Source organism: Amycolatopsis camponoti (assembly GCF_902497555.1).
GTDB classification, from domain to species: Bacteria; Actinomycetota; Actinomycetes; order Mycobacteriales; family Pseudonocardiaceae; genus Amycolatopsis; species Amycolatopsis camponoti.
On record NZ_CABVGP010000002.1, the window covers coordinates 1,766,879 to 1,822,063 of the forward strand.

Consider the following 55,185-nt stretch of genomic DNA (forward strand, 5'->3'; position numbering starts at 1 on the left):
TCGAGCACATCAGGAGCGCCGGGATCTCCCACTTGCGGGCCAGCAGACGCCCGGTGGGGTAACCGAAAGCGTCGTACAGGAACACGTCCGGCCGGTCGCCTTCGAAGGCGCCGAGCGCGGTCCGCAGCGGCGCGAAGCCTTCCAGTGCCTGGGCGAGGCCCGCCTCCGCGACGACGTCACCGGTGATCTTCTCCGGGATCGCCACGGTGTCCCACGACTTCGGCACGTGGGACTCGTACGGCAGCACGGTGGCGCCGGTGGCGCGCACGGCATCGGCGTACTGCTCGGCCACCACGTAGCTCACCCGGTGGCCGCGCCGCACGAGCTCGGCCGCCACGGGCAGCGTCGGGTTGACGTGCCCGTGGGCCGGATAGTTGAGGAAGGCGATGTGGCTTCCCGACGGGGGAGTCATGTCTCGAAAGCTAGTCCGGCCCGGCGGCCAGTCAACCATGTCTAGGCGAACCCCTCGGGTCCCGCGGTGAGCAGGGAAAAGGGGATTCCCGGTGTGTTAGCTGTAGTCATGCCCGATTCGGCCAGCGGAAGGAAGCGGTCGTGACCCTGTTCGTCGAGGCCGAGGGGATCACCAAGACCTTCGGCAAGGTCCGCGCGTTGGACGACGTCAGCCTGCAGGTGCCGCGCGGCACCGTGTGCGGGCTGCTGGGCCACAACGGCGCCGGCAAGACCACTTTGGTCAACGTGCTGACCACGTTGGTGACGCCGACTTCCGGCCGGGCCAGTGTCGCCGGGCTGGACGTGCAGCGCGACGCCGTGGCGCTGCGCAGCCGCATCGGGCTCACCGGCCAGTTCGCTTCGGTGGACGAGCAGCTTTCCGGCTTCCGCAACCTGATCCTGATCGCCCGCCTGCTCGGCGCCTCCATGAAGGAGGCCAAGGAACGGGCGGACGAGCTGCTGACGGCGTTCGGCCTGCTCGAAGCGGCCGGGCGCCCGGCGAAGACCTACTCCGGCGGTATGCGGCGGCGCCTCGACCTGGCCGCGAGCCTGGTCGGCCACCCCGACGTGATCTTCCTCGACGAGCCGACGACGGGCCTCGACCCGGCCGCCCGGATCGCCATGTGGGAGATCGTGGAACAGCTCGTGCGCGACGGCTCGACCGTGCTGCTCACCACCCAGATGCTCGACGAAGCCGACCGGCTGGCCGACAAGATCGTCGTGCTGGCGCACGGGAAGGTGATCGCCGCCGGCACTTCGGCGTCGCTCAAGGCGCAGGTCGGCAAGCGCACGGTGACCCTGACGCTGGCCGACTCGGCCGAGGCCGAACGCGCCGCGGACGCGGTGCGCCTGGCCGGGCTGGAGGCCCGGGTGTCCGGAGTGGACGAACTGGCCGGGCTCGCGCTGACGGTGCCGGTGGAGAAGTCCACCGACCTCGCGCGCGTGGTCCGGGCGCTCGACGACGTCAAGGTCGAGCCGGTCGAGCTGGCGCTGGTCGACCCCCGCCTCGACGACGTGTACCTCGCGCTCTCCGGCGGGCCGGCCGATTCCCCCACCGACACCGAGAGGCACTGACCCATGAGCGCACCGACGACGCTGTCCACTTCGGACCGGCCCACCGCGGCCGGACCGGGCGGCGGTCCGTGGCGGGGCACCTCGGTGCCGATGCAGATCATCATCCTCACCGGCCGCTCGCTGCGGGCGGTCGTGGCGTCCCGGGCGCTGGTGCTGCTGGGCCTGCTGCAGCCGCTGATCATGCTGATCCTGTTCAGCCAGGTGTTCGCGAGCCTGGCCGGCACCAGCTCGTTCCCGGCCGGGGTGTCCTACATCGACTACCTGATGCCCGCGGTGCTGGTGATGGGCTCGCTCTCGGTGGCGCTGCAGTCGGGCGTCGGCCTGCTCGACGACATGCGCAACGGCGTCGTGGCCCGGTTCCGCACGCTGCCGATCGCGTCGGCGTCGGTGCTGGTGGCGCGCAGCCTCGCCGACGTCGTGCGGCACGCGCTGCAGCTGGCGATCATGCTGGTGCTGGCCGCGACGTTGTTCGGGTTCTCGCCCGGCGGCGGCTTCACGGGCGTGCTGCTGGCGTGGCTGATGTGCATCGCGGTGGGCTGGTCGCTCAGCTGGATGTTCATGGCGATCGGCGTCTGGATCTCGAACGTCGAGGTGATGCAGGGCGTCACGTCCATGGTGATGTTCCCGCTGATGTTCGCGTCCTCGGCCTACGTCCCGCTGTCTTCGCTGCCGGCGTGGCTGCGCGCGGTGGCCACGGTGAACCCGCTGACGTACTCCGTAGACGCGTCGCGCAACCTGGCGCTGGGCAACCCGGTGGGCATCGGGGGACTGGCGGCTCTCGGTGCGGCCGGCCTGATCGGGATCACCGGCGCCATCGTCGCCACGCGGGGCTTCCGCCGCTCCGCCTGACCCCCCTCTCGAGTCTGCCGCGGCGGGGTCGTGAGTGAGAAACTGTGTTCTAACCCAGTTTCTCACTCACGACCGGCCGCGGCAGACTGCTTTAGGGGAGCAGGGCTTCCAGGGCGTCGGCCGCCGCGGGGGCGCCGCCCGCCTGCTCGATCTCCTTGGCCATCAGCGCGAGCCGGGTGGTCAGCGAGTCGTCCGCGGCCATCGCCTCGACCGCGGCGAAGATCGCCGCCCCGCTCGCCTCGGTGACCGGGATGTGCCGGCCGAGGCCCAGCTCCGCGACGCGGTGGGCGTTGGCCAGGGTCTCGCCGCTGTGGGAGACCGCGACGATCGGGACCTCGTAGCGCAGCGCCTCCAGGACGCTGCCCATCCCGGCCTGGCAGACCAGCGCCGTCGCGTACTTCAGCACCGACGGGTGCGGCATCCAGTTGTGCGCCTCGACGTTCGGCGGCAGCTCGCCGAGCGCGGCCAGGTCGGCGCCGCGGCCCAGCGTCAGCACCACGTGCCACGGCTTGCCGCGGAAGGCCTCGATGCAGCCGGTGAAGAACCCGAGGTCCTTGCTCATCGACGTGCCCAGCGAGATCAGCACCACCGGCAGGCCGTCGCCGGGGCGGACCCAGTGGCCTTCGAGGGGACGGCAGTCCGCGGTCGGGCCGACGAACCGGTACCGCTCGCCGAACGTCTCGCTCCCGTAGTGGAACGCCCTGGGGATGTAGACCAGGCGCGGCTCGTCGCCGGACGGCGTCAGGCTGGCCATCGCCAGGTCCGGGTCCAGCCCGTGCCGCGTGAGCAGCGCCGAGACGCCCGCGCCGAACTCTTCGCCGAACCGCTCCAGGCGCGGGTCCCGGTGGTCGAAGCCGGTGGCGGCCGGGTGGTCGTCGGGCGGCTGGGGCGAGCCGGGGATCTCGTCGTCGTCGTTTTCGATGAAGACGGGACAGCTCTCGACGAGCGGGACGTCCCAGGCGCGCGCGAGCACGCGGGCGGCGTTGCCGCTGATGGTGTCGTGCACGATCAGGTCGGGCCGGTCGCCGGAAAGCCGCTCCAGCGCCGGTTCGAGCGCCGCGAAGCCTTCGCGCATGAGATCGATGATCATCGTGACCGCGTCGTCGGCGCTGTCGACCTTGGTGACCGACGCGGGGAAGTCCGAGTGGTACGGCAGGACCTCGGCGGGGCTGTCGCGCAGCAGTCCCGTGAACTGTTCGGCGACGACGAACGTGACCCGGTGGCCGCGCGCGGCGAGCGCCTCGACCGGGCCCAGCATCGGGTTGATGTGCCCGACGCCCGGAAAGCTGAAGAAGACGATGTGCCGACCCTGGGTCATGGCTGGAGTATCGCGAAAAACCCCAGCTCAGAGCGGGTTTACGGGCAAAGTCTAGGGAATTCGCTACCCTCACTTTGCGTGGTTAAACATCACTTCTGAGTGACTACGAAGGTTGCGGGTTCGCGCGCGGAGATCGACTTTCGTTGCCCGGGATGAAGACTCCCGGCCGCAGAGAACGCCAGGTCCACCCGGGTCTACTTGGACCATGACCCTTACCGGTGAGACCACCGACAGCCGGCCGGGCCGCACGCGCCCGGCGTTCGCGCGGACCCCGGTTCTCCTGATCGCGGGAGTCGCCGGAGCCCTGCTCCTCGTCGCCAGCCGGAACTACGGGTTCTCGTTCGACGAGGCCTACTTCGTGGTGGCCGGCCGCGACCACCCCGCGTGGGGCTACTTCGACCAGCCGCCGCTGGTGCCGTTCGTGGCCGCGGGGCTGGACCACCTGTTCCCCGGCTCGCTCATGGCGTTGCGGCTGCCCGCGACGCTCGCCGCCGTCGGCGGGATCGTGCTGAGCGCGCTGATCGCCCGCGAGCTGGGCGGGCGCCGGGTCGCGCAGACCGTCGCCGCGGCGGCGTACGCGATGTCCGGCGCCACGCTGATCTGCCACTACCTCGCGACCTACTCGATCGACCCGTTCTTCTGGTCGCTCATCCTGTGGCTGGTCGTGCGCTGGACCCGGGTGCGCGACGACCGGCTGCTGTTCGCCGCCGGGCTCGTCACGGCCGTGTCGCTGCAGACGAAGTTCCTGGTCCCGGCGCTGTGGGTGGCGCTCGCCGTCGCTTCGCTGGTCTTCGGGCCGCGTGACCTCGTGCGCCGTCCGCTGCTGTGGGCGGGCGCGCTGGTCGCGACGCTGACGACCGTGCCGACGCTGGTCTGGCAGGCCGCGAACGGCTGGCCGTACACCCGGATGTCCGAGGTCGTCGCGGCCGAGTTCCCCGGCACCGGCCCGTTCCTGCTGGAGCTGCTGTCCGGGCCGGGCCTGGTGATCGGCGTCCCGCTCGCGTTGTTCGGGTTCGGGCGCCTGCTCGCCGCGCGCGACCTGCGGCCGTACCGCTTCCTCGGTGTCGCGTTCCTGCTGCTGATCGTGGCCTACCTGCTGACGTCGGGCCGGTCCTACTACGTCTACAGCCTGTACGCGCCGCTGTTCGCGGCCGGCGCGGTGGGCCTGCAGGACGTCAAGTGGCCCGCCGCCGCGAAGGCGCTCGGCTGGGTGCTCGTCGCGGCGTCGATCCTGCAGGCGCTCGTCGCGCTGCCGATCTACCCGAAGTCCTGGGCCGAGCGCATTCCGGACGTGCCGCTGGTGCCGCTGACGGCGAAGGTCTTCGTGCAGTCCGACGGTCAGCTCGGCCAGCTTTCCGACGCCGTCGTGAAGGTCTACGCCGCGCTGCCGCCCGAGCAGCGCGCCCGGACGGCGATCATGACCGACAGCTACGCCTTCGCCGCCGACCTCCAGCTCTTCGGCGCGGAACGCGGGCTGCCGAACGTCTACAGCGCGCACCGCGGGTACTTCTACTTCGGGCACCCGGACGAGAGCGTCGACAGCGTCCTGTTCGTCGGCGACGCGAGCCCGCCGGTGGCCGGTGCGTTCGCCCGGCACCAGGAAATCGTGCCGCAGTTGATGACCGTCTTCAGTGGACGGACCGTCGCGTGGGACGCGCTGTGGCCGCGGTTGCGCACTCAGTAGGTCAGCCCTTGAGCGGTTCCCACCACCCGCGGTTGTTCTTGTACCAGTCGACGGTGTCGCGCAGGCCGGTGTCGATGCCGACCCGCGGGCTGTAGCCGAGCTCGGTGGAGATCTTCGTGATGTCCACCGAGTAGCGGCGGTCGTGGCCCTTGCGGTCCTCGACCGGCCGGATCGCGGTGTGGTCCCGGCCGGTGACTTCGAGCAGCCGCTCGGTGAGCTCGCGGTTGGTCAGCTCGGTGCCGCCACCGATGTTGTAGACCTCGCCGGCGCGGCCCTTTTCCGCCACCAGCTGGATGCCGCGGCAGTGGTCGTCGACGTGCAGCCAGTCGCGGACGTTGAGGCCGTCGCCGTAGAGCGGGACCTGGAGGCCGTCGACCAGGTTGGTGACGAACAGCGGGATGACCTTCTCGGGGAACTGGTAAGGCCCGTAGTTGTTGGAGCAGCGGGTGATCGACGCGTCGAGGCCGTGGGTGATGAAGAACGAGCGGACCAGCAGGTCGGAGGCCGCCTTGGAGGCGGAGTACGGCGAGTTGGGGGCGACCGGGTGCGTTTCGGGCCAGGAGCCCTCGTCGATGGAGCCGTAGACCTCGTCGGTGGAGACGTGGACGAACTTGCCGATCTCACGCTCCAGCGCGGCCTGCAGCAGCGTCTGCGTGCCGAGCACGTTGGTACGGACGAACTCCGCGGACCCGGCGATCGACCGGTCCACATGGGACTCGGCCGCGAAGTGCACGACCAGGTCGGTGCCGGTCAGTTCCCGCTCGACGACCTCGGGGTCGCAGATGTCGCCCTCGACGACCCGCAGGCGCTCGTCCCCGGCGACCGGCGCCAGGTTCGCGCGGTTGCCCGCGTAGGTGAACTTGTCGAGCACGACCAGCTCGTCGGGCTCGAATCCGGCGTAGTGGCCGGAAAGCACGTTGCGGACGTAGGCCGAGCCGATGAAACCGGCGCCGCCGGTGACCACCATGCGCATGGGAAGGATCCTCCGGGGGTTCAGACCGCGGTGAGCGGCCGCGCGCGGCGCGCGAAGTCCATGACGTACTCGCCGTAGCCCGAGCTGCCGATCCGCTCGCCCAGCGCGTGGCACTGGTCGGCGTCGATGAAGCCCATGCGCAGCGCGATCTCTTCGAGGCAGGCGATCTGCACGCCCTGGCGGGCTTCCATCGTCTGCACGTACTGGCCGGCGTCCAGCAGCGACTTGTGCGTGCCGGTGTCCAGCCAGGCGAAGCCGCGGCCGAGGTCGACGCAGCTCGCGCGGCCCCGGTCGAGGTAGACGTTGTTGACGTCGGTGATCTCCAGCTCGCCGCGCGCGGACGGCTTGAGCCCCTTGGCGATTTCGACGACGTCGTTGTCGTAGAAGTACAGGCCGGTGAGCGCCCGGTTCGACTTGGGGTTGGCCGGCTTCTCCTCGATGGAGATCAGGTTCCCGTCGGCGTCGCACTCGCCGATGCCGTGGCGGTGCGGGTCGGAGACCTCGTAGCCGAACAGGACGCAGCCCTTGAGGTCGTGCGTCGCGGCGCGCAGCACGTCCGAGAAACCCTGGCCGTGGAAGATGTTGTCGCCGAGGATGAGGGCGGAGGTGTCGTCGCCGACGTGCTCCTCGCCGATGATGAAGGCCTCCGCGAGGCCGTTCGGGTGGGCCTGCTCGGCGTAGCTCAGGCTCAGCCCGAGCTCGGCACCGTCGCCCAGCAGCCGCTTGAACGCGGGCAGGTCGTGCGGGGTCGAGATGAGCAGGATCTCGGTGATGCCGGCGAGCATCAGGACCGAGAGCGGGTAGTAGATCATCGGCTTGTTGTAGACCGGAACGAGCTGCTTGGAGACGCCCAGCGTGACCGGATGCAGCCGGGAGCCGCTGCCGCCGGCCAGGATGATGCCTTTCATGTGGGCCCCAGGTTCTTGGTCGGGAAGGATCGCGTCCGGCCCCGACCCTAAGTCCGGGACTAGTAGGAGAATCTCCAGTCCTGGCCCGGTCGTGAGTGAGAAACAGTGTTCTAACACTGTTTCTCACTCACGACCCCGGCCGCGGCGGACCGTCAGCGTTGGGTGGCCTTCTGCCGGGTCTCCGTCGTGGGCACGTACGCCGGCAGGTCGGCCGCGATCCGGAACCCGCCGTCCGGCGTCGGGCCGGCCTGCAACGTTCCGCCGACCAGCTCGACGCGGTGGCGCAAGCTCGACAACCCCAGCCCGGAACCGCTGCCCGCCAGCACCTCGTCCGGCTGCCGCCGGGGCGGGGTGTTGACGACGCGGATGCCGACCCCGTCCGGGCGGTAGCGCAGCTCGACGCGGATCTCGGCGCCCGCCGCGTGCTTGCGGGCGTTGGTCAGCGCCTCCTGCACGATCCGGTGGACCGTGCGCGCGATCGTCGGGGACATCTGGGAGCGCTCGCCTTCGACGTCCAGCTCCACCGGGATCCCGGCCGCGACCGACTCGGCGACCAGCGTCGAGGGGTCGGGCGGCTGCTCCGGCGTCCCCGCCGAGCCGGTCCGCGGGCTCGGGCCCGCCAGCCGCTCGGAGATGTCGGCCGCGGTCGTGTTCAGGACCCCGACCAGGTCGCGCAGCTCGTCGAGCGCCATCGCGCCGCGGGCGCGGATCTCCTCGGCCGCCTTGCGGACGTCGGGTTCCTTCGAGCTGATGCCCAGCGCCCCGGCGTGCAGCACCATCAGGCTGAGCCCGTGGGTGAGGACGTCGTGCATCTCCGCGGCGAGACGGCGGCGTTCCTCGAACCGGGCCTGCTCGGCCAGCAGGTGCGTCTCGCGTTCGGCCCGCTCGGCGCGGTCGCGCAGCTCCTGCAGCAGCTGCTTGCGCGCGTCGAGGTACAGCACGACCGCCGCCGGGCCGATCGTGCTGAGCAGGCCGACCGGGGTGATCGTCCAGCTGGGCGCCCACGGCTCGCTGCCGATGATCGCCAGCGCGCCGACGAAGGCGTACGAGACGCGCTGGCTCTGCGTCCGGACCAGGAAGATCACGATGACCGGCGTGATGCGGGGCAGGATCAGCGGGCTGGCCGGGTCTTCCGGGGAGAGCAGGCCGGGCGCGAGCGCGTCGGCCAGCACGGTCGCGAAGGTGACCGCCAGCGCGATGCTCGCGACCGTCTTGGGGAAGCGCCGCAGCCCGAGCACCGAGACGTCGACCGTCAGCTGGAGGATGAGGTCGGCGCGGGGGCCGGCCCAGCCGGTGGTGGGGTTGCTGCTGAGGCAGATCGCCACATCGAGCGCGCCGAAGATCACCGCCAGGCTGAGCAGCGTCGCCAGTTCGTGCTTGGGCCCCATGCGGGTGCCAAGCTGCTCACGCAGCGTGGTTCGAGTACCTGGAGTGACGTCCGACACGGGCTCCACGTTAGCTCCCGGAGCACCTTCCAGGAGGTGGACCGCCGGTTCCCGCGGCGGACTAGCGACGAAAGTTGCCCTCCGGCGGACCGACCGACAACTTTCGTTGGTTCCCCTTCACCCCGTCGGCCCACGGGCAACAAGGGGGACCTCAAGTCTTGGTTAAATGTCCAGTTTCGGGCGCTCGGTAATGCTACAAGTATGTCACCCGTCCGGGTGGTGGTCTTCGCTGACAGCCTGCGTCGCGCCTGGTACGGTCACTCGTTAGTGGAGGAAGTGGCACGGATCGGGCACCGACGGTGGTTTTCATCCCGGCGGCGGTGTCAATAGCGTTCGAACGGTCAGGTCCTTCGGCGGCTCTGGGGGCTGCGGGAAAGGATCCGGTTTCGCCGGGTCCGCAGGAAAGGTCGATGGCGGCATGGCGGATCCCACTCCGAATCTGGTCTTCGCCGGGTATTCGGGCGCATTGTCCCGGTGTGCGGTGCTCGCGTGGACGGAGTCCGCGCAGGCAGCGCTGGTGGACGGGGCGCCCGACGGCGGCGTCCGCGCCCTGCTGGCGGGCTTCGAAGCGACGGAAACCGGCCGGTCCGCGAATATTATTCGTCTTTCCGGCGAAGCCGATGCCGAGCCCGCCGAGTTCCACGCGCTCTCCGAACTGTTCGCGGGTCACGCCGATCCGGGTGGTGCCATTGCGCGCACTCTGGAACTGCCCGCGGAAGACGGTTCCGCACTGCACCGGAAATTCCGCACACTGCGGTCTTTGTTGCTTTCCGGGCCATTGCGGAAAAAGAATGTCGTGATCGTCGTCGAAGACGCTCAATGGTGCGATGAATCGTCCGTGCGGTTCTTCGACTTCCTGCTGCGGTGCGGCCGCGGAGAGCGGTTTCTGCTCGTCCTCGGCCGCCGTCCCGGCGAGGCCGGTCCCGGCACCTGGGCACTGGGGCAGATCGGTGCGCAGGACCGGTGCCACCGCTGGGAAGTCGCCGCGCCGCGCCCGGTCGACGCGCTGGCCGGGCTGTCCGCGCAGGCACGGACGGTGGCCACCGCCGTGGCCGTCCTCGACGAACAGAACGTGACCAGGGTGGCCGCTTTGTGCGGGCTGCCCGCGCGTCCGGTGCGGATCGCCCTCGACGGAATTCGCCGCGCGAATCTGTTCGCCGGAAGCGTGCTCGACCGGTCGGTCCGATCCCGCCTGCTCGCGGAAACGCCCGCCGAGGAACTCGCTCACCTGCATTTGCGCGCGGCGCGCGTGCTCAACGACGACGCCCGGCCCGCCGCCGAGGTCGCCCCGCACCTCGGCGCGCTGCCGCGGCTCGACGAGCGCTGGATGATCGACCTCGCGCTCGAAGCCGCGGCCACCGCGGAACACCGGGGCGACCCGGCGACCGCGGTCACCCACCTGTCCCGCGCGGTCGCCGCCGAGCCGGGCCGGCTCGACGTCCGGCTGGCGCTGGCCGCCGCCCGGCTCGAGCTCGACCCGGAAGCGGCGATGACGGAGCTGCGCACGGCCGCCGGCCACGCCGGCGACCCACGTGACCACTGCGCGGTGGCCGTGCTGTTCGCGCTCGCGGCCACCGCCGCCGACGCCGCGGGCCGGCGGCAGGCCCCGCTCGGCGGCCTGGTCGACCGGCTGGCCGTCCGGCTCGGCACGAACTCGCCCGCGGTGCCCGTGGCGGCGCTCGCCGCCGCGGCCACGACCCGGGAGGCCGCGCGCGGCCTGCTGCGGGAACGGGCCGCGACCGCCCCCCGCGCGGCCGCGGCCCGCCACCCCGGCGCCCGGGACCTGGCGGACCGCTCCGCCGCCCTCGCGCTGGCCGGCCGCGGCAGCGAGGTCGCCGCGGCCTGCGCCCGCGCCGTCGTCCGGCTGCCGGTGGCGGCCGCGTCGAGCGACGACCTGCTCGCCGCCGCGCGGACCCTGCGGCTGGTCGACGACGCGCCGAACGCCTTGCGAGCGCTCGACCGCGCGGTGGCCGAGGCCGCGGTGCGCGGCGACCGGGCCGGGCTCGGCCGGGCGCTGGCCGCCCGCTACCGCGCGCTGCGGGAGAGCGGCGACCGCGACGGCGCGCTCGCCGACATCCGCGTCGCGGCGCTGGCGAGCGCGGGACAGCGCCTGGGGCTCGAGGTCCGCACCGCGCTGGCGACCGCCCTGTGCGACGACGGCGAACCGGCCGCCGCGGAAGCGCTGCTGCGCGCGGCCCGCCCGCACGAGCTGGCCGCCGCGCCGGCGGAGCACCACCTCTGGCTGCTCGGCCTGGCCGGGGCCCGTGCGCTGCGCTCCGATGTGGACGGTGCACTGGAGCTGCTGCTCGAATCCGGCCGCCGGCAGGACGAAGCCGGCGTCGGCAACCCGGTGTTCGCGCCCTGGTGGTACGCCGCCACGCTGCTGCTCGCCCGGCAGGGCCGACACCGCGAAGCGGCCGCGTACGCCGACCGCGGGCAGGATCTCGCCGAGGGCTGGCCGACGGCGACCGCCCGCGGCCTGGTGCTGGCCGCCCGCGGCGTGGTCGCGTCCGGGACGCGGGCGGTGGAGCTGCTGGCGGAGGCGGGCCGGGTACTGGCGGCCTCGCCGTGCCGGGTCGAATACGCGCGGACGGAGTACTTGCTGGGCAAGGCTTTGACGTGCACCGGCGACCGCAAGGCCGCGCGCCAGCACCTGCGCCAGGCCGCCATGCTGTCCGCCTGCTCGGGGTGGTGCTCGATCGGCGAGCTCGCCCGGGAGCTGCTCGAGGAGTCGGGCGGACGGCTGCGGAAGCCCCGCGCCGACGTCCTGACCCAGCGCGAACGCGAAGTGGCCGAGCTGGTCGCCGGCGGGGCGAGCAACCGCGATGTCGCCGGCACCCTGTTCGTCTCGCCGCGGACCGTCGAGCTGCACCTGACCAACGTCTACCGGAAGCTGGCCGTCGACAGCCGGGCCGAACTGGCCGACGCGCTGCGGGCGAGCGCGGGCTCGGCCGCCGCCGGGGCACCGAAGAGGACCCATGGGCTCGCCGGGTAGCGAAGACGCTCCGGCGCGCACCGGGCGGACGCCCCCCGAGGCGGCCGGTGTGCCACCGCAGCGCGGCGTGCCCGGGCCACGGCTGGTCGAGCGGGACGAGGAGTCCGCGCTGCTGGCCGCGCTCGTCCACGACGTGCGCGAAGGGCGTCCGGCGGTCGTGACGGTCACCGGCGCGCCCGGGGCCGGCCGCAGCGCGCTGCTGGCGTCCGTCGCGGCGACCGCCCGTCAGGCGCGGCTGCGCGTCGCCCACGTGCCGTGCTGCCCGTCCGACGGCACCCGGCCCTTCACCGTGCTGCACCAGGTCTTCACCGCGCTCGGCAGCCCGCTCCCGGCGGCCGCGGCGGGGGACGGCGGCGGTGCGCGCGTCCTCGCCGGGCTGTGCCGCGAGCTGGCCGCCGCGGTCGACGGACGACCGCTCGTGCTCGCCGTCGACGACCTGCACTGGGCCGACGCCGCGTCCCGGGCGTGGCTGCACGCACTCTCCGGGCTCCCGCGCGAGGTTCCCGTGCTGCTGGTCGTCGGCCAGACCGGCGGGTTGGACACCTGGCGGCCCCGCGCGGCCGCCGCGCACGCGATCCGGCTGCGCCCGCTCGGCGACGCCGCGGTGGCCGGCCTGGTGCGCGAACGGCTGGGCGCGGGGGCCGACGAGCGGCTGGTCGAGCACGCCGTGCGCGGCAGCGGCGGGAACCCGGCGGTGCTCGCCGAAGGACTGAACCGGCTGCGCATGGAACCCGGTTTCGCGCGGGAACAGGCAGCGCTGTTCACCCGGATCGCCGGGGAACGCCTGCTGCGCCTGGTCGACGGCCTGCCCGCCGAGCTCACCGCGGTGCTGCGCGCGGTCGCGGTGTGCCAGGACGGCTTCGGCCCGCGGCTGCTGGCCGAACTCGCCGGATGCCCGCCGGAGCGGCTGGGCGGAGAACTCGCGCGGCTGCGCGCGCTCGGCCTGGTCACCGCGGACGGTGGGCTGACCGAACCGGACGCCGGCCAGCGGGTGCTGGGCCGGATGACCGGGAGCGAGCGCGACGCTTTCTTCACCCGCGCGGCGAAGCTGGGCTACGAACACGGCGTCGCGAACGCGGCCGTCGCGGCGATCCTGCGCCGGACCCGGGTGATCGGCGAACCCTGGGTGGTGGAGGTGCTGTGCGCGGCCGCCCGGCTGGGCCAGGGCGACGGCCCCGACGGGCAGACGACGGCGTCGCTCAAGCGCGCCCTGCGGGAACCCCTCGAACCGGCGCGGCGCGCGGCCGTGCTCCTCGACCTCGGCGCCGCGGAACTGCTGCTGGACCAGGACGCGGGCGACCGCCACCTGGCCCAGGTACTGTCCGAAGTGGACGGTTCCGGGCTCGGCGGCCATCGGCTGCTGGCCGCGGACCTGCTCAACGCGCGCGGCGGGCTGAACGAGCGCACGCTCATCGCCGCGTTCCGCCGCCCGGACGTCTCGGCGGCCGAACGCGCCACCCTCCTCGCCCTGTACTGGCTGGCCGACGGCGACCCGCAGGACCGCTCGACCGTCGGCGGCTACGGCATGCCACCGCTGCCCGAACGGCCGTCCGACCCGGCGCAGGCGGCCGTGGCCGCGGTGCTGCTAGCCCGGCGTGGCGTGCGCCCCGCCCGGGTGCGCGGGCTCGCGCGCGCCGCGCTGGCCCAGCCGATGGCGGAGGTGACGTCGCTGACCGCGCGCGCCGCCGCGGTCCGCGCGCTGGTGCTCACCGGGGACCTCACCGAAGCGGAGACCCACGGCGAAGACGTGCTCGCACGGGCGCGCCGCCGGCGTTCCCGGACGCTGATCGCCCGCGCACTGGCCGAGCGGGCCGAACGGCACCTCGCGGCGGGGACCCTCGACGCGGCGGCGGCCGACCTGGCCGGCGCGCACGAGCTGGTGCCGCCGCGGCACTGGCACTCGATGCTGCGCGGCCGGGTGATCGCGACCGAGGCGCGGGTGCACCTCGAAGCCGGCCGCGCCGACCTCGCGCGGCAGGCGCTCGAACGCGACGCCGTCGAGCCGGGACCCGGGCTCGGCAGCGCGTTCCTGTTGTACGCCCAGGGCGCGGTGCTGCTCGGCGAGGACCGGCCCGGCGAGGCACTCGCCCCGCTGCGCGAGTGCGGCCGCCGCCTGTCCGCCCGGGGCTGGGAAAACCCCGAAGTCCTGCCCTGGCGATCGGCCGCGGCGAAGTGCCTGGTGGCCGCCGGCGAGCGGGAAGCCGCCCGGCTGCTGCTCGCCGAAGAGCTGGCCGCCGCGACAGCATGGGGAACACCGGCCGCGGTCGGCGGCGCGCACCTGGCGGCCGCGCTCACCCTCGGCCCCGGCGACCCCGGCCACGCTGGGCACCTTGAGCAGGCCGTGGGGTTGCTGCGCGGCAGCGGCAGCCACCTGCGCCACGCGACGGCGCTGGTCGAGCTGGCGGCGGCCGGCGGCGCCGCGGACCACCTCGCGGAGGCGAGCACGCTGGCGGCGCGCTACCGCTGGCGGCCCATCGTCGGACGGCTGCGGGAGCTGACCGGCCGGCCGGTGGCGGAGGGTGGGCTTTCCGAGGCCCAGCGCCGGGTGGCGAAGCTGGCCGCGGCGGGAACGTCGAACGCCGGGATCGCGGTGGAGCTGGCGGTGACCCGCCGGACGGTCGAGCTGCACTTGACGAACGTCTACCGCAAGCTGGGCATCGACGGCCGGGGGCAGCTCGCCGAGGCGCTCGCGGGCAGCGGCGAGGAGGGGTAGCCGTGGCGTTGCGGGACCGTGGGACGGAGGTGGCCGGCGGCCGGGCATGGCACCTGAGCAGCGCCGACCGAACGCTGGGTATCGATGGCACGCGGCAGCTCGCGGGTAGCGGCGAGGGGTGGTAGCCGTGGCGTTGCTGGGACGTGAGGTGGATGTGGCTGGCGGCCGGGCGCGGCACCTGACCAACGCCGACCGAACGCTGGGCATCGACGGCCGGCGCAAGCTCGCTGGGGCGCTCGCGAGCAGCGGCGAGGCCGACGTCGACCGCAAGTCCGGCATCAACCGTCGGCGGCAGCTCGCCACCACCGGCGAGGAGGGCTGACCGTGGCGCTGGCGGAACGTGAGCCCGAACTGCGTCGGCTGCTCGGCGCGATCGCCGCCGCCGGGGCGGGGGATGGCTCGGTCACGGTGGTCACCGGCCAGCTCGGCGTGGGAAAAACCGCCCTGCTCAAGGAAATCCTCCGGTCGGCGGAGGCGGACCCCGGCGGCCCGCGGGTGCTCACGGCGGCGGCGAGCCGGACTGAACAGGACTTCGACTTCGGGATCGCCTGCCAGGTGCTCGAGCCGCTGGTCGCCGAGGCGGACGCGGGTGCTGCCGACCGCTGGTTCGCCGGGACCGCCGGCGCGGCGCGGTGGCTGTTCCCCGGTGCCCCGGGGTGGCCGGGGTGGGAACCGGGTGAGCACAACGACGTGCTGACCGCGCACGGGCTGGTCGGCCTGCTCGCCGCGATCAGCGCCGACCGGCCGCTCGCCGTGCTCGTCGACGACCTGCACGTCGCCGACCGGCAGTCGCTGACCTGGCTGCGGCAGTGCGCCCGGCGGATCCACGACCTGCCCTGCGCGCTCGTCGTCACGGTCCGCGAGGGCGACCCGGGCGCCGACCGGCCCGCGATCCGCGAGCTGTGGGAGCTGGCGAAAACCCGGATCCGGCCCGGAAACCTGTCGGAGGACGGCGTCGCGGCGGTGCTGCGCGCGATGTCCGACGGCCGGGCCGGCGACCCGCGCGTCGTCGCCGCCTGCCACGCGGCGAGTACCGGAAATCCCTTGTACCTCAACGAAGTCGTGCGCCGCGCCGGGCCGTCGGTGCTCGGGGAACGGCTGTCCGCCCAGCTCGCCGTGCTGCCCCCGCAGGTGGGCGACTGCGCCCGGGCGATCGCCGTGCTCGGCGAGCACGCCCAGCCGTGGCTGGTCGAACACCTCACCGGCGCCGACTCGGTCGCCGTCGCGGAGGCCGTGCGGTCCTTGGAACGCCTGGGGGTTTTCGCTCCGGCGTGCCCGCCGCGGTTCGCCGCACCCGTGCTGCGGACCGCGATCGAGACGTCGATGACCGCGCAGGAGGACCTGCGGCTGCGGGTGCGCGCGGCGACCGTGTTCCACGAAGCCGGGTTCGCCGCCGAGACGGTCGCGGCCCAGCTGCTCGAGGTGCCCGCGCCGTCGCCGGCGCCGTGGATGCCGGAGGAACTGCGCACGGCCGCCGACGCCGCGACCCGGCGCGGGGAGCCCGAGACGGCGGCGCGGTACCTGCGCCGCGCCCTGCTCGACCTGCCGCCCGACGGCCCGGAGCGCGGCTGGCGGCTGGTGGACCTGGCTCTCACCGAAGCCGCTTTCGACGTCTCCGCCGCGATCCGGCACCTCACGCAGGCGATCGGGCTGCTGCCGACGCCGCGCGAACGGGCCGAGGCGGTCACCCTGCTGCCGCTTTCGGCGTTCCTCCGCCCGGAAGCCGCCGTCCTCGTCGCCCGCGTCACTCCGGAGGACGCCGGCGCCCAGGCGGGACTGCGCCTGGAGGCGCGGATCCGGCTCACCCGCTGCGAAGACCCCTCGCTGCTCGCCGGGGCGGTCGACCGCCTTCGCGAGCTGGGCCCGGAGCCGCCGATCGCCACCCTCGCCGAACGCGAGCTGCTCGCAGTCCTGCTGCACGCGGCCACGCTGAGCGCCGGGATGCCCGCGGCGACCGTGGCGGAGCTGACCGACCGCCTGCTGCGCTGCGCCCCCGCGTCGTCCGCGGAGTTCGCGGGCACCGCGCCGCTGCTGATCATCTCCGCGCTCACCGCGGGCGCGCTCGGCCCGACGTCGGCGTGGCTGGAGAGCGCGGTGGGCGAACCGGTCCGCGGCCGCCCCGCGCGGCCCGCGTCGTTGATCGCCGCCCGCGGGGCGGTGCTGGCCCAGACCGGGCAGCTCACCCGCGCCCGGGCCACGGCCTGGGAGGCCTACGAGCTGATCGGCGGGAACCTGGGCGAAGCACCCGAGTCGCTGGTGATGGCCCTGGTGGCGATCGCGGTGGTCACCCGGGACGAGCGGCTCGCCACGACGCTGGTCGAGCACTACGACGAGCACGCGCTCGGGCGCGCCGGCCTGCACATCCGGGCCGCGCTGCTGATGCTGCGCGGCGCGGCGACGGCGGTCGAGGACCCCCGGGGCGCCCTGGCGCGGTTCCTCGACTGCGGCGCGGCCCTGCACCGGGCGGGCTGGCGGAACCCGGCGCTGTTCCCGTGGCGGACGTGGAGCGCCTGGCTCCAGCGCCGGCTCGGCGACCCGGTCTCGGCCGGCGAGCTGATCGACGACGAGGTCCGGTGGGCGCGGAGCTGGGGCGCGCCGGCGCCGCTCGGCCGCGCGCTGCGGATCAAGGCGTCGCTGTCCTCGGGGGCCGGGGACACCGACGGCTTGCTGGCGGAGTCGATCGCGACGTCCCGGGCGTCGGGGGACCGGCTCGAGCTGGTCCGCGCGCTGCTGGCGGAGGGCGCGCTGCTGCGCGACGCCGGGAAAGCGGGGGCGGCGGACCGGTTCCGCGAGGCTTACCGTCTCGCCGAGGGCTGCGGCGCGCCGTGGCTCACCTGCCGCACGGCCGAGGAGACGACCGGGCCGGGCACGCCGGCCGGGCCGTCGGCGGCGCTCAGCGAGGCGGAGGGCCGGGTGGTCGGGTTCGCCCTCGACGGCCTGACCAACGGCGAGATCGCGGCCGAGATCAACGTGACCCGGCGCGCGGTCGAGAAGCACCTGACGAACTGCTACCGGAAGCTGGGTATTTCGGGCCGCGCGGAGCTGGCGGAGGTCTTCGGCGCCTGGGGATTCGGGGCGCGCAGCAGCGCCTAGTCAGCGCCTAATCAGCCCGCGAGACCGGCTTCGTGGGCCAGCAGGCCGGCCTGGGTGCGGTTGGCGCAGCCGAGCTTGGTCAGCATCCGCGAGACGTAGCTCTTCACCGTGGCCTCGGACAGGTGCAGCTTCGCCGCGATGGCCGCGTTCGACATGCCCTCGCCGAGGCAGACCAGCATGTCCAGCTCCCGGTCGGTGAGGTCGGAAGTGCGCTCCCGCGCCTCCTGCGAACGCTCGTGCTCCCCGGCCGACGCGGTGACCATGCGGCGCGCGGCTTCCTTGGACAGCACCGTGTGGCCGTCGGCGGCCACCCGCACCAGCCCGATCAGGTCCTCCGGCGGCGTCGACTTCAGCAGGAAGCCCGAGGCGCCGGCCCGCAGCGCCTTGAGGACGTAGCTGTCGGTGTCGAACGTCGTGAGCGCCACGACCGACGGCGGGTTCGGGAGCTTGACGATGCGCTCGATCGCGGTCAGCCCGTCCACCCCGGGCATCCGCAGGTCCATCAGCATGACGTCGGGCCGGAAGCGTCCCGCGGCCTCGACGGCTTCGGCGCCGTCCTGCGCCTGCCCGACGATGTCGATGTCCCCGGCGGAGGTCAGCACCGTACGCAGGTGCGCGAGCACCATCGGCTCGTCGTCGACGATCACCAGGCGGATCACCTTGTCGTCTTTCCCTTGTGTGCGCACACCCCGCAGTATCGCACTGTCCGGGCCACCACCGCCCGGACAGTGCGACGCGGTGTCGATCAGCCCTTGGCGACCAGGTCCAGCAGCTTGCCGGTGAGGTCGAGGTGCTCGTCCACGCTGCTCGTCAGGTAGGCGATGTCGACGAAGGTGTGGTCCGGTTCGAGGGCCGCGACGATCTTCGTCACCGACTCGGCGATGAGCTCCGGTTCCGTGCCCGGGGCGGCGTTCACGCGCAGCGCCGCCCCGATGGCCTTCGGGTCGCGCCCGGCGCGTTCGGCGTCGGCCCGGATCTTGGCCAGGGTCGAGGTGAGCACGTCCGCGGGGAACTGCTCGGGGACCGACCAGACGGGCAGCCAGCCGTCGGCCCGCTCGGCGACGCGGCGCAGCGACTTCTCGCCGAACCCGGCCAGGTGCACGGGCGGCTTGCGCACCGGCTTGAGGTCGACGTGCGACTCGGCGATGGCGTACCCGACCCCGTCGTGCGCGACCACGTCGCGAGTCCACCAGGTCTCGAGCAGGTCGAGCAGGTCGTCCAGCCGCTTCCCGCGTTCGTTCATCGGGATGCCGACGGCGGTGTACTCGTCGGGCGACCAGCCGATGCCGAGGCCGGGCAGCAGCCGTCCGTTGCTGGCGACGTCGATGCTGGTGAGCATCCGCGCGAAGTTCGCGGGCTGGTACTGGGTGGCGTTGATGGTGCTGGAGCCGAGGATCGCGGTCTCGGTCACGGCGGCGGCGACGGCCAGCGCGGTGAACGGGTCCTGGGCGGTGTGGAACTCCTCGGGCATGGTGTCGTACCCGGGATAGGAGACGACGGGCGCGACCGGCGAAAGCAGCCGGTCACCGACCCACAGACTGGCTGCCCCGGCCCGTTCGGCTTCGCGTGCGTACCGGGCGATCCCGCCCGGCGTGGCGGCGGCCTTGCCGAAGACGGGAAGGCTGAACCCCAACTGCATGAAATTCTCCCCTGGAGAGCGAACGGATCTTGCTGACCCTGAAGCCAGTAGTACTCGCGTTTAGTTGCTCGTTCAAGTAGGTCGATGGGTCCAAGGCCTACCAGTCGATCTTCGCGAACAGGAACGGCTCGTTCTCCGGCGCTTCCTTGCGCGCCCGCAAGGCTTTCTCGGCGGGTGCCCCGGCCGGCACGCGCAGCGGAGGCGACGGCTGCTCGATGGTCGTGGCCACCGTGACGGCCACTTCTTCGGGCGTCACCACTTCGCCGCGAAGGGCGGAAAGCCGGTCGTGGAGCGGGGTGTACGGGTCGTCGTCGGTGAAGAAGACCTTCGCGCGTTCGCCGCCCCCGGAGGAAACCGCGCCGGGCTGGACGATGCTGACGTCGACGCCGAAGTGGCCCGCTTCGATGGCGAGCGTCTCGGCGATCGCCTCCAGGGCCCACTTGCTGGCCGCGTACGGGCCGATGATCGGCAGCACCAGCCGTCCCTGGATGCTCGAGACGAAGACGAGGTGGCCCGATCCGCGTTCGCGCATCGCCGGGAGCACGGCCTGGGCGACCCGCAGCGCGCCCACCGTGTTGAGCCGGAAGAGCCGTTCGACCTCCTCGAGCGGAACGGTTTCCAGTGGTGCGCGCACGGTCTCGCCGGCGTTGCTGACCAGGACGTCGATCTCGCCGGCGTCCCGGACGGCCGCGTCGACGCTGTCCTGGTCGGTGACGTCGAGGCGCAGCTTCCGGTCGACGGGGAGGTCGGCGAGCGCGCCGGGCTGGCGCGCGGTCGCGATCACCCGGTGGCCGCGCCGGGCCAGCTCGAGCGCGATCGCGCGGCCGATGCCGCGGGACGCGCCGGTGACGAGTACGGACGACATGGTGGTGCTCCTCAGGGAACGAAGTACGGGCCGTTGGTGGTGAACGTGTCCTTCTGTGCCAGCACGAACTGCTCGACCGATTGCGGGGCCCGGCCGCCGACCTTCTCGACGACGTCGTTGGTGCCGGCGAAGACGCCGTTGCGGTAGTCGATCGCGACGTGGCCGAGGTGCTGGACGAGGTGCGCGGGCAGCCCGCGTGCGGTCGTCGCCGAGGAGAACTCCTCGACGCTGATCGGTTCGTAGCGCACCGGGATGCCGAGCGTCGCGGCCATGATCCCGGCGATGTCGTGGTGGTTCAGCTCGACCGGGCCGTGCAGGGTGTAGGCGGCGCCGGCGTGCGGCTCGGGGTCGGTCAGGACCGCGGCGATCACGTGCGCCTGGTCGGCCGACGCGATCGGCGCGTGCCGTCCTTCGCCGAAGGGGAGGCGCAGCAGGCCTTCGCCGTCGCGCAGCTCCCACCACGTGGTGAGCCACTCGGCGAAGAACGTCGGCCGCACGTGCGTGGTGAGCAGGCCGGTCCGCTCCAGCACGCGTTCGGCGAGCCAGTGCTGCCGCGCGGCGTTGCTGCGCGCTTCGCGGCGGGCGGAGATCTGCGACATGTCGACGAGGGAGCGGACGCCGGTTTCCGTTGCCGCCTGGGCGAAGTTGACCGTCGCCTCGAGCAGGCCTTCGCGGACCGGATAGCAGAAGTAGGCGCCGGTGACGTCGCGCAACGCGGCGGTGACGCCGTCGAGGTCGAGGAAGTCCGCCCGGACCACCTCGGCACCCGCCGCGGCGAGCGCGCGCGAGCGGTCGTCCTCCCGGCGCACCATGGCGCGGACGCGGTGGCCGCGGGCCAGCAAAAGGGCGATCGTGGCGCTGCCGGTCTTGCCGGTCGCGCCGGTGACGAGGAAGAGCCGGTCGTCGTGGGACATCTCAGGCCACCCGGTCGCCGACGAGGGTGCCGCGCATGAGCCACGTCGGGCCTTCGGCGAACGCGGCGGCTTCGCTGAAGAAGGCGCCGAAGTAGGGACCGCCGGTGTGGGCGTTGAAGGCGTCGACGTCCGCGTAGACCTCGTTGAGGTAGTAGACGTCGGGGTTCCCTTCGTCCGCGATGACTTCGAACCGGCGGGAGCCGGGCTCGTTCGCGAGGGAGTCGCGCGCGGTCTTCGCGGCCAGGCGGACGAAGTCGTCGCGCCGGTCCGGCCGGACCGTGAAGGAGACGAGGAACTGGTACACGGGACCCTCCTGAGGGTAGTTCATTCACTGAACTACGTCACCGTAGCACGAGTCGGTTCAATGAACGAACTACTCCGTGTACGCTGGAGACATGGCTCTCCCCAGCACCTACGCGGACCGCAACTGCTCGCTGGCGCGCTCCCTGGAGGTCGTCGGCGAGCGGTGGACGCTGATGATCGTCCGCGACGCCTTCTTCGGCGTCCGGCGGTTCGGCGACTTCGCCACCCAGCTCGGGATCCCGCGCGCGGTCCTGACCACGCGGCTGAAGTCCCTGGTGCAGGAGGACGTCCTGGTCCGCGACGACGACGGCGGGTACCGGCTGACGGACAAGGGCGTCGCGCTCTGGCCGATCGTGCGGGCGCTGATGGGCTGGGGCGACGCGTACTACTCCCCGGCCGGCGAGAAGCGCACCACCCGCCACGACGAGGACGGCGGCCGCCTCGACCAGGACGGTCGCTGCGAGGAGTGCGGTGCGCTGGTGCCGGTCCCGGAGATCCGCATCGAGCCGGGTCCCGGCTACGAGCACCGGCCCGGCACCCCCGACCCGGTCTCGGTCGCGATCAACACCCCGCGCCGCCTGCTGGAACCGGTCACCCGGCCGGTGTGACCCGCGTCATGCCCTGTCACAGCCACGGTGAACGAGGTGTCTTGAGGCCGACTGAAGGAGACCTCATGGAAATCGCACTCTGGATCGCCGCCGGGCTGCTCGCCGCCGTCGCCCTGACCGGGGGCGTGAGCAAGACGTTCGTGCCGCAGGCGAAGCTCGCCGCGGCTCCCGGCGGGCAGTGGACCGGCGAACGCAGCGCCGGTTTCGTCAAGACGCTCGGCGTTCTCGAACTGCTGGCCGCCGCCGGCCTGATCCTGCCCGCCGCGCTCGGCATCGCGCCCGTCCTGGTCCCGGTGACCGCCGCCTGCTGGGTGCTGCTCATGATCGGGGCCATGGTCACCCACCTGCGGCACGGCGAAGCCAAGTTCGTCGCGCTGAACCTGACGTACCTCGCCATCGCCGTTTTCGTCGCCTGGGGCCGTTCATGACCGCGACCGAAGCCTTCGTCGCCCACCGCAACCTGCTCTTCACCGTCGCCTACGAGATGCTCGGCTCGGCGGCCGACGCGGAGGACGTCCTGCAGGAGACCTGGCTGCGCTGGGCCGACATCGACCTCGGGCAGGTGCGCGACCAGCGCGCCTACCTGGTCCGCATCACGACGCGCCTGTCGCTCAACCGGCTGCGCACGGTGAAGCGCCGCCGGGAAGCGTATGTCGGGCCCTGGCTGCCCGAGCCGCTGCTCACCACGCCCGACGTCGCCGAGGACGTCGAACTCGCCGAGAGCGTCTCGATGGCGCTCATGCTCGTCCTCGAGACGCTGACGCCGACCGAGCGCGCGGTGTTCGTGCTGCGGGAGGTCTTCGACTTCGGCTACGACGAGATCGCCGACGCCGTCGGCAAGACCCCGGCCGCCGTCCGCCAGATCGCGCACCGCGCCCGCAAGCACGTCGACGCCCGCCGCCCGCGCGAGACGGTCTCGGCGCGCGACACCCGCGCCGCGCTGGAGTCGTTCCGCCGGGCGCTGGAAACCCGGGACCTGCAGGGCCTGCTCGACGTCCTCGCCCCGGACGTGGTCCTGATGAGCGACGGCGGCGGCGTGAAGCAGGCGGCCCTGCGCCCGGTCGTCGGCGCCGGCAAGATCGTCCGTTTCGTCCTCGGCGGCATCGCCCGCACCGACGCGAAGCTCACCAGCGCGCCCACGGTCGTCAACGGCAACCCGGGCCTGCTCCTGCACCTGGACGGCGAACTGGACGGCATCATGGCGGCCCGCGTCGAGGGCGGCCGGATCACCGGCCTGTACTACGTGCGCAACCCGGAGAAGCTGACCCACGTCGAGTCGGAAACCCCGCTGACCCTGCGGTGACCCGCGCCCGGTGACGGCGGACAGTAGTTCTCCGGGCGCGGCACGTGGGCGTACAGGTATGGAGTCAGGTACTTGTACGGGTGTGGCGGCGCGTGCCCCGGCGCAAGCTGGTGCGGCCCCCGATGACCGCAGGAGGTCGGAAAACCCATGGTGCACGGCCGGTCGCGTCCCCTCCTCCGGGTCGTCGATGCCCCCGCGAGCGTCCCGGAGCCGCGACCGGCCACCTCGGGTTCGCGAGAGCGCTACGCCGACCTCGACGATCGGCGGCTCGCCGCCATCCTGGCCGCCGAGGACTCCGCGGAAGAGCACGGCCTCAACCCGCACACCCGCAGCACCTGCTACGTCCACCGGTGCTGGGCGCACCAGTGCGTGGGCAACCCGCTGCACGTCCTCGTGGTCACCGGCCACCGGTGGTGCCGCCGCTGCGAGTGCCCGGTGGACGTCGCCGTCGACGAGACGCCGCCCGGTGCCGTCCACCTGTACTGCCCGCGCTGCGGCCAGGCCGGCTCGGCGGCCAACCGGGAGGTCCGCCAGGCCTGCCGCACCAGCCTCTCCGCCATGCACGGTGGCGACGCGCCGACGCTGTACGGCCTCCCTGACGCTTGAGTGCGGTTGCTTCCTCCGAGGGGTCCGCATTGACCGTTCCGCGCGGTCGTCCTTACGGTGCACGGGTGGGGAAGACCGGCGTGACGGGGAGGGGCAACCTGCCCGCGGAGACCACGAGCTTCGTGGGACGCAGGTCGGAGGTGGCCGAGGTCAAGCGCCTGCTGACGCGGGCCCGACTGGTCACGCTGACCGGCGTGGGCGGTGTCGGCAAGACGCGGCTGGCCGTGCAGACCGCCGCCGGGTTGGCCCGCGCGTTCCCCGACGGTGTCTGGCTGGTCGAGCTCGCCGGGCTGCAGGACCCCGCGCTCGTCGCGCACACCGTGCTCGAAGCACTGGGCGTCCACGACGAAACCGGCCGGGCGCCGGCGCGGGTGCTGGCCGAGCACCTGCGGGACCGGCGGTTGCTGGTGATCCTGGACAACTGCGAGCACGTCCTCGCACCCTGCGCCGCGCTGGCGCACGACCTGCTGCGGGCCGCGCCCGGCCTGCGGCTGCTCGCGACCAGCCGGGAGCGGCTCGCGCTGGCCGCCGAGCACCTCTGGCCGGTGTCCCCGCTGCCGCTGCCGGAACCCGGCCGCCGGCTGCCCGGCGGGGCCTGGCTGCGTTACCCGGCGCTGACGCTGTTCGCCGAGCGCGCGGCCGCCGTCGACCCGGGGTTCGCCGTCACCGCGGAGAACCAGGAGCAGGTGGCGCGGGTGTGCCGGCTGCTGGCCGGCATCCCGCTGGCGATCGAGCTGGCGGCCGTGCGGCTGCGGGTGCTGACGCTGGCGGAGCTGGAGTCCGGGCTGAGCGACTGCTTCCGGCTGCCGGGCACGGTGAAGCGGGGCGGTGAAGCCCGGCACCAGACGCTCCTGGCCGCCGTCGACTGGAGCTTCCGGCTGTGCAGCCCGGCCGAGCGGCGCCTGTGGGCCCGGGTGTCGGTGTTCGCCGGCGGCTTCGACCTGCCGGCGGCCGAGCGCGTCTGCGCGGGTGACGACGTCGGGGCCGGGCTCGCCGGGCTCGTCGAGAAGTCGGTGCTGATCCGCGAAGCCGGGCGGTTCCGCCTGCTGGAGCCGCTGCGGCAGTTCGGCCGGGACAAGCTGATCGCGTCCGGGGAAGCGGACGCCGTCCGGCGGTCCATGCGCGACCACTACCTCGACCTCGCGGTGCGCAGCGAACGGGAGTGGTTCGGCCCGGAGCAGGCGGACACCTTCCGCCGGACCCGGCTGGAGCACGCGAACCTGCGGGCCGCGCTGGACTACAGCCTGACGGTGGCGGGAGAGCTCGAAACCGGTCTCCGGCTCGCCTCGACGCTCTGGTTCTACTGGGCGGGCTGCGGGGTGTTCGGCGAAGGCCGCCACTGGCTCGACCGCGCGCTCGCGCTTTCGCCCGAGCCGAGCGGGGAACGCGCGAAGGCGTTGTGGGTCAACGGGTACGTCGCGACGTTGCAGGGCGACAACGCCGGCGCGGTCGCGATGCTGGAGGAGTGCCGCTCCTACGCCCGGCAGACCGGCGACGACGTGGCGCTGGCGTACGCGACGCACCGGCTGGGCTGCAACCTGCTGGTCGGTGACGACGTCGGCGACGCGAAGGCGCTCTTCGAGGAGGCCCAGGCCCGCTACCGGCAGCTCGGCGAGCTCAACAGCAACGTGATGCTGGCCGGCATCGAGCTGGCGGTCGCGTCGATCTTCCTGGGCGACCTCGACCGCGCGGGCGAGCTGTGCGAGGAGGCGTGCGCGACCGGCGTCGCCCACGGCGAGCAGTGGGCGCAGGCTTACGCGATCTTCGTGCAGGCTTTGGTCGCCATGGCCCGCGGGGACTTCGCGCGGGCGGCCGAGCACGGGCGGCACTGCCTGCGCGTCAAGCGGAAGTTCCACGACCTGCTGGGCATCGTGCTGGCGATCGAGGTGCTGGCCTGGAACGAAGCCGCCCGCGGCCGCTGGGAACCGGCGGCGACGATGCTCGGGTCCGCCCAGCCGATCTGGCAGGCGGTCGGGTTCCCGATGTTCGGTTCGCGGTATTTCGGCGCCCCGCACGGAGAGTGCGAGACGCAGGCCCGCCGGGGGCTGGGGGAGGGCCCGTTCGACGCGGCCTTCCGCCGGGGGCGCGAATTCGGCCTGGAGGAAGCGATCGCCTACGCGCTGGGGGACGCGACGCCGTCACCGGCGCCCGGCCCGTCACGGTCGACGCCGCTGACGGACCGGGAGCACGAGGTGGCGCTGCTCATCGCGGACGGCCGATCCAACCAGGAGATCGCCGACAAGCTGGTGATCTCCCGCCGGACGGCCGAGGGGCACGTGAACCGGATCCTGCGGAAGCTGGAGTTCGGCTCGCGGAGCCAGGTGGCCGCCTGGGCCTCGCGGTTCTAGCCGAGCCGCTCGTCCCAGTCGGCGAACGCCGCCACCAGGTCGGCGGGCGCGTCGACCTCCTTCAGCTGCCGCAGCTGGTCCTCGATGTAGTACCGGTACAGCGGAACGAGCCCCGCCGCCAGCTCCGGGCGCAGCTCGTCCGCGTCCAGCGGATGCCCCTCGCGGACCCGCAAAGCCAGCTGTACCAGCGACTTCGCCGGGGCGTCCGGCCGGGACAGGTACCATTCGATCGCTTCGTCGTTGTTCGCCGCGCGACCGGAGGCGAGCGTTCCCGAGTACAGGAAGCGGACCGGGAACAGCACCGCCTTCGTGAACCACACCGTGTCCACCAGCAGCCGGCGCGGCTCGCGGAACTCCGCGGTCACCTCGGGCGTGGCCAGGACGGCGATGGCGAAGGAAGCGCTCTCCAGCAGCAGCTCCGAAGCGGCCGGGCGGGCGATCTCCGCGAGGACGTCCGAGCCGAGCAGGACGACGCCGTGGTCGGCGAGCTGCAGGCGGTCCAGCGCCGGGAAGCGGCCGTCGTCGCGGCCTTCGCGCAACGCCGGCAGCGACGCCCAGAACACCGACAGCTTGCGGTGCAACGGACTCCGCTCCTGCAGCGCCGCGGTCGTGTCCGCGATCGACGATCCGTCGGCGTCCGTCAGCACCAGCGCGAGGTCGATGTCGCTCGCCGCCGGGGCGTAGCCGCCGTAGGACAGGCTGCCGAGCAGGTACGCGCCGATCAGGCGCTCTCCCAACGCTTCCTGGTACGCGCGGGCGGCTTCGGCGGCGATTTCGCGGGCGGCCGAAGCCGGATCGGTGGTGGTCATGCCGCCACCGTAGCGCGGCGGGCGCACTCGGCGATGCGGTCGGAGACGACGCCGATCACCTGCCACGCCCGGTCGAGCACCTCGACGACGGCCTCGACCGTCCAGTCCTTGCGGCGGCGCAGCAGTTCGTAGCCCATCTCGAGGTGCTCGACGTCGGCTTCGTCGTGCAGGTCGAAGTATTCGTCGGACGGGAACGCCCGCGTGCCCGCCTGGCTGAACACCAGGCTGCCCGCTTCGAGGGCCAGGTGCGCGAGCACCGCGCGCTGCACGCCGGGCAGGATCCCGAACTGGTCGACGAACCACGACGCGCCCGCTTCGATCACCGGGTCCCAGACCAGCTGCCGGTCGTCCGCGCGGCTGCGGGCCAGGATCTTGTCGTGCCCGATCTCCTCCTCCTGGTGTTCCAGGGCCAGCGCCCGCAGTTCCGGGTCGCTTTCGAAGGTGACGCGCGCGCTGATCATCCGCTGGAAGGCGTTGGACCACGGCTGCAAGTACGTGAGCACCGCCTTCTTCGTGTCGTCGGTGGTGTTCGCGTCGGTCAGCAGCCGGATCAGGTCCGACGCTGCGTACTCCTGTTGCCGCTGCTCGTTGTGGCGGGCCACGCGCTCGACGTCCTGCTGGGTCACGATCGGCTCCTTACCGTGGTGCTGCGGGAGATCATCTTTCCTGGCGCATCAAGCAAGATCAACAGGCGTGAGGGAGCGGTCGTACACGGGGAACCGGAAGTACGTGGTGACGTCGCCGCGCCGGCCCGCTGTGCGATAGCTCACCAGCTCGAGGACGTGCGTCGTGGCCAGCGGCCCCGGGGCCAGCGCGGCGGTGAGGAGGCGGAAGCGTCCCGGGTCGACGCCTTCGCGGTGCAGCAGCGCCGCGGTGCGCTCGACGGCTTCTTCGTCACTGGCCGCGAGATCGGGCAGGCGCAGGTAGGTCGTGGACTCGGCGGCCCGGTCCCGGCCGGACCGGAAAGCGAAGCAGCTCAGAGCCGCTTCACCGGCGTCTTCCCGGTCACCGGCCAGGGTCCGGTAGGCGGCGCGCGCGTCGTCGGCGTCGTGGCGCAGCGCCACCGAGGCGACGCGGTTCACCTCGGCGAGGCCGGCGCCGTGGTTGCGGTAGTAGACCTTCACCCGGGCCTCGTCCTCGTCGGCCAGGTCCACCGCGAAGAATTCGATTTCCCGGGTGCCCTCGATGGTTTCGACCGCACGCCGGGTGGCGTCCCACGCGTCCGCCATGCCGAGCCGGGCCATCGCTTCGGCGACGGCCGCTTCGCGCTGGGCGTGCGGCCACGGGTAAAGCCCGAAGTAGGTCTTGTGGAAGATCCGTGACGGCGGGCGCCAGGCGATGGAGTGCCACAGGGGAGCGGGCGACGGACGGCCCCCGCGCGGGGTGAAGACCTCGTGCACCCCTTGCAGCCTGCGGAAACCGCTCTCCGCGGGAGGGCCCGTGTCGTGGCCGAGGCTGTCGAACAGCACGCGCAGCTCCGGGTGCCGGCCGGACCAGTTCACCGACATCTCGGCCGGGAACCCGTCGTCCGCCACATAGGACGGCTCGGCGGGCACGGTCCCGATCCGCTCGTGCGACCACGGCGGCAGCAGCGCGCGCAGCATCCGCGTGGTCCGGACGGACTGCGCCACCGGGATCTCGAGCGCCTCACACGCGGTAGCCCAGAGCCCGCACAGGAAGTCACCGAAGAGACGACCCTGTGCCGGGTAGTTTTCCCTTATATATTCAGGAAACTTTGGCACGTGAATCGTCACGTGCGGATGCTATCAGTTTGATGCTTGCTCAACTAAAAAGCTGCACCCGGGTGGTCCAACCAATTGGGCCATGTGGGTTTGCCGGTGTCCGAGGTGGACACGCTCGGACACATCGGACACCGGCGCTGTCCGGACCGGACAGGGAGCGGACAAAGCGCAGGTCTCAGACCCGCACCGGCACCACCGTCATCGCGTGCTTGACGAGCCGGATCAGCGCGAGCTTGCTGGAATCCCTGTCACGCGCGTCACACATGACGATCGGCACCCGATCCGGGACGACGAGGGCCTCGCGGATCTCGTCGGCGGTGTAGCGCGGTGCGGCGTCGAAGCAGTTCACCGCGACGACGAACGGGATCTTACGGCGCTCGAAGAAGTCGATGGCCGCGAAGCTGGTCTCGAGGCGCCGCGTGTCGACGAGCACGATCGTCCCGATCGCCCCGCGCGCGAGGTCGTCCCACATGAACCAGAAGCGCGCCTGGCCCGGTGTCCCGAACAGGTACAGCACGTGCCGCGGCGAGATCGTGATCCGGCCGAAGTCGAGCGCGACCGTCGTCGTGGTCTTGCGCTCCACGCCGGACAGGTCGTCCACCCCGGCGCTCGCCTCGGTGAGCACCTCCTCGGTGGTCAGCGGCGGGATCTCGCTGACCGAGCCGACCATGGTCGTCTTGCCCGCGCCGAAGCCGCCCGCGACGATGATCTTGACCGGCGTGGGGACCAGGTCGGCCCCGGTCCCGTCAGTACTTGATGAGGCCATCGAGAACCGCCTGCAGAGTTTCGAGGTCCGGCGACTGCGCCGGATTGTGGGTGGGGGAGCGCGTGATCACGAGGCCGCGTTCGATCAGGTCGCCGACGAGCACGCGCACGACCCCCAGCGGGATCTTCACGTAGACGGCGATCTCGGCGACCGAGACCGGGTGGCGGCACAGCTGCACGATCGCCACGTGCTCCGGGCCCAGCCCGACCGGCTCCTGCTCCGTGCGCAGGGTCATCACCTGCGTCGACAGGTCGAGCCGTGCCGCGTCGGACGGCGTCCGGCCGCTGGTGATCGTGTACGGCCGCACGAGCGGCCCGGCGGCCTCGTCGTACCAGCCTTCGTCGGTGCTCATGTGGCCTCCCGTAAGACGTGCGCCGCTTCACGCGGCGCGGACGCCATGTAGTCCCCGACCCGCTTGACCAGCCGGCTCATCTCGTAGGCGATCATTTCGACGTCGACGCTGTCCGCCGCCAGCACGGCGAGGCAGGCGCCCTGCCCGGCCGCCGAGACGAACAGGTAGCCGCGCTCCATCTCGATCATGTTCTGCAGGACCGGACCGCGGTTGAACTGCTTGCTCACCCCCTTGGCCAGGCTCTGCAGGCTGGAGGCGATGGCCGACAGCTGGTCGGAGTCGTCCTTGCTCATGCCGGCCGACTTGCCGATCAGCAGCCCGTCGGCGGACAGCACGATGGCGTTCTGCGCGCCGACCACGCGGCTGACCACGTCGTCGAGCAGCCAGTTGAGATCGGGTTTGGGGTTCCCGTACTCGTTCATGCGTCAGAGACCTTGACTTTCCTCTAAGGACTTTCCTGTGTGCTGTCGCGGACTAGGCATCGTCGTCCGGCCCGCCCCGGCCCCGGCGCGTGCCCTTGTGGAACGCCGCGAGCGTGCGCGCGGTCCCCTCTCCGGGCGCGACGACGTCGTCGCTTTCGTCGGGTTCGGTTTCGAGCTGGGCGACGAGGTTCTGCTGGGGTTCGCGCCGGGGCAGCCGCGGCCGGTCGTCGCCCGTCGGTCCGGCGGCGGGCGACGCCGGCTCCGGAGCCGCCGGTGGCGCGGCGGCCGGCACGGCGGGCAGCGGGTCGGGCAGCGGGTCGGGCGATGTGAGCGCGCGTGCCGGGTACGGCCTCGGCTTGGCTTCTCGCTTCATCGGGATCTGGCCGGTGAACGAGCTGGGCGAGTCCAGGGAGCTTTCCGCCGCCTGCGCGGCGGGTGCGCCGACCGGGGCGAGGACCGCGGTCGTCTCCGCCGGCGAGGTGCCGGGCTCGGGGAGGTTCTCCTGCTGGCCGGCCAGGTGCTGGGACGGGATGAGCACGGTGGCCCGGAGACCGCCGTAGCGGGACGGGTCGAACGTGACGGTCATGCCGAGCTTCGCCGCCAGCCGCGCGACCACGAACAGGCCGAGGCTGGAGTCGGCCCGCAGGGCCATCGCGTCGAACTCGGGTGCCTCGGCCATCATCGCGTTGGCCCACTCGCGGACGCCGTCCTTCATGCCGAGACCCTGGTCCGACACGTCGACGACGATCCCGCGCGCGACCGCGCGGCTGGTGACCTCGACCGGGGACCCGGGCGGCGAGAACGACGTGGCGTTGTCGACCAGCTCGGCGACGAGGTGGATGGTGTCGGCCACCGCGGCGCCGACGATCGCGACGTCGGGCACCTGCTCGACCTGGACCCGCGCGTACTGCTCGGTTTCCGAGACGGCCGCGCGCAGGACCTCCATCAGCGCCACCGGCTTGCGCCAGCGGCGGCCCGGCTGCTTGCCGCCGAGGATGATCAGGTTCTCGGTGGTGCGGCGGGCGCGGGCGGCGAGGTGGTCGAGCTGGAACAGCGAGGCCAGCTGCGTCGAGTTGTCTTCGCGGGCTTCCATCTCGTCGAGGATCTGCAGCTGCTGGTGGACCAGGACCTGGTTGCGGTGCGCGATGCCGAGGAACACGTTGTGCACGCCGCTGCGCGCTTTCGCTTCGCTCGCGGCGGCGTTGACGGCGGTCAGCTGGGCGGTGTTGAACGCCTCGGCCACCTGGCCGATCTCGTCGCGGCCGTGGTCGAGCTGCGGGAGCTCTTCCTTGAGGTCGACGGCTTCGCCGTTCTTCAGCCGCGCCACGATGTCCGGCAAGCGGTTGCGGGCGAGGTCGAGCGAGTCGTTGCGCAGCCGCGCGAGGCGCGTCATCAGGGCGCGGTCGACGAGCGAGCGCGACACCCGCACCGCGACGATGATCGCCGCCAGCGACGCGAGCAGCGCCAGGATGCTGCCGATGATCACGTTGCGCAGCTGGGCGTCCCCGGAGTCGATCGCGGCCGCGGAAACCTTGTCCGCCTGGGTGATGGCGAGGTCGTTGAGGCCCTGGGCGACCTGGGTGGTCGCGTTCTGCCAGTCCGTTTCGGACACGGGGACGGAGTTCTGCTCGCTGGGCGACCACGGGCCGTGCTTGACGATCGCCACCTCGGCGGTGGCCAGCTGCTGCCAGGCGGTGCTCTTGGTCAGCGCCTGGTACCGGGTGCGGACACCGGGATCGAGGAATGGCTCGATCTGCGCGAGCTGGGTCCGGTAGGTCCCGGACAGCTGCGCGAACTGGGCGAAGTCGTCGGGTGCGAAGGTGCCGGCCGAGAAGGCCGTCGACACGAGCGACGTCTCGCGCGACATGGCGTCACCGGCGCGGAACACGGAGGTCGCGGTGATGCCGCCGGTGGCGGCTTCGGAGTCGGGGACGACGCGGGCCTGGGTGTCGAAGAGGTTCGACGCCGTGTCCATCACGCCGTTGTAGTAGTTGTTGACCTGCGCGCGGTCGATGCTGCGGAAGCTGATCTGCGAGCGCAGCACGGGCAGCTGGTCGAACTGGGACTTCAGCGCGTTGACCTTGGCCGCGATCTCGTCCGGCGCGTTGGAGATGGTCGCGGCGAACGCGCTCTGCAGCGCGCCGAGCTTTTCGTCGGTCGCCCTCTGCTGCACCTGGAGCCGGCCCGGGCCGAGCGCCGGGTCGTCGAGGTACTGCAGCGCGGTCTGGCGTTCCTTCTGGAACTCGGCCAGCGCGGTGGCGGCGGGGATCGACACCTCGCGCACGGACGCCGCGACCAGCCGGACGTAGACGCCGTTGAAGAGGAAGTAGGAGGAGACCGCGATCCACAGCACCAGCAGGGTCACGCTGGGAATGAGAACGGTCCTGGTCAGCCTTTTGCGGATCGACTTGTCGTACGGCTTGTCCGACTCGTCCTGAGCGTCTTTGTTCTGCACGGCGGTTCACGAACTCCTGAGTGACGGTCGGCGAAAAACGGGGACCCGGACGAGGAAGCGGACACGACGATGGGACACAGCTGCCGCCGTCACCCGTCTTCGCCTCACCCTCCGTGTTGCCGCGGAATCGATCAGGGTCCGTTTTTTACCACGAACCACTGAGGAGCGGTGGTCCTGGCCTGGTCTCCGGACGGTTGTCCGCCGGCTGTTGAACAGTGTTTACCGAGTGCGTCCGGGCGGTTACTCCCATTTCCTCTGGTAACGGGGCCGAGTGGTATTTCCGGTCCTGGCACGCTGGGCCGAACGGGTGAAAGTGAATTCGCCCGGTTCGCCGCGCCGAGGTGTTCGAGGGGCCAGAAAAAACGGGCAGGGCAGCTGCCTGGGAGTGCCTCCGGGACACGGTCGCGGGCGACCCTGCGTCACGGCCGGAACGGAGATGATCTTCGTCACGAACGCGGTGCCGTCGGCGTGGAATCCTTGCCATCCGCGGAAAAGCGGTCGGGCCGGTGGCCGCGTGCCGTGCCGCCGGAGCGGAAAGCACGCCTGGGACGGTGCCGGGCACCGGTGTCGCGAGCCGTGCGGTCGTGGCCGTGAGCCGGAGTTTCGGCCGCGCACGTCGGCGCAGGTGCGAGCCCGGCGGCGGGTCGCGGGCGGACGGGTGCGTCCGCGGCCCAGGCGCTGGCGGCGCGGGATCCCCAGGACCTCATCGGCTGAGTGCGGACCATCGGAGCCACTGAAGGACGCGTCGTTTATCGGCGGGCCCAGTGAGCTTTACATCGAACTATCTGTTGTCAATCGGTCTGTACATACTCTATGGTTCTGTAAACCAGCCAACGGAGGAGGGTGCGATGACCGGAGCAACGATCCCCGCGGGGTCGACCGAGCAGTGGCGCGACCGAAAGCGCTACCTGTGGCTGATCGGCCTGGTCGTGCCGTCCCTGGCGTTCCTCGCCATCGGCCTGCACGCCGCGACCGGGTGGGGCGTCTGGTTCTGGATCGGCCCGATCGTCATCCTCGTCGTGGTCCCGCTCGTCGACCTGCTCGCCGGCCTCGACCGGACGAACCCGCCCGACGACGTCCTCGAGCGGCTCGAGAAGGACCGCTACTACCGCTGGATCACCTTCGCGTTCCTGCCGATCCAGTACCTCGGCTTCGTCGCGGCCCTCTGGCTGTGCGCCCGGGGCGACCTGTCCGTCGTGGACAAGGTCGGGCTGGCGATCTCCATCGGCTGCATCGGCGGGATCGGCATCAACACCGCGCACGAGCTGGGGCACAAGAAGGAGAGCCACGAGCGCTGGCTGTCGAAGATCGCGCTGGCGCAGAGCTTCTACGGCCACTTCTACATCGAGCACAACCGCGGCCACCACGTCCGCGTGGCGACGCCGGAGGACCCGGCGAGCAGCCGCGTCGGCGAAAGCTTCTACCGCTTCTGGCCGCGCACGGTCTTCGGCTCGCTGAAGTCGGCCTGGCGCCTGGAGCGCAAGCGCTACGCCCGCCGCGGCAAGCACCCGTACCGCCTCGGCAACGACGTCGTCAACGCCTGGCTGATGTCGGCGGTCCTCTGGGGCGCGCTGATCGCGTGGCTCGGCGTGGGCATCCTGCCGTACCTGGTGATCCAGGCCGTCGTCGGGTTCTCGCTGCTGGAGGTCGTCAACTACATGGAGCACTACGGCATGCTGCGGCAGCGCGTCGGCGCGCCCGGGAAGCGCCGCTACGAGCGCGTGGATCCCAGCCACAGCTGGAACTCCAACAACATCGCCACCAACGTCCTGCTCTACCACCTGCAGCGGCACAGCGACCACCACGCCAACCCGACGCGGCGCTACCAGACCCTGCGCGACTTCGCCGAGTCGCCGGTGCTGCCCACCGGGTACGCCGGGATGATCGTGCTGGCGCTGGTCCCGCCGGTGTGGCGCCGCGTGATGGACCCGCGCGTGGTCGCCCACTTCGACGGCGACCTCTCCCGGGCCAACCTCCAGCCGAGCCGGCGGGACAAGCTCCTCGCGCGCTACGGGACCCGCGTCACGAGGGATGTCCGCGAGACGGCCGACCTCCACGGCGACGCCACCGAGGGCGGCATGTGCCCGGGCTGCGGGTACGTCTACGACGAGAAGCTCGGCGACCCGCGCGAGGGCTTCCCGGCCGGCACGCCGTGGTCGGCGATCCCGGACTCATGGTGCTGCCCGGACTGCGGCGTGCGCGAGAAGGTCGACTTCGTCGCGCCGGGCCGGGTGGGTGCGTGATGCGGATCGAAGCGGACCGCGGCAAGTGCGACGGCCTGGGCATGTGCGAGGCGATGGCGCCGGACTTCTTCGAGGTGGGCGACGACGGCACGGTCGTGGTGCTCGACGAGCGTCCCGCCGAAGAGCACCGGACCGATGTGGCCGCGGCCGTCGACTCCTGTCCCGTTCTCGCCTTGAAGCTGCGGTGACCCTCGTCGTCGTCGGTGCGTCGCTCGCGGGGCTGCGCGCGGTGGAGTCCGCGCGCCGCACCGGGTACCGCGGCCGGATCGTGCTGGTCGGTGCCGAGGAGCACCTGCCCTACGACCGGCCGCCGCTGTCGAAGGCGTTCCTCGACGCCGGCGGTTCCGGCGACGTGACGCCGTTCCACCCGGAAACCGTGCTGCGGGACGAACTCGGCGTCGAACTGAGGCTGGGTGCCCCGGCGGAAAGTCTCGACACCGAAGCGCGCGAAGTGACTGTCGCAGGCGCGGCTGTGCGTTACGACGCTCTCGTCATCGCCACCGGCGCGACCGCGCGCAGCCTCCCCGGGGCGCGCACGCTGCGGACGGCCGAAGACGCTGTCGCGGTGCGCGCGGCGCTGGACGACGGCGCGCGCACGGTCGTGATCGGCGCCGGGTTCATCGGCTCGGAAGTCGCGTCGGCGGCCCGCAAGCGCGGCCTGCCGGTGACGATCGTGGAGGCGTCGGCCGTCCCGCTCGCCCGCGCCGTCGGGCCGGAAGCCGGCGCCGGACTGGCCGCGCTGCACCGGGAGGCCGGCACCGAGCTGCGCCTCGCCGCCGAGGTCACCGGGGTCACCGCCGACGGCGTCCGGCTGGCCACCGGCGAAGTCCTGCCCGCGGACCTCGTGGTCGCCGGGATCGGCGCGGCGCCCGCCACCGGCTGGCTCGAAGGCAGCGGGCTGACGCTGCACGAGCGTGACCGGGGCGTGGTGTGCGACGCGACGCTGTCCGCCGGACCGCCGGGCGTCTACGCGGCGGGCGACGTCGCGCACGTGGCGAACCCGCTGTTCGACGGCGAGCCGATGCGGCCGGAGCACTGGACGAACGCGGCCGAGCAGGGTGCGGCCGCCGCTCGCCACGCGCTCGACCCGGCGTCGGCGCGGCCCCTCGAAGCCGTGCCGTACTTCTGGTCCGACTGGTACGGCCACCGGATCCAGTTCGTCGGCACCCCGCGCGCCGACGAAGTGGTGTCCGCCGGCGGCGTGACGCTGTACCGCCGCGGCGACCGGATCGTCGGCGCGCTGACCGTCGACCGCCCGCGCGAGATCATGAAGTACCGTCGGCGCGTCGCGGCCCGGGCCGCTTGGGCGGAGGCGCTGGCCTTCGCGGGCGCGGCCTAGGATGGCGACCATGAGCGCCGCACTCCCGGCCCCCCTCGAAGGGGGTCAGCACCGGCGGCCGATCATCACCGCGGCGATCGAGCTGACCGCGCGGTCGGGCTGGCCGTCGGTCACGATGGCGCGGCTGGCCGAGGTCGTCGGCGTGAGCCGCCAGACCGTCTACAACGAGATCGGGTCCAAGGCCGCGCTGGCCGAGGCGATGGTCGCGCACGAGCTCGACCGGTTCCTCACCGTCGTCGGCGCCGCGTTCGACCGGCACGAGGACGACCTGGTCGAAGCGATCTACGACGCCGTCCGCGCGGTCCTCGAGCTGGCCGACGACAACCTCCTGCTGCGCGCGATCGCCTCCGCCTCGCACGGCACCGCCCCCGAGCTGCTCCCGCTGCTGACCACCGACGCGGGCCTGCTGCTCACCCAGGCGAAGGCGATGCTGACCGAGCGCGTGGCGGCGTATCGGCCGCCGTTCTCCGGCGAGCGGCTCGGCGTGCTGATCGACCTGGTCGTCCGCACGGTCCTGAGCCACGTCATGCAGCCGTCGGACACCCCGGCTCGCACCGCGGACGCGCTGGCGTGGGTCGCGGCCCGCGTCCTCGGCGTGGACGCGACCCCGCCGCTGCGGCACCGCTGACTCAGCGGAGGCCGTGCCGGTCCAGCCAGGCCGAGATCTCCGCGGCGATCTCCTTCGGCCGGTCCTCCTGGGCGTGGTGCCCGGCTTCGCCGCAGGCGACGACGTCGAGCGCGGCGATGTTCTCCCGGCACCACCGCACCAGCTTTTCGCCGCTGAGCAGCGTGGGAGAGCCTTCGAAGGTCATGAGCAGCTTCGGCGTGCCGTCGCTGGTCTTCAGCCACTCGCCGTAGGCCTCCATGCGGGGGACCAGCTCGGCCGGCTCGCCGCCGATCGGCAGCTGGCGCGCCCACGCGAGGATCGGTCGCCGGCTCTCCGGCGTCGGGAACGGCGCGAGGTACGGCTCGAGATCGGCCACCGGTGTGCGCACCCCGCCGGTGAACGCCTGCCGCACGAACAGGTTCTGCTCCAAGACCAGTTCTTCGCCGACGCCGGGCGTGCGGATCTTCCGCGTGCGCTCGGCCGCCTGGGGCGAAAGCTCGTCCCAGGCCATCGGCCTGAGGATCGTCTCGAAGAAGGCCACCCCGCGGACGCGGCCCGGGTGCCGCGCGGCGTGGTCGAAGGCGAGCGCGCCGCCCCAGTCGTGCCCGACGAGGACGACGTCGTCCAGGTCGAGCGCGTCGAACCAGGCGTCGAGGTAGCCGGCGTGGTCGGCGAAGGAGTAGGCGATGTCGGGCTTGGCGGAGCGGCCCATGCCGATGAGGTCGGGCGCGAGCAGCCGCCCGCCGCCGACGTGAGGGAGGATGTTCCGCCAGCCGTGCGACGAGCCGGGGTTGCCGTGCAGGAAGACGATCGGGGTGCCGGTGCCGGACTCTTCGTAGTGGAGGTCCATGTCTTGTCCCTTCAGGGATCCAGGGGAGTGTCGAGGAGGAGGGTGAGCTCGCGGGCCAGGGCCGCGGTGCGGTCGCCCCGCCGGCCGCCGAGGGGTTCGAGGAGCCGGTCGAGCAGCTCGGCCACGGTCGCGATCGCCGGCTCGACGACTTCATGGCCGCGGTCGGTGAGCCGCAGCCGGATGGTGCGGGTGTCGGCGGCGTCCCGGGTGCGCTCGACGAGACCGTCGGCGTCGAGGGTGCGGGCGAGCTTCGAGACGTAGAGCGCTTCCAGCCCCGTGTGATCGGCCAGTTCTCGCTGGCTCGGGGTCGTTCCGGCGCGCTCCAGGCCGAAGAGCGAGGACAGGAAGACGTACTGGGCGTGCGTCAGCCCCACCGGGGCGAGGGCACGGTCGACGGCCACCCGCCACTTCATGGAGAGTCGCCAGACCAGGTGCCCGGGAGTGCTCATGTCAGATACAGTACATGGCTATTAAGTACATGGCTACTATCCGGCTCGGTGCGAGTTGTCGTGAGTGAGAAACAGTGTTCTAACCCTGTTTCTCACTCACGACCGAGTGCGGCAGGGCGGTCAGGCGGCGAGTTCCCGGATGCGGTCCATGGCCGCCCGGACCTCGGTGAACCCCGTGGTGAGCGGGCTCAGCCCGACGCGGATGCCGTCCGGACGGCGGAAGTCGATCAGCACGCCGTGCTCGATCAGCACCCGGGAAAGCCGTTCGGCGTCGGAGTGCCGGAGGGTGACGTGCCCGCCGCGGCGGGCGTCTTCGCGCGGCGAAGCCACCGTGAAGCCGAGCGGCGCGAGCCATTCGTCGGCGAGGGCGAGCACCCACCGTCCCAGCGCGACGGCTTTGGCCCGCACACGCTCGATCCCGGCCTCGGCCAGCAGCGCGACGCCTTCCTGGACGCCCACCATGCCCAGCACCGGCGGGGTGCCGGACAGCGCGCGGCGGATGCCGGGCGCGGGCACGTAGTGCTCGGCCATGCCGAACGTGTCGGCCGCGCCCATCCAGCCGGTGATCGGCTGCCCGAACTCCGCGTGGTGGCGCGCGTTCACGTAGAGGAAGGCGGGCGCGCCGGGCCCGGCGTTGAGGAACTTGTACGTGCAGCCGACGGCGAAGTCGGCGCCACCGGCGTCCAGCTCGACCGGGATCGAGCCGACGCTGTGGCAGAGGTCCCAGACGGTGAGGGCGCCGCGGTCGTGCACCAGCCGCGTGATCCCCGCGAGGTCGGCGATCGCGGCGGAGCGGTAGTCCACATGGGACAGCACGACGGCGGCGGTCCGCGGCCCGGCGACGGCGGCGACGTCCTCGGGGCGGACGTCACCACCCTCGATCCACCGGACCGTGTGGCCGAGTTCGGCGGCGACGCTCTCGACGAGGAACCGGTCGGAGGGGAAGTTGGCGGAGTCGGTGACGATCTCGTCGCGTCCCGGCCGGAGCGCGGCCGCCGCCCGCAGCGTCTTGTAGAGGCACACGGACGTCGAGTCGGCGACGATGGTCTGGCCGGGCGCGGCGCCGAGCGCGACGCGGCCCAGCTCGTCGCCGATCCGCTCGGGGAGGGCGAGCCAGCGCTCCTCCCAGGAGCGGATCAGCCGGGCGCCCCACTGGTCGGCGACGAGCTCCTGCAGCCGCTCGGCCGTCGCGCGCAGGGGACGGCCCAGCGAGTTCCCGTCGAGGTAGGCGACGACGCCGGGATCGGTGATCGGGACGAAGCGGTCGCGGAACGCGGCCAGCTCGTCCGCGGCGTCGAGGCGCGCGGCCTCCTCGAGCGTCGTCAGTGCTCCTTCTCCTTGACCCGCACGGTTTCCTTGCGCACCTCGGCCTGCGTGGCGCGTTCCCGCACCAGCCAGTCGGGGTTCTCCGTCTTCAGCGCCTCGATCTGCTCGGTGGTGAGCGCCTCGGTGATCCCGCCGCGGCTGAGACCGCCGATGGAGATGCCCAGCTTCGCGGCGACGACCGGCCGCGGGTGCGGGCCCGTGCGGCGCAGTTCGCGCAGCCACTCGGGCGGGTCGGTCTGCAGCGCGTTCAGCTCGTCGCGCGAGACGACGCCCTCCTGGAACTGCGGGGGCGTGGCTTCGAGGTACACGCCCAGCTTCTTCGCCGCCGTCGCGGGCTTCATCGTCTGGGCGGTCTTGTGCGACGTCATGCCGTCCAGGGTAGCCAGCGCCCCGCCCGGTAGCCTGACCCGGTGACCTCGTTCCGTCTCGCGTACGTCCCGGGTGCGACGCCCGCCAAGTGGGTGCGGACGTGGGCCGAGCGCCAGCCGGGCGTGCCGCTCGAGCTGGTTCCCGTGGCGGCGGCCGACGCGACGGAGCTGATCCGGGCGCGCGGCGCGGACGCGGCGCTGCTGCGGTCCCCGATCGACCGCGACGGCCTTCACGCCATCCCGCTCTACACCGAGACGACGGTCGTGGTGGTCGCCAAGGACCACCTGATCGCGGCGGCGGACGAAGTGTCCACAGCGGACTTGGCGGACGAGCTCGTGCTGCAGCCTCTGGATGACACGATCGAGTGGACTTCGCTTCCGGGACGGCCCGCGGTCTCGCGGCCGGACTCCACGGCGGACGCGATCGAGCTGGTGGCCGCGGGGGTCGGGGTGCTGGTGGTCCCGCAGTCCCTCGCCCGCCTGCACCACCGCCGCGACCTGACGTACCGGACGGTCGCGGACGCGCCGCAGTCGAGCGTGGCGCTGTCGTGGCTCGAGGACGAGACGTCCGACCTGATGGAGACGTTCATCGGGATCGTGCGCGGCCGCACGGTCAACAGCACGCGCGGGCGGCAGGCCGCGCCGGCGGCGGCTCCGGCGGAGAAGAAGCGTCCGGAGCGCAAGCCGGCGGCGAAGTCCGCCGGGAAGCCGGCGCGGCGAGGCGGCGGGGCCCCGAAGCGCGGGAAGCCGCGCCGCAAGTCCTGAGCACGCCTGCCCCGCCGGCGGTGCCGGGCCGGGTGTGCGTCAGTTCGTCGAGTAGACGCAGTTGCCGTCCACCCGGTCGGTCAGGTCGGGGTCGTCGAACCACAGGCCGTCCTCGCCGAGGTACCGGAACTGGAGCACGGTTCCCGGTGGCACGTCCACCGACGCCGACCGGCGGCCGTTGGAGCGGGTGGTGAGGTGGTGGCGGCCGGGCGTCCAGTCGTTGAACGACCCGACCACGCTCACCCGCCCGGGCGGTGCCTCGGCCGGGAGGCTGAACGTCACTCGCTGGGTGCCGGCCCGGCTCTTGCTGGTCTTGATCACGCGGCGACGGCCTTTCGGAGAGGGGAACAAAGGGGGCGTGCTCGGCACTGAGCGCCGACATGATGGCACACCCGTAACGGTCTGGTCACCCGCAGTGCCCGAAGGAATTACCCAGCCGCTCAACGGTTCGCCACCGACCGGGTGGTCCTGCCGCGAACCATGATCATCTTGCTGCCGGACGTGCTTTCCGGTGCGAGACTGAGTGCCGTGACCGTCGCCGCCGATCGTCAAGTCAAGGACCCGTGTGCCTGGCTCAGCGCCGTCACCCTCGAACTCGCCGGCGTCCACCCCGCCGACACTCGCGGGGTGCTCATGACGGTGTGGGACGGGCTGGTCGCCGCCCGGCTGGCCGGGCTGCACGCCGCCGGGGCTTCGCCTCGCTGGCGGGCCCGGCAGCCCCACGCCGAAGCGGTCGAGTTCGATCTCGCGCTCCAGCTGGCCCGCACGTGCACCACCGGCCCCGGCCTGGCCATGCCCGCCCGCCTTTCCGGAGCCGCGGTCGCTTGGCCCGGCGAACGGGCGGACGCCGCCGTCGCCGCCATCGTCTCCTTCTGCGCCACCGCCGAAACCATGCTGCGCCGGGCCGGCGAGCTGACCCCGGTGTGGGAGGACAGCCTGCTCGGGCCGGTCCTGCTGACCCGCTGGCTCGCCGACTCCTGGGCCGGCCGCCACACCGGCGTGCCGCTCCGGCTGCCGGTGCCCCCGCCGGCCTGGTGGCGCTGACCGCCGTCCGTCAGGGAAAGGCTGGGCCGGCCGAACCCGGCGCCGGGCGAAAGGAGGCCGGGGTGGCCGCATCAGCTGTCCCGCCCACGAGACTCCCGCAGGCGACCCGCGTGGCGATCCGCGAGGTACTGCTGGCCGAGCTGCTCTCGGCCCGTACCCGGGCGCGCGCCGCCGGGTGCCCGCCGGAGATCCTGTTCGACGCCTTGGACGCACGGTTGCGCTCGGCGGCGACCGAGGATCGCGGCGTCTCGTGCGCCGGTTCGCGTTCGGCGCTCGCCGAGGAAGACCGCGGCTTGCCGGGCGCGCGGTTGTGTTCAGCGGCCGAGGACCTCCAGGACAGTCGCCACGATCCGCTCGAGCCTGGCCTCGTCGGCGAGAGCGGTGGCTAGCCAGTCCTCGCGGGTGGATCCGTGGTGCGGCAAGCGATCCAGCGCGTTCCCGGTCGAGCCGAACACGCGCCGGACGACCGCGGCGACCGCCGTCGCGGGGTCCTGGCCGCGGTCCAGCCTGGCCTCGATCGCGCGCAACGCCTCCTCGGCCCGGCCCACCAGCCTCGCGTCGTCCGCTTCGTCCGGGCCGACCAGGCGCAGCGGGGTGGGCTCGGCCGCGCCGTCCGCCGGCATCGGGGCGACGGGCGCCCGCTTGTGCCCGAGCGGACGTTCGACGTGCTCGGCGTGCCACTTGGGTCGGCTGCGCATGGCGGCCAGGACCGTCCGCACCTCGAGATCGAGCGTGTCGCGGCCGGCCGGCGGCGCCCCGGTGACTTCGGCGCGCCGCGCGGCCCAGCCGTCCAGCGGCCACAGCTCGGCGCCCGCGGTCGTCGGGACCCCGGCCCACACCAGGATCTGGACGGCGAGGTCGCACAGCCACGGGTCGCCACCGAGGGCTTCGCTCAGCCAGGCCGGCAGGCGGGGCCGTTGCAGGGCCCCGATCTCGCCGCGCCGCCGCCGGTGCGCGTCGACCGTCGCCGGGCTCAGCCGGGTCGCCAGCCAGCCGTCGAAGTTCTCGATCGGGTCGGTCGCGCGCCGCAGCGCGTGCTCGACGACGGCTTCGACGTCGTCGTGGAAGCCGTCGAGGCAGTCGGGCCGCAGCCATTCGAGCCCGCGGGCGCAGTCCGGGTGCCGCCGCTGCCGTTCCAGCGGCTTGGTGATCCGGGTGAAGACCAGCGGCCAGGCGACGGAGTACACCGCGCCGCGCAATCGGGCGAGGGCGTCGGGCGGGGCGGTCGAAGCCGAGCCGGCGAGGCGGCCGTCGCGGGCCAGCCGGCGGACACCGGCGACGTCCGCCGGCCCGATGGGCGCGTGCGTGGTGTCGAGCAACTCGTCCTCCCCGATGTCGTCGACGGGGAAATGGTCGGTCAGCCGGGGAACGGGAAAAGGCCGGGAACTGGCCGAATCACGCCGGAACTGGCCGATGACTGGCCACCGGCGGAATCACCTGATCGGCGCAGCCCGCACCGCCGATCGCGCGGAAGTCCGCGTGCCACAATCGAAAACCCATGGCACACGAGGACGGGTTGCTCCGCGAGCTCACGACTTTGCGCCGCGGCTGGGGATTGGAAACCGAACGGCTGCGGGGCCGCCTCGGCCCGCTCGTCTCCGGCTGGTGCGAAATCCACCGGACGGCGAACGACCGCGAAGCGCGTCGGGTGCTGCGTGACGCCATTTCCGCCGCGATCGCCGAGTTCCCGGCGGACGACCGGCTCGCGGTCAACGTCGCGCTGGGCATCGCCCCCGGCGCGCAGCACGCGTTGCTCAGTGACCGCGTCGGGGTCCTCGCGGACCGGCTGCGGGTGTCGGAACGCACGGCCCGGCGCCGGATCGACCGGTCGTTCGCGCGCCTGGCCGCCGAGATCGAGGCCGGCCTGCGGCCCGGCGACGGCGTGCCGGACGACCCGGACCGGGGCTGGTTCGTCAAGCGGCTGCGGGCCATCGTGCGGCTGGACACCGCCGAGCCGGAGCTGATCGAAGAGCGGGAGATCGTGGCGACGCGCGACGGGCTGAACCGGATCTCCGCGCAGTTCACCGTGCCCCGCGTCGAGGACGGCGGCGACGGCGAACGGCGGGTGGCCGCCGACGCCCAGCACGGCGTCCGGATCACCGACGCCCAGCGCGTGGGCCAGCGGCACTTCCGCTGGCTGCTCGACCTCCCGCGGCCGCTGGCGCGCGGGGACACCCACACCTACGCACTGGTGATCCGGGTCCGGGACGGCCTGCCCATCCGGCCGTCGTACGTGTTCGTGCCCCTGGTGACGTGCGAGTCGTTCACCGTGCGGGTCCGGTTCGACCCCCAGCGGCTGCCGTGGACGGTGTGGCGGCTGGACCGGGTCCCGCCCTCGGTGCTCGCCGACCCGGCCAAGCCGGGCCCGGCGCTGACCCTCGACGGCGCGTGCGAGGTGGCGCAGGAGTTCGCCGCTCCGCAGCTGGGCTACGCGTACGGGTTGCGCTGGGTACCCCACGACATCGCGGAGCGAAATATTCCTTGACCCGAATATTCTGATAGGTGAATACTCGGGCTCGTGAGTACTCCACCCCCGGACGGGATCGCCGCGGCACTGGGCGACGCGGCGCGCTGGCACATCGTCGAGCTGCTCGCCGAGCGTCCCCGGTCGGTCGGCGAACTGGCCGAGCTGACCGGCCTGCGGCAGCCGCAGGCCACCAAGCACCTGCAGACGCTCGCGCGCGCCGGGCTCGTCGCCGTGTTCCCGCTGGGGCAGCGTCGCGTCTACGCCCTCGAAGCCGAGCCGCTGCGGGCGTTCGCGGGCCGGCTGGCGGATCTGGCGAAGGCGATCGACGCGCACGAAGGCGAGCGGGACGTCGTCGCGCGGTACCGCGCGGCGATCGAAGAAGACATCGTGGCCGCGGACCGCGACCAGTGGGCGGACGGGCGGGAGTTCGCGTTCGAGCGCCTGCTGGCCGTGCCGCGGGACGACGTCTGGCGGCACTGGACGGATCCGGAGCTGCTGGCGTCGTGGTGGGTTCCGCCGTCGATGACGGTCACCGCCTGCGTTCTCGAGCCGCGGCCCGGTGGCCGCGCGGTCCTCGCTTACCGCGACGCCGACGGCGAGTACCACGCCGAAGGGTGGGTGCGCCTCGCGACGGAGCCGGGGCGGCTCGCCTTCGACCTCGCGGTGACCGGGGAAGCGTCTTTCACCGGCCACTACGACCTCGAGCTGGTGTCGGTGCCGGGCGGCACCCGGTTGCGGCTCGGCCTGCGCATCACCGCGACGACGGTCGGGGCGGTGTCCGCGATCGCCGGCATCGAGACCGGCTGGGACCAGGTGCTCGACCACCTCACCGATGTACTCCTCGAAGGAAAGGGCTGACGGCCATGACCGGTCGCAGGATCACCGCGAACTTGAGCGTGACGCTCGACGGCCGCTACCACGGTCCCGGCGGGCCCGCCGACATGGGCGCGATAGTGGCGTACGCGACGACCGAGGTCGCGCGACGGCACCTGGACCGGATCCACGAGGGCGCGACGACAGCGGTCCTGGGCCGCCGCAACGCGGAAGGTTTCCTGGGGTTCTGGCCATCGGTGGCGGCGGACGAGAACGCCGACCCGCGTGACCGCGGCTACGCGAAGTGGCTGGTGGACACGGAAAAAGTTGTCTTCTCGACAACATTGGCCGAAGCGCCGTGGGAGCGCACCCGCCTGGTGAATGCCCCGGCCGCGGACGTGATCACGGATCTGAAAGCCACCGGATCGGGTGACATCCTGATCAACAGCAGCGCGAGCATCATCAAGCCACTATTGGCGGCAAACCTGATCGACCGCCTCTACTTGATGACCTGTCCCGAGATAGCGGGAGGAGGTCCCCGCCTGTTCGACGACGGCCTGCCGCCCTCGAAGTGGCACCTGTCCCACCACGAAACGGGCGACCAAGGCGAAACAGCGGCGGTCTACGACCGCATCCCCTGACGTCCTTTGTAGACACACCCGAAGCCCGGCGCGCAGACCCGACCACGGCCCGGGGGCGAACAACGAGACGGGACCACCACGTGCCGGGGGTCCGGGGGTTGTCCCCCGGGTAGATACTGCGGGCACCGGGAGCAATCCCAGCGGGATTGCGAACAGCAATCCCCGCCTCGGGTGGGGCGGGCGGGGCTCGAACCCGCGGCCAAGGGATTATGAGTCCCCTGCTCTAACCAACTGAGCTACCGCCCCCTGGCCCCGGCGCGCAGGCGGCACGGGGATTTGCATTCGCACAGAAGACTCAGTTCGCTTCAAGTTATCACAGCGGCCATCCGGGGAGATCCGGTAGGCCAAACAGGTTGAAGTGGCCACCGACCGGCGCAGCCTCGTCTAGGTTGCAAGGGCGTCGCCGCTGAACGGAACGGCGGGAGGGTGAGCGATGGTCACGGCACCGCAAGCCACTCCGCACGATCCGTACGCGCTGCGGTTGGCGCTGCTGGACGCACTCATCGCCGGGGCGGGCCTGGGCTACCTGGCGCACCAGTACCGGGAGGCGCTCGTGGCGAACCTCGCGGCCATCGGCCTGGCCCTGCTGTTCACGTTCGCACTGGGCTACGTGCTCCGCGCGGCGGCCCGCGTCCTCCGCCGAGCGAACCGGCGCGTGGACGCCATTTTCGCCGAGGAACTGCGGAAGCCGTCGCCCCGCCCGCGCTGAGTCACGGATTCCGCTCAGGTTCCGCCGCCGGCGGCGTTGTCGTGGTGGGCGGTGGTGTCGCCGAACCGTAAGCCGCGTAGGTGAACCAGATCTGGCCGAAAGTGGTCGCGGTGTACGAGCCCAGCACCGTATTGAGCACGAACGCGTTGAACGGGCTCGGCGTGTTCGGCGACACCACGATCGCTCCCGGCACCTTGCCGAGGCTGTGTGTCACGGTGCAGAAGCCGTTGCCGTCGGTCACGCAGGTGGCCTGCGCCGCCTGGACGATCGGCGCCGGCGACGGCCCGGCGCGTTACGCCGTCCACAGTGGACTGCTCACGCCACCCGGTACCAGCAGGTGCCGATCGACCCGGAGCTGCTCAGCTCCACCGGCTCGAGCCGCACCAGCGTCCCCCCGGGGTGGTCGAACAGCCGCACCCCGTCGCCGAGCAGGACCGGGGCCACGTGCACCAGCACCTCGTCCAGCAGTCCCGCTTCCAGGCACCGCCGCGCCGTCGTCGCACCCAGCACCGCCACGTACCCGTCCCCGGCCGCCGAACACGCCGCCGCCACGGCCTTGCCCAGGTCGTCGACCAAGGTGAAGCCCGGTGCCGGCTCGGCGGAGCGGGTCACCACGAAGATCGGGCCCTCCCAGCGGCCGCCGTACACCCGGCCCTCCGCCGTTGTCGCCGGTGCGTACGTGTGGTGGCCCATCACCACCGCCCCGAGCTCGCCGAGAAGTCGCGAAACGGCCGGGTTCGGGCCGGTGTGCAGGCCGGCGAGCCACGTCATGTCGTCGGCGGGCCCGGCGACGAAGCCGTCGAGGGACATCGTGATGTGGTAGAGGACCTTGGCCATGGTGGCGCCTTCCGTCGGGGTCACCGGTACTGACCGGCCCCGCCCGGAAAAATCATCGCTCAGGCGGGCACTAGGTCCGGCGAAGCCGAGCGCGCGTACCGGCGGGCCAGCGTCGCGCACACGATCAGCTGAATCTGGTGGAACAGCATCAACGGCAGCACGATCAGCCCCACCTGCGCGTGCCCGAACAGCACCGTCGCCATCGGCAGGCCGCTGGCCAGGCTCTTCTTCGACCCGCAGAACACGATCGTGATCCGGTCGGCGCGGGCGAAGCCCAGCACGCGAGCGCCCCAGCCGGTCGCGCCCAGCACCGCGGCGAGCAGCACGCAGCACACGCCCACGAGCACCAGCAGGTGGCCGGCGTCGAGCCGGTGCCAGATGCCTTCGACCATGCCCGCGCTGAACGCCGTGTAGACCACCAGCAGGATCGAGCCGCGGTCGAACAGCTTGAGCGGCGCCGAATTCCGCGTGATCCAGTCGCCGATCCAGCGCCGCGCCAGCTGGCCCGCGACGAACGGCGCGAGCAGCTGCAGCACGATCCCGAGCACGGCCGAACCGTCGACGCCGGCGCCGTCCCCCGACAGCAGCAGCGCGACCAGCAGCGGCGTGAGCACGATCCCGGCCAGGTTGGACAGCGACGCGCTGCAGATCGCCGCCGCGACGTTGCCGCGGGCGATCGACGTGAACGCGATCGACGACTGCACGGTCGAGGGCAGCACGGCCAGGAACAGCACGCCGGCGGCGAGCTGGGCCGGCAGCACCGACGACGGCAGCAGGAACAGCGCCAGGCCGAGCAGCGGGAACAGGACGAACGTCGCGGCCAGCACGACCGCGTGCAGCCGCCAGCGCCGCAGCCCGTCGAGGGCCTCCTGCGTGGACAACCGGGCGCCGTACAGGAAGAACAGCAGGCCGACGGCGATCGTGGTCGCGGTGCTGAAGCCGTCCGCTACGCCGCCCGAAGCGGGCAGCAGCGTGGCGACCCCGACGGTGGCGAGGATGGCGAGGACGAACGGGTCGAGTCTGAGGCCTATTCTGGCCAGCCCGCCGCGTCCCACGCGCGAACGGCCAACCGGCGCAGAAGTCATGCGGCGGGCGACGGCTGAATAGGTCTCACTGAACCGGGACATGGATCTCCTTCCGGAGCCATTCTCGGCGACGCCGCGTTCATTGTGAACCCCGATGACCGGACTGACTGTCATCGCGGATCGCGATAAAGTGACCCGGTGCTGGACCCGCGCCTGTGCCGTTCGTTCCTCGCCGTCGCCGAGACGCGCAGCTTCACCGCGGCCGCGCGGCGGCTGGGGGTCGGCCAGCCGACGGTCAGCCAGCACGTCCGGCGCCTGGAGCGCGACTCGGGCGGGCTGCTCTTCGCCCGCGACACCCACACCGTCGAGCTCACCGCGCGCGGGCAGGCGATGCTGGGGTTCGCGCAGACGATCGTCGACACCGAAGAGCGTGCCGAGCGGCACTTCCGCGGCGCCGAGCTGCGCGGCCGCGTGCGCTTCGGCGTCTCGGAGGACTTCGCGCTCGGCGAGCTGCCGGAGATCCTGCACCGGTTGCGCCGCAGCCATCCGCTGGTGGACGTCGAGCTGACCGTCGAGCTGTCGGACGTCCTCGCGCAGCGGCTGCGCGCCGGTCAGCTGGACCTGGTGCTGGGCAAGCGCCGCCCGGGCACCCACCACGGCCGGCTGCTCTGGCGCGAGCCGCTGGTCTGGATCGGCTCGGCGGCGACGGTGCTGGAGCCCGGCCAGCCGGTGCCGCTGGTGCAGTACCCGATGCCGTCGATCACGCGGCAGCTCGCGGTGGAGTGCCTCGAACGCGCGGGCCTGGAGTGGCGGGCCGCGTGCCAGACCTCGAGCCTCACCGGCCTGCGGGCCGCGGCGGCGGCCGGGCTCGGCGTCACCCTGCACGCGCGCAGCCTGGTGCCCGCCGACCTCATCGAGCTCGACGGCCTGCCCGAGCCCGGCGAGATCGAGTTCATGCTGCTGGCCCGCGAGTCGACCGAAGGGCCGGCCGCGGCCCTGGAGGAGTTCGTCCTGGACCGCGTCCGCCGCTAGTCCTCTTCTCCCGTCAGGAGTCTTCGGAGCCTGGCCAGCGCGCGGTGCTGGGCGACGCGGACGGCGCCGGGCGTCGAGCCCACCGCCGAGGCCGTCTCCTCCGCGGACAGCCCGACGACCACCCGCAGCACGACGATCTCCCGCTGCTTCGCGGGCAGCACGTCCAGCAGCCGCGCCAGCCGTTCGTTCAGCTCGAACCGGAGGGCGTGCTGCTCCGGACCGTCCGCTTCGGACACTCCGTCGGGGACCTCCGGGACCGGGTCGGAGCGGTTGCGGGCCGCCGCGCGGTGCGCGTCGGCGACCTTGTGCTGGGCGATGCCGTAGACGAACGCGAGGAACGGGCGCCCCTGGTCGCGGTAGGACGGCAGCGCGGTCAGCACGGCCACGCACACCTCCTGGGCGACGTCGTCGGCCGAGGCGAACGAGCGCTCCTGCCGTCCGACGCGGGCCCGGCAGTAGCGGACCACCAGCGGCCGGATGGTGGCGAGCAGGCGGGCGGTCGCGGCGTGGTCGCCGGCGATCGCGTCGGCGACCGGCTCGTCGTGCCGCCGCCAGTGCGCGGGGAACGCCTCGGGGGGCTGCGCCGCGGCTATCTCGCGGACGAGGGCGCGGCTGCGCACCCGGAGCAGGGTGCCCTCCACGTCGAGGCCGGACCGCAGCGAGTCGTGCAGCGCGGCGTTGGACTCCCGCAGCAGCTCGGTGATCGCGGGGTTCCCGTACTCGGTTGCCGGCATGGTGCTCACCCTTCCCTGTCCCGCTGATCGCCGGGCGGTGCGGCCCGGTGGCGCCTGAGGCGTTCCCGCACGTGGCGGAGGTTGGAGCGGACGGTCGCGGGCGCGATGCGCAGCGCCTTCGCGATCTGCGTCGGCGTGAAGCCGTCGAGTGACCAGGCGAGGACCAATCGCTGCTGCCCGGGCAGGGAGGCGAGCAGGTCGATGAGCCCCGCGTGCTGGTCGACCAGGGCGGCCAGCTTCTCGTCGTCCTGCGGATCGCCCGCCGCGGTCCAGTCGGTGCGCGCGTCGTCCACCGCGTCGAGCAGCCGCCCGGCGACGCGGCGGACCCAGGCTCGCGGGTCTTCGAGGGTCGGCCACGCCTCCAGCGCGTGCAACATTGCCTCGGCGGCGATGTCGCGGGCCAGCTCGGCCTCGAACCCGGCTTTGCACAGGAACGCCACGAGCGGGGGGAAGTCGGCGCGGAAGAACGCGTCGAAATCGTCGTCAGCCCACACGGACCCCTCACCACCCCTCGCCTCCACTGGAACAAGTGCGCTGAGGTGACCGCTACGTGTAACGATTCGATCAAGACTGCTCGGTAGGAGTAATGACCTGCTCCGGATCGGTGACGACCGGTGACGAATGGGTGCGGGCATCTCGGGTACCCGAACTCGATGACCCCACGGGACACGACCCATCGCCCGCCGCTCCCGGCCCGGATCGAGGCGGCCGTCGCCGGCGGCCGGAGACGCGCGCGCCGAGCCGCGAACGGCGGATTCCGGACACCGGCCCGCTGACGGCGGCCCGGCGCACCCCGATCGGGAAAGCCGTGCGGGGGCCGGGAAATGCGCCGGCTGCCGGCGACCGCCGCGCGGCCGCGCCGGAGCCCGCTCTCGCCGATCGGGTGACGTGATCGACATCGAGATCCCGGGAAGGAAGGCGTACTCTCATGTGTTGCAGTCTTGGTTGCCCGGAGGGTGAGCCGGGGACCGAAGCCAAAACCCCCTTGACCGACGCGGTTAAGCTCGCGCGTCCGCAGCGGTCAAGTCGGTTGACGCGCCACCACAATGGGAAACAGTAGAAGCAGAGGGAGGTGAACGAAGGAAATGGAAGCCACGATGACGGGCTGGGCGGAACTCGCGGCCTGCAAGGACGAGGACCCGGAACTGTTCTTCCCGATCTCCGCCATGGGCCCCGGCGCCCGGCAGACGGCGCAGGCCAAGGCCGTGTGCGCACGCTGCCCGGTGCGCGCCGAATGCCTCGGCTACGCGCTCGACAACGGCCTGGACCACGGTGTTTTCGGCGGGACCACCGCCGAGGACCGACGCCGGCTGACGCGTACCGCGCCGCAGCGGCACCGAGCTGCTTGATCCGCTGCCCGGTGACCTCTTCCCGGCGGCCAGGAAGCCGAACACCGAAATCGGAAGAATTTCTTTCCGGATGGTGTGCGCCCGGGCGGGTGATTCCCCGTGAATCGCCCGCCCGGGCTTTTTCACGCCTTCACGGGTGAGCGATGCACTACCGAATGCACGCGCCGGTCGTCGGTGCGATACCGGTCGCGGGCACCCGAGGTCATCGTGCTCACTCGTCGCGCCAGGTTTCCGGCAGTCCCCACACCGCCGCCGGGACGGACTCGAAGGCGGCCAGTTCCGTGATCAGCCCGTCCTCGACCGTCAGCAGGGACACCCCGAACCAGCGGAACTCGTCCTCACCCGGGCGCCGGAGCCAGGTCGCGACCGCGGGCTGGCGGTTGGCGCGCGTCGGCCGCATCCGGAAGCGGCCGACGCAGTGCGGTGACGCGGGGTCGAGCGACAGTGACAGCGCCCGCACGATCGCCGCGCCGCTGTCGAACCACAGCGCGTACGGCGGCATGACGGCGCGGGCTTCCTCGTGCAGCAACCGGGCGACCGCTTGGGGATCGCCCGCTTCGTAGGCCGCGATGAACCGCTTGAGCAGCGCGGTTTCCCCGGCCGTCGCGGCGCCGGCCGTCCACTCGGCACGGTGCGCGGGCAGCCGCTCACGCAGGGTCGCCCGGGCGCGCTGCAGCGCGCTGTTCGCCGACGCGACGCTCGTCTCCAGCAGGTCCGCCGTCTCCTTCGCCGACCAGCCCAGGACGTCCCGCAGGACGAGCGCCGCCCGCTGCCGCGGCGGCAGGTACTGGACGGCGGCGAGGTAGGCCAGCTCGATCGTCTCCCGCTCGACGACGACGGCGTCCGGCCCGGCCTCGTCCAGCAGCCGGTCCGGGACGGGCTCGAGCCACGGCAGGTCCAGTGCGGCGAGGGGACCCTCGGGTTCGCCGGCGGGCCCGAGCTGGTCGGGCAGCACCCGCCGCGGCCGCCGCGCGAGGACGTCGAGGCAGGCGTTCGTCGCGATCCGGTACAGCCAGGTCCGCACGCCGGACCGGCCTTCGAACCGGTCGCGGGCCTTCCACGCGCGCAGGAAGGTCTCCTGGGCGAGGTCTTCGGCGTCGCTCAGCGAGCCGAGCATCCGGTAGCAGTGCACCTGGATCTCCCGCCGATGCCGTGCGACGACCGTCTCGAAGTCCGGAACGTGGCCCACCCGCGCACGCTAGCGCACACGGGCGGCGGGAGTCAGGTTTCGCGACGCCGGATCCGGCCGCTCGCGCGGCCGTTCCCGGGAGCTGGGAGACTGCCCCCGTGAGCGGAACGGTGCTGGTACTGGGCGGACGCAGCGAAATCGGACGGGCGGTGGCGGAACGCCTGGCCGGCGACCACCGGCGGTTCGTCCTGGCCGCCCGGCCGGGCGCGGACCTGACCGCCGCCACGGCCTCCCTCCGCGGAGCCGGGGCCGAGACCGTCGAGACGGCCGAGTTCGACGCCGACGACCTCGCCGCCCACGGCCCCTTCCTCGAGAAGGTCGCCGCCGAGCACGGGTCCCTGGACGTCGTCGTGCTCGCCTTCGGCATCCTCGGCGACCAGGCGCGCGCCGAAGAAGACGCCGCCCACGCCGCCGCGATCGTCCACACCGACTACGTCGCCCAGGTCGGCGTGCTGACCCACGCCGCGAACCTGCTGCGCGCCCAGGGTCACGGCAGCCTCGTCGTGTTCTCCTCCGTCGCCGGGGTGCGCGTGCGGCGCGCGAACTACGTCTACGGCTCGGCGAAGGCCGGCCTCGACGGCTTCGCGAGCGGCCTCGCCGACGCCCTCCACGGCTCCGGCGTCCACCTCCTGCTCGTCCGGCCCGGGTTCGTGATCGGGCGGATGACCGAGGGCATGAGCCCGGCGCCGTTCTCGAGCACGCCGGCGCAGGTGGCCGACGCGACCGTCGCGGCCCTGCGCAAGCGCCGCGGGGTCGTCTGGGTGCCCGGCGTACTCCGTCCGGTCTTCTTCGGAATGCGCTTGCTGCCGCGCGCGATCTGGCGCCGGATGCCGCGCTAGCCGCGCGGTTGTGGCCACGCCCACAGCACGTTTTCGTGTGCGCGCCGGTACTTTCCGTCGCGATATCGGCCGATCGGCTGGGACCAGCTCGGCCGATCGGGCAGCGTCACAGCATTTCGACAACTTTCTCAGCTGATTCCCAGCTAACCCGGTGATCCTCGAAGGTGGGGTCGGAGGTTCACCACAGGGAAGCAAGGGGAAGTGTCGTGCTGCTGTCGTCCCGGGGGCGTCGCCTCGGCGTGCGGGTCGCGCTCGGCGTCGTGTCGGCGCTGGTGCTCGGCGCCACCGGGTACGCCTGGTCGCAGCTGAGCAAACTGGACCACGGCCTCGTCACCGCCGACGTCATTTCGCCGTCGGGGCAGGTCGAGAACGAAGAGACCATACCCGGCGAACCGCTCAAGGTCGCCCAGAACGTCCTGCTCGTCGGGATCGACGCGCGCACCGACGCCTACGGCAACCCGTTGCCGCAGAACGTGCTCGACGCGCTCCACGCCGGCAGCGGCGACGACGGCGGCGACACCACCGACACGATGATCGTGGTCCACATCCCGGCGGGCGGCGCCGCGGCGACGGCGATCTCGATCCCGCGTGACTCCTATGTGGACATCGCGGGCGGGTACGGCAAGCACAAGATCAACTCGGCCTACAGCCGTGGCAAGAACGCCTCGATGTCCGGGTTGCGCGCCCAGGGCCTGTCCGGGGCGCGGCTGGAGGTGGCGGCGAACGAGGCCGGCGCGAAGACGGCGATCCAGACGATCGAGAAGTTCACCGGGCTGACGATCAACCACTACGCGGCCATCAACCTGGCCGGCTTCGACGCGCTGTCGCAGGCCGTCGGCGGCGTCGAGGTCTGTCTCAAGGCCCCGGTGCACGACAGCTACTCCGGCGCGGACTTCGCGGCCGGCCCGCAGACGCTGTCCGGGGCGCAGGCGCTCGCCTTCGTCCGGCAGCGCCACGGCCTGACCAACGGTGACCTCGACCGGATCGCGCGGCAGCAGGCGTTCCTGTCCGGGATGGCCAAGAAGGTGCTGAGCGCGGGCACGTTCACCGACCCGTCGAAGCTCTCCGCGCTGGTCGACGCGGTGCAGGGCTCGGTCGTGCTGGACCAGGGCTGGGACGTGCTCAGCTTCGCCCAGCAGCTGCGGGGGATGAGCTCCGGGGCGATCGCGTTCGCCACGATCCCGGTGCAGAGCCTCTCGCTGGCGACGCCGTCCGACGGCGACGCGGTGAAGGTCGACCCGGCGCAGGTCCAGCAGTTCGTGCGCACGGCGATCAGCACACCGGCGGTCCAGGCTTCGGGCGACGACACCACCGGCGGCGTCAAGCCGGTCGCGGCGACCGCCACGCAGACGTCCTCGAACGCGAAGCAGCCGGCGACCAGTACGGCCGCCGGCTGCGTGAACTGACTCCTTACACGAACGCGCTCTGCCCGGTGATCGCCTTCCCGACGATCAGCGTGTTCATCTCGCGCGTGCCTTCGAACGAGTAGATCGCCTCGGCGTCGGCGAAGAACCGTGCGACGTCGTAGCCGAGCACGATCCCGTTGCCGCCGAAGATCTCCCGGCTCCACGCGACGACCTCACGCATCCGCGAAGTGACGAACGCCTTGGCGAGTGACGAGTGCTCGTCCTTGAAGATGCCCGCGTCCTGCAGCCGGGCGAGCTGCACGAGCATGCCCCACGACGCGGTGATGTTGCCGAGGCTCTTCACGAGCAGGTCCTGCACCAGCTGGAACCGCGCGATCGGCCGGCCGAACTGCTGCCGCTCCTGGGCGTAGGCGAGCGCGGCTTCGTAGGCGCCGATCGCCACCCCGAGGGCCTGCCACGCGACGCCGCCGCGGGTGGCGCGCAGGATCTCGGCGACGTCGCGGAAGCCGTTGATGCCCTGCAGGCGGTTCGCCTCCGGCACGCGGACGTCGGTCAGGG

General features: G+C 72.4%; 57 protein-coding genes and 1 tRNA gene (2 of these 58 only partly in view). 27 read left to right on the forward strand and 31 right to left on the reverse strand.

All coding sequences use genetic code 11. From position 1 onward, the window contains the following. Positions 1-412 carry the start of a macrolide family glycosyltransferase gene (locus tag AA23TX_RS28565; protein ID WP_155545887.1) on the reverse strand. Its footprint begins 800 nt before the window's first position, so the window shows 412 of its 1,212 coding nt (coding positions 1-412); the start codon lies at positions 410-412; its stop codon lies off the left edge, out of view. Positions 413-552: 140 nt separating this feature from the next. Here AA23TX_RS28565 and AA23TX_RS28570 point away from each other — a divergent pair, with 140 nt between their 5' ends. Together AA23TX_RS28570 and AA23TX_RS28575 are read left to right on the forward strand one after the other, a co-directional pair. Next, complete coding sequence (locus AA23TX_RS28570) at positions 553-1,524, forward strand: ATP-binding cassette domain-containing protein (protein WP_155545888.1); 972 nt, start codon at positions 553-555, stop codon at positions 1,522-1,524. Between the two features lie 3 nt (positions 1,525-1,527). Continuing rightward, on the forward strand, positions 1,528-2,373 hold the full coding sequence (locus AA23TX_RS28575) for an ABC transporter permease (protein ID WP_155545889.1): 846 nt from the start codon (positions 1,528-1,530) through the stop codon (positions 2,371-2,373). Between the two features lie 91 nt (positions 2,374-2,464). Here AA23TX_RS28575 and AA23TX_RS28580 read toward each other — a convergent pair whose 3' ends face one another. Continuing rightward, on the reverse strand, positions 2,465-3,691 hold the full coding sequence (locus tag AA23TX_RS28580) for a macrolide family glycosyltransferase (protein ID WP_155545890.1): 1,227 nt from the start codon (positions 3,689-3,691) through the stop codon (positions 2,465-2,467). 205 nt (positions 3,692-3,896) lie between these two features. Here AA23TX_RS28580 and AA23TX_RS28585 point away from each other — a divergent pair, with 205 nt between their 5' ends. Continuing rightward, positions 3,897-5,375 carry an ArnT family glycosyltransferase gene (locus AA23TX_RS28585; protein ID WP_155545891.1) on the forward strand — a complete coding sequence of 493 codons (1,479 nt, stop codon included), beginning with the start codon at positions 3,897-3,899 and terminating at the stop codon, positions 5,373-5,375. A gap of 1 nt (position 5,376) precedes the next feature. Here AA23TX_RS28585 and rfbB read toward each other — a convergent pair whose 3' ends face one another. The 3 genes from rfbB to AA23TX_RS28600 form a co-directional block, all read right to left on the reverse strand. Next, entirely contained in the window at positions 5,377-6,348 is a 972-nt protein-coding gene (gene rfbB / locus AA23TX_RS28590) for a dTDP-glucose 4,6-dehydratase (RefSeq protein ID WP_155545892.1), read from the reverse strand. A 20-nt stretch (positions 6,349-6,368) separates the two neighbouring features. Beyond that, positions 6,369-7,256 (reverse strand): glucose-1-phosphate thymidylyltransferase RfbA, encoded by an 888-nt coding sequence (rfbA, locus tag AA23TX_RS28595; protein ID WP_155545893.1) that lies wholly within the window; start codon positions 7,254-7,256, stop codon positions 6,369-6,371. Between the two features lie 152 nt (positions 7,257-7,408). Continuing rightward, positions 7,409-8,701 (reverse strand): sensor histidine kinase, encoded by a 1,293-nt coding sequence (locus AA23TX_RS28600; RefSeq protein WP_230862747.1) that lies wholly within the window; start codon positions 8,699-8,701, stop codon positions 7,409-7,411. Between the two features lie 418 nt (positions 8,702-9,119). Here AA23TX_RS28600 and AA23TX_RS28605 point away from each other — a divergent pair, with 418 nt between their 5' ends. The 4 genes from AA23TX_RS28605 (at position 9,120) to AA23TX_RS28620 (ending at position 17,502) form a co-directional block, all read left to right on the forward strand. Beyond that, the gene (locus AA23TX_RS28605; RefSeq protein ID WP_155545894.1) at positions 9,120-11,696 is read left to right on the forward strand and encodes a LuxR family transcriptional regulator; all 2,577 of its coding nucleotides are present in this window, start codon (positions 9,120-9,122) and stop codon (positions 11,694-11,696) included. Next, complete coding sequence (locus tag AA23TX_RS28610; protein WP_155545895.1) at positions 11,680-14,409, forward strand: AAA family ATPase; 2,730 nt, start codon at positions 11,680-11,682, stop codon at positions 14,407-14,409. The genes AA23TX_RS28605 and AA23TX_RS28610 overlap by 17 nt, the downstream gene beginning before the upstream one ends. Before the next feature lie 127 nt (positions 14,410-14,536). After that, on the forward strand, positions 14,537-14,731 hold the full coding sequence (locus tag AA23TX_RS28615; protein WP_155545896.1) for a hypothetical protein: 195 nt from the start codon (positions 14,537-14,539) through the stop codon (positions 14,729-14,731). 2 nt (positions 14,732-14,733) lie between these two features. Next, positions 14,734-17,502 (forward strand): ATP-binding protein, encoded by a 2,769-nt coding sequence (locus AA23TX_RS28620; protein WP_155545897.1) that lies wholly within the window; start codon positions 14,734-14,736, stop codon positions 17,500-17,502. A gap of 11 nt (positions 17,503-17,513) precedes the next feature. On the opposite strand, the gene AA23TX_RS28625 is transcribed toward AA23TX_RS28620, so the two are convergent. The 5 genes from AA23TX_RS28625 to AA23TX_RS28645 form a co-directional block, all read right to left on the reverse strand. Continuing rightward, entirely contained in the window at positions 17,514-18,161 is a 648-nt protein-coding gene (locus AA23TX_RS28625; protein ID WP_155547366.1) for a response regulator transcription factor, read from the reverse strand. 86 nt (positions 18,162-18,247) lie between these two features. Beyond that, a complete protein-coding gene (locus AA23TX_RS28630; RefSeq protein ID WP_155545898.1) occupies positions 18,248-19,141 on the reverse strand; it encodes a TIGR03619 family F420-dependent LLM class oxidoreductase in 894 nt (297 codons plus the stop codon). A gap of 97 nt (positions 19,142-19,238) precedes the next feature. After that, on the reverse strand, positions 19,239-20,006 hold the full coding sequence (locus AA23TX_RS28635) for an SDR family oxidoreductase (protein ID WP_155545899.1): 768 nt from the start codon (positions 20,004-20,006) through the stop codon (positions 19,239-19,241). An 11-nt stretch (positions 20,007-20,017) separates the two neighbouring features. After that, the gene (locus AA23TX_RS28640) at positions 20,018-20,920 is read right to left on the reverse strand and encodes an NmrA family NAD(P)-binding protein (RefSeq protein ID WP_155545900.1); all 903 of its coding nucleotides are present in this window, start codon (positions 20,918-20,920) and stop codon (positions 20,018-20,020) included. A gap of 1 nt (position 20,921) precedes the next feature. Next, positions 20,922-21,224 carry a putative quinol monooxygenase gene (locus tag AA23TX_RS28645; RefSeq protein WP_230862748.1) on the reverse strand — a complete coding sequence of 101 codons (303 nt, stop codon included), beginning with the start codon at positions 21,222-21,224 and terminating at the stop codon, positions 20,922-20,924. A gap of 91 nt (positions 21,225-21,315) precedes the next feature. Here AA23TX_RS28645 and AA23TX_RS28650 point away from each other — a divergent pair, with 91 nt between their 5' ends. From AA23TX_RS28650 to AA23TX_RS28670, 5 genes are all read left to right on the forward strand, one after another. Then, positions 21,316-21,831: a winged helix-turn-helix transcriptional regulator gene (locus AA23TX_RS28650; protein ID WP_155545902.1), complete on the forward strand. Its 516-nt coding sequence runs from the start codon at positions 21,316-21,318 to the stop codon at positions 21,829-21,831. A gap of 65 nt (positions 21,832-21,896) precedes the next feature. Then, complete coding sequence (locus AA23TX_RS28655) at positions 21,897-22,259, forward strand: DoxX family protein (RefSeq protein WP_155545903.1); 363 nt, start codon at positions 21,897-21,899, stop codon at positions 22,257-22,259. Beyond that, on the forward strand, positions 22,256-23,134 hold the full coding sequence (locus AA23TX_RS28660) for an RNA polymerase sigma-70 factor (protein WP_155545904.1): 879 nt from the start codon (positions 22,256-22,258) through the stop codon (positions 23,132-23,134). The genes AA23TX_RS28655 and AA23TX_RS28660 overlap by 4 nt, the downstream gene beginning before the upstream one ends. A gap of 147 nt (positions 23,135-23,281) precedes the next feature. After that, a complete protein-coding gene (locus AA23TX_RS28665) occupies positions 23,282-23,740 on the forward strand; it encodes a hypothetical protein (protein ID WP_230862749.1) in 459 nt (152 codons plus the stop codon). A gap of 65 nt (positions 23,741-23,805) precedes the next feature. Continuing rightward, a complete protein-coding gene (locus AA23TX_RS28670) occupies positions 23,806-26,088 on the forward strand; it encodes an ATP-binding protein (protein ID WP_155545905.1) in 2,283 nt (760 codons plus the stop codon). On the opposite strand, the gene AA23TX_RS28675 is transcribed toward AA23TX_RS28670, so the two are convergent. From AA23TX_RS28675 to AA23TX_RS28705, 7 genes are all read right to left on the reverse strand, one after another. Then, the gene (locus AA23TX_RS28675; protein WP_155545906.1) at positions 26,085-26,897 is read right to left on the reverse strand and encodes a hypothetical protein; all 813 of its coding nucleotides are present in this window, start codon (positions 26,895-26,897) and stop codon (positions 26,085-26,087) included. The genes AA23TX_RS28670 and AA23TX_RS28675 overlap by 4 nt on opposite strands. After that, positions 26,894-27,523 (reverse strand): hypothetical protein, encoded by a 630-nt coding sequence (locus AA23TX_RS28680; protein ID WP_155545907.1) that lies wholly within the window; start codon positions 27,521-27,523, stop codon positions 26,894-26,896. The genes AA23TX_RS28675 and AA23TX_RS28680 overlap by 4 nt, the downstream gene beginning before the upstream one ends. Positions 27,524-27,571: 48 nt before the next feature. Then, the gene (locus tag AA23TX_RS28685) at positions 27,572-28,528 is read right to left on the reverse strand and encodes a hypothetical protein (RefSeq protein WP_230862750.1); all 957 of its coding nucleotides are present in this window, start codon (positions 28,526-28,528) and stop codon (positions 27,572-27,574) included. 286 nt (positions 28,529-28,814) lie between these two features. After that, positions 28,815-29,405, reverse strand: coding sequence for a GTP-binding protein (locus AA23TX_RS28690; protein ID WP_196425573.1), 591 nt, complete (start codon positions 29,403-29,405; stop codon positions 28,815-28,817). Continuing rightward, positions 29,386-29,757 (reverse strand): DUF742 domain-containing protein, encoded by a 372-nt coding sequence (locus AA23TX_RS28695; RefSeq protein WP_155545908.1) that lies wholly within the window; start codon positions 29,755-29,757, stop codon positions 29,386-29,388. Before AA23TX_RS28695 ends, AA23TX_RS28690 begins: the two co-directional genes overlap by 20 nt. Further along, positions 29,754-30,179, reverse strand: coding sequence for a roadblock/LC7 domain-containing protein (locus AA23TX_RS28700; RefSeq protein ID WP_155545909.1), 426 nt, complete (start codon positions 30,177-30,179; stop codon positions 29,754-29,756). Before AA23TX_RS28700 ends, AA23TX_RS28695 begins: the two co-directional genes overlap by 4 nt. Positions 30,180-30,231: 52 nt before the next feature. Continuing rightward, positions 30,232-32,634: a sensor histidine kinase gene (locus AA23TX_RS28705; RefSeq protein WP_155545910.1), complete on the reverse strand. Its 2,403-nt coding sequence runs from the start codon at positions 32,632-32,634 to the stop codon at positions 30,232-30,234. Between the two features lie 848 nt (positions 32,635-33,482). Between AA23TX_RS28705 and AA23TX_RS28710 the strand changes: the two genes are divergently transcribed. From AA23TX_RS28710 to AA23TX_RS28725, 4 genes are read left to right on the forward strand one after another with little or no spacing between them, the layout of a single operon-like run. Further along, positions 33,483-34,877, forward strand: a complete 1,395-nt coding sequence (locus tag AA23TX_RS28710) for a fatty acid desaturase (RefSeq protein WP_155545911.1) — start codon at positions 33,483-33,485, stop codon at positions 34,875-34,877. Then, on the forward strand, positions 34,877-35,065 hold the full coding sequence (locus tag AA23TX_RS28715) for a ferredoxin (RefSeq protein WP_155545912.1): 189 nt from the start codon (positions 34,877-34,879) through the stop codon (positions 35,063-35,065). Before AA23TX_RS28710 ends, AA23TX_RS28715 begins: the two co-directional genes overlap by 1 nt. Then, positions 35,062-36,216, forward strand: a complete 1,155-nt coding sequence (locus AA23TX_RS28720; RefSeq protein ID WP_155545913.1) for an NAD(P)/FAD-dependent oxidoreductase — start codon at positions 35,062-35,064, stop codon at positions 36,214-36,216. Before AA23TX_RS28715 ends, AA23TX_RS28720 begins: the two co-directional genes overlap by 4 nt. Position 36,217: 1 nt before the next feature. Next, positions 36,218-36,844: a TetR/AcrR family transcriptional regulator gene (locus tag AA23TX_RS28725; RefSeq protein ID WP_155545914.1), complete on the forward strand. Its 627-nt coding sequence runs from the start codon at positions 36,218-36,220 to the stop codon at positions 36,842-36,844. A gap of 1 nt (position 36,845) precedes the next feature. Here the strand turns inward: AA23TX_RS28725 and AA23TX_RS28730 are convergent, their stop codons facing one another. The 4 genes from AA23TX_RS28730 to AA23TX_RS28745 form a co-directional block, all read right to left on the reverse strand. Beyond that, positions 36,846-37,673, reverse strand: coding sequence for a haloalkane dehalogenase (locus AA23TX_RS28730; RefSeq protein ID WP_155545915.1), 828 nt, complete (start codon positions 37,671-37,673; stop codon positions 36,846-36,848). 11 nt (positions 37,674-37,684) lie between these two features. Continuing rightward, positions 37,685-38,122 (reverse strand): MarR family winged helix-turn-helix transcriptional regulator, encoded by a 438-nt coding sequence (locus AA23TX_RS28735; RefSeq protein WP_155545916.1) that lies wholly within the window; start codon positions 38,120-38,122, stop codon positions 37,685-37,687. Positions 38,123-38,242: 120 nt separating this feature from the next. Next, complete coding sequence (locus AA23TX_RS28740; RefSeq protein ID WP_155547370.1) at positions 38,243-39,448, reverse strand: kynureninase; 1,206 nt, start codon at positions 39,446-39,448, stop codon at positions 38,243-38,245. Next, positions 39,445-39,816 (reverse strand): DUF5997 family protein, encoded by a 372-nt coding sequence (locus AA23TX_RS28745; RefSeq protein ID WP_155545917.1) that lies wholly within the window; start codon positions 39,814-39,816, stop codon positions 39,445-39,447. Before AA23TX_RS28745 ends, AA23TX_RS28740 begins: the two co-directional genes overlap by 4 nt. A 42-nt stretch (positions 39,817-39,858) precedes the next feature. Between AA23TX_RS28745 and AA23TX_RS28750 the strand changes: the two genes are divergently transcribed. After that, positions 39,859-40,581, forward strand: a complete 723-nt coding sequence (locus AA23TX_RS28750; protein WP_155545918.1) for a LysR substrate-binding domain-containing protein — start codon at positions 39,859-39,861, stop codon at positions 40,579-40,581. Positions 40,582-40,620: 39 nt separating this feature from the next. Here AA23TX_RS28750 and AA23TX_RS28755 read toward each other — a convergent pair whose 3' ends face one another. Next, positions 40,621-40,902, reverse strand: coding sequence for an early set domain-containing protein (locus AA23TX_RS28755; RefSeq protein WP_155545919.1), 282 nt, complete (start codon positions 40,900-40,902; stop codon positions 40,621-40,623). Positions 40,903-41,109: 207 nt separating this feature from the next. On the opposite strand from AA23TX_RS28755, the gene AA23TX_RS28760 reads away from it, so the two are divergent. Beyond that, positions 41,110-41,625 (forward strand): hypothetical protein, encoded by a 516-nt coding sequence (locus tag AA23TX_RS28760; protein ID WP_155545920.1) that lies wholly within the window; start codon positions 41,110-41,112, stop codon positions 41,623-41,625. Between the two features lie 62 nt (positions 41,626-41,687). Further along, the gene (locus tag AA23TX_RS28765; protein WP_155545921.1) at positions 41,688-42,014 is read left to right on the forward strand and encodes a hypothetical protein; all 327 of its coding nucleotides are present in this window, start codon (positions 41,688-41,690) and stop codon (positions 42,012-42,014) included. Here the strand turns inward: AA23TX_RS28765 and AA23TX_RS28770 are convergent. Next, positions 41,940-42,944 carry a hypothetical protein gene (locus AA23TX_RS28770; protein ID WP_155545922.1) on the reverse strand — a complete coding sequence of 335 codons (1,005 nt, stop codon included), beginning with the start codon at positions 42,942-42,944 and terminating at the stop codon, positions 41,940-41,942. The two genes, AA23TX_RS28765 and AA23TX_RS28770, sit on opposite strands and share 75 nt — an antisense overlap. Before the next feature lie 179 nt (positions 42,945-43,123). Between AA23TX_RS28770 and AA23TX_RS28775 the strand changes: the two genes are divergently transcribed. From AA23TX_RS28775 to AA23TX_RS28785, 3 genes are read left to right on the forward strand one after another with little or no spacing between them, the layout of a single operon-like run. Continuing rightward, a complete protein-coding gene (locus AA23TX_RS28775; RefSeq protein ID WP_155545923.1) occupies positions 43,124-44,110 on the forward strand; it encodes a hypothetical protein in 987 nt (328 codons plus the stop codon). Between the two features lie 33 nt (positions 44,111-44,143). Further along, positions 44,144-44,950: a metalloregulator ArsR/SmtB family transcription factor gene (locus AA23TX_RS28780; protein ID WP_230862751.1), complete on the forward strand. Its 807-nt coding sequence runs from the start codon at positions 44,144-44,146 to the stop codon at positions 44,948-44,950. Further along, positions 44,947-45,546, forward strand: coding sequence for a dihydrofolate reductase family protein (locus AA23TX_RS28785; protein WP_155547372.1), 600 nt, complete (start codon positions 44,947-44,949; stop codon positions 45,544-45,546). The genes AA23TX_RS28780 and AA23TX_RS28785 overlap by 4 nt, the downstream gene beginning before the upstream one ends. Before the next feature lie 172 nt (positions 45,547-45,718). Here AA23TX_RS28785 and AA23TX_RS28790 read toward each other — a convergent pair. Continuing rightward, positions 45,719-45,792: transfer RNA gene (locus AA23TX_RS28790), tRNA-Ile, on the reverse strand. A 187-nt stretch (positions 45,793-45,979) separates the two neighbouring features. Between AA23TX_RS28790 and AA23TX_RS28795 the strand changes: the two genes are divergently transcribed. Beyond that, positions 45,980-46,255: a hypothetical protein gene (locus tag AA23TX_RS28795; RefSeq protein WP_155545924.1), complete on the forward strand. Its 276-nt coding sequence runs from the start codon at positions 45,980-45,982 to the stop codon at positions 46,253-46,255. A 1-nt stretch (position 46,256) separates the two neighbouring features. Here the strand turns inward: AA23TX_RS28795 and AA23TX_RS28800 are convergent, their stop codons facing one another. The 3 genes from AA23TX_RS28800 to AA23TX_RS28810 form a co-directional block, all read right to left on the reverse strand. Beyond that, positions 46,257-46,496: a hypothetical protein gene (locus tag AA23TX_RS28800; RefSeq protein ID WP_230862752.1), complete on the reverse strand. Its 240-nt coding sequence runs from the start codon at positions 46,494-46,496 to the stop codon at positions 46,257-46,259. Between the two features lie 74 nt (positions 46,497-46,570). After that, positions 46,571-47,092 (reverse strand): dihydrofolate reductase family protein, encoded by a 522-nt coding sequence (locus tag AA23TX_RS28805; RefSeq protein WP_155547373.1) that lies wholly within the window; start codon positions 47,090-47,092, stop codon positions 46,571-46,573. Between the two features lie 59 nt (positions 47,093-47,151). After that, positions 47,152-48,177, reverse strand: coding sequence for a bile acid:sodium symporter family protein (locus tag AA23TX_RS28810; protein WP_196425710.1), 1,026 nt, complete (start codon positions 48,175-48,177; stop codon positions 47,152-47,154). 138 nt (positions 48,178-48,315) lie between these two features. On the opposite strand from AA23TX_RS28810, the gene AA23TX_RS28815 reads away from it, so the two are divergent. Next, entirely contained in the window at positions 48,316-49,149 is an 834-nt protein-coding gene (locus tag AA23TX_RS28815) for a LysR family transcriptional regulator (protein ID WP_155545925.1), read from the forward strand. On the opposite strand, the gene AA23TX_RS28820 is transcribed toward AA23TX_RS28815, so the two are convergent. Together AA23TX_RS28820 and AA23TX_RS28825 are read right to left on the reverse strand one after the other, a co-directional pair. Next, on the reverse strand, positions 49,146-49,883 hold the full coding sequence (locus AA23TX_RS28820) for a sigma-70 family RNA polymerase sigma factor (RefSeq protein WP_277875424.1): 738 nt from the start codon (positions 49,881-49,883) through the stop codon (positions 49,146-49,148). The two genes, AA23TX_RS28815 and AA23TX_RS28820, sit on opposite strands and share 4 nt — an antisense overlap. A gap of 5 nt (positions 49,884-49,888) precedes the next feature. Next, positions 49,889-50,377: an RNA polymerase sigma factor gene (locus AA23TX_RS28825; protein ID WP_155545927.1), complete on the reverse strand. Its 489-nt coding sequence runs from the start codon at positions 50,375-50,377 to the stop codon at positions 49,889-49,891. Between the two features lie 591 nt (positions 50,378-50,968). Here AA23TX_RS28825 and AA23TX_RS28830 point away from each other — a divergent pair. Beyond that, positions 50,969-51,232 (forward strand): WhiB family transcriptional regulator, encoded by a 264-nt coding sequence (locus tag AA23TX_RS28830; RefSeq protein ID WP_155545928.1) that lies wholly within the window; start codon positions 50,969-50,971, stop codon positions 51,230-51,232. A gap of 211 nt (positions 51,233-51,443) precedes the next feature. Here AA23TX_RS28830 and AA23TX_RS28835 read toward each other — a convergent pair whose 3' ends face one another. After that, positions 51,444-52,421 (reverse strand): RNA polymerase subunit sigma-70, encoded by a 978-nt coding sequence (locus tag AA23TX_RS28835; protein WP_155545929.1) that lies wholly within the window; start codon positions 52,419-52,421, stop codon positions 51,444-51,446. 98 nt (positions 52,422-52,519) lie between these two features. Between AA23TX_RS28835 and dprE2 the strand changes: the two genes are divergently transcribed. Continuing rightward, positions 52,520-53,260, forward strand: a complete 741-nt coding sequence (gene dprE2, locus AA23TX_RS28840) for a decaprenylphospho-beta-D-erythro-pentofuranosid-2-ulose 2-reductase (protein ID WP_155545930.1) — start codon at positions 52,520-52,522, stop codon at positions 53,258-53,260. Positions 53,261-53,466: 206 nt separating this feature from the next. Then, entirely contained in the window at positions 53,467-54,666 is a 1,200-nt protein-coding gene (locus AA23TX_RS28845; protein ID WP_155545931.1) for an LCP family protein, read from the forward strand. Positions 54,667-54,670: 4 nt separating this feature from the next. Here the strand turns inward: AA23TX_RS28845 and AA23TX_RS28850 are convergent, their stop codons facing one another. Then, on the reverse strand, positions 54,671-55,185 hold the 3' portion of the coding sequence (locus tag AA23TX_RS28850; RefSeq protein WP_155545932.1) for an acyl-CoA dehydrogenase family protein. It continues 676 nt past the right edge of the window; 515 of the gene's 1,191 nt are visible here — the last part of the coding sequence; its start codon lies beyond the right edge, outside the window — the gene reads right to left on this strand; its stop codon occupies positions 54,671-54,673.

Coding starts and splice junctions, on each gene's coding strand:
- AA23TX_RS28575 (WP_155545889.1), top strand. CDS start 1,528: ATGAGCGCACCGACGACGCTGTCCACTTCGGACCGGCCCACCGCGGCC.
- AA23TX_RS28580 (WP_155545890.1), bottom strand. CDS start 3,691: ATGACCCAGGGTCGGCACATCGTCTTCTTCAGCTTTCCGGGCGTCGGG.
- AA23TX_RS28585 (WP_155545891.1), top strand. CDS start 3,897: ATGACCCTTACCGGTGAGACCACCGACAGCCGGCCGGGCCGCACGCGC.
- rfbB (WP_155545892.1), bottom strand. CDS start 6,348: ATGCGCATGGTGGTCACCGGCGGCGCCGGTTTCATCGGCTCGGCCTAC.
- rfbA (WP_155545893.1), bottom strand. CDS start 7,256: ATGAAAGGCATCATCCTGGCCGGCGGCAGCGGCTCCCGGCTGCATCCG.
- AA23TX_RS28605 (WP_155545894.1), top strand. CDS start 9,120: ATGGCGGATCCCACTCCGAATCTGGTCTTCGCCGGGTATTCGGGCGCA.
- AA23TX_RS28610 (WP_155545895.1), top strand. CDS start 11,680: ATGGGCTCGCCGGGTAGCGAAGACGCTCCGGCGCGCACCGGGCGGACG.
- AA23TX_RS28630 (WP_155545898.1), bottom strand. CDS start 19,141: ATGCAGTTGGGGTTCAGCCTTCCCGTCTTCGGCAAGGCCGCCGCCACG.
- AA23TX_RS28635 (WP_155545899.1), bottom strand. CDS start 20,006: ATGTCGTCCGTACTCGTCACCGGCGCGTCCCGCGGCATCGGCCGCGCG.
- AA23TX_RS28640 (WP_155545900.1), bottom strand. CDS start 20,920: ATGTCCCACGACGACCGGCTCTTCCTCGTCACCGGCGCGACCGGCAAG.
- AA23TX_RS28650 (WP_155545902.1), top strand. CDS start 21,316: ATGGCTCTCCCCAGCACCTACGCGGACCGCAACTGCTCGCTGGCGCGC.
- AA23TX_RS28655 (WP_155545903.1), top strand. CDS start 21,897: ATGGAAATCGCACTCTGGATCGCCGCCGGGCTGCTCGCCGCCGTCGCC.
- AA23TX_RS28660 (WP_155545904.1), top strand. CDS start 22,256: ATGACCGCGACCGAAGCCTTCGTCGCCCACCGCAACCTGCTCTTCACC.
- AA23TX_RS28665 (WP_230862749.1), top strand. CDS start 23,282: ATGGTGCACGGCCGGTCGCGTCCCCTCCTCCGGGTCGTCGATGCCCCC.
- AA23TX_RS28675 (WP_155545906.1), bottom strand. CDS start 26,897: ATGACCACCACCGATCCGGCTTCGGCCGCCCGCGAAATCGCCGCCGAA.
- AA23TX_RS28690 (WP_196425573.1), bottom strand. CDS start 29,405: ATGGCCTCATCAAGTACTGACGGGACCGGGGCCGACCTGGTCCCCACG.
- AA23TX_RS28695 (WP_155545908.1), bottom strand. CDS start 29,757: ATGAGCACCGACGAAGGCTGGTACGACGAGGCCGCCGGGCCGCTCGTG.
- AA23TX_RS28700 (WP_155545909.1), bottom strand. CDS start 30,179: ATGAACGAGTACGGGAACCCCAAACCCGATCTCAACTGGCTGCTCGAC.
- AA23TX_RS28710 (WP_155545911.1), top strand. CDS start 33,483: ATGACCGGAGCAACGATCCCCGCGGGGTCGACCGAGCAGTGGCGCGAC.
- AA23TX_RS28715 (WP_155545912.1), top strand. CDS start 34,877: ATGCGGATCGAAGCGGACCGCGGCAAGTGCGACGGCCTGGGCATGTGC.
- AA23TX_RS28725 (WP_155545914.1), top strand. CDS start 36,218: ATGGCGACCATGAGCGCCGCACTCCCGGCCCCCCTCGAAGGGGGTCAG.
- AA23TX_RS28730 (WP_155545915.1), bottom strand. CDS start 37,673: ATGGACCTCCACTACGAAGAGTCCGGCACCGGCACCCCGATCGTCTTC.
- AA23TX_RS28735 (WP_155545916.1), bottom strand. CDS start 38,122: ATGAGCACTCCCGGGCACCTGGTCTGGCGACTCTCCATGAAGTGGCGG.
- AA23TX_RS28745 (WP_155545917.1), bottom strand. CDS start 39,816: ATGACGTCGCACAAGACCGCCCAGACGATGAAGCCCGCGACGGCGGCG.
- AA23TX_RS28775 (WP_155545923.1), top strand. CDS start 43,124: ATGGCACACGAGGACGGGTTGCTCCGCGAGCTCACGACTTTGCGCCGC.
- AA23TX_RS28795 (WP_155545924.1), top strand. CDS start 45,980: ATGGTCACGGCACCGCAAGCCACTCCGCACGATCCGTACGCGCTGCGG.
- AA23TX_RS28805 (WP_155547373.1), bottom strand. CDS start 47,092: ATGGCCAAGGTCCTCTACCACATCACGATGTCCCTCGACGGCTTCGTC.
- AA23TX_RS28810 (WP_196425710.1), bottom strand. CDS start 48,177: ATGACTTCTGCGCCGGTTGGCCGTTCGCGCGTGGGACGCGGCGGGCTG.
- AA23TX_RS28820 (WP_277875424.1), bottom strand. CDS start 49,883: ATGCCGGCAACCGAGTACGGGAACCCCGCGATCACCGAGCTGCTGCGG.
- AA23TX_RS28830 (WP_155545928.1), top strand. CDS start 50,969: ATGGAAGCCACGATGACGGGCTGGGCGGAACTCGCGGCCTGCAAGGAC.